Annotated in this window: 34 protein-coding genes, 1 tRNA gene and 1 pseudogene (1 of these 36 running past the window's edge); 10 read left to right on the top strand and 26 right to left on the bottom strand. The window is 59.7% G+C overall.

Features of this window, described 5'->3' with window-relative positions:
* Window positions 1–160: 160 nt before the first annotated feature.
* Genes ABUA09_RS04495 through ABUA09_RS04485 form a run of 3 tightly spaced genes read right to left on the bottom strand, consistent with a single transcriptional unit; the run spans window position 161 to window position 3,901 of the window.
* Complete coding sequence (locus ABUA09_RS04495; RefSeq protein ID WP_349949111.1) at window positions 161–1,171, bottom strand: XkdQ/YqbQ family protein; 1,011 nt, start codon at window positions 1,169–1,171, stop codon at window positions 161–163.
* Window positions 1,155–1,952 carry a LysM peptidoglycan-binding domain-containing protein gene (locus ABUA09_RS04490; RefSeq protein WP_349949110.1) on the bottom strand — a complete coding sequence of 266 codons (798 nt, stop codon included), beginning with the start codon at window positions 1,950–1,952 and terminating at the stop codon, window positions 1,155–1,157. Before ABUA09_RS04490 ends, ABUA09_RS04495 begins: the two co-directional genes overlap by 17 nt.
* A gap of 2 nt (window positions 1,953–1,954) precedes the next feature.
* Window positions 1,955–3,901 (bottom strand): tape measure protein, encoded by a 1,947-nt coding sequence (locus ABUA09_RS04485; RefSeq protein ID WP_349949109.1) that lies wholly within the window; start codon window positions 3,899–3,901, stop codon window positions 1,955–1,957.
* A 70-nt stretch (window positions 3,902–3,971) separates the two neighbouring features.
* Here ABUA09_RS04485 and ABUA09_RS04480 point away from each other — a divergent pair, with 70 nt between their 5' ends.
* The gene (locus ABUA09_RS04480; RefSeq protein ID WP_349949107.1) at window positions 3,972–4,631 is read left to right on the top strand and encodes a hypothetical protein; all 660 of its coding nucleotides are present in this window, start codon (window positions 3,972–3,974) and stop codon (window positions 4,629–4,631) included.
* A 207-nt stretch (window positions 4,632–4,838) separates the two neighbouring features.
* Here the strand turns inward: ABUA09_RS04480 and ABUA09_RS04475 are convergent, their stop codons facing one another.
* The 6 genes from ABUA09_RS04475 to rpoB form a co-directional block, all read right to left on the bottom strand.
* Window positions 4,839–5,228, bottom strand: coding sequence for a phage tail assembly chaperone (locus ABUA09_RS04475; RefSeq protein WP_075704238.1), 390 nt, complete (start codon window positions 5,226–5,228; stop codon window positions 4,839–4,841).
* Between the two features lie 366 nt (window positions 5,229–5,594).
* Window positions 5,595–6,023, bottom strand: coding sequence for a phage tail tube protein (locus ABUA09_RS04470; RefSeq protein WP_279202448.1), 429 nt, complete (start codon window positions 6,021–6,023; stop codon window positions 5,595–5,597).
* Window positions 6,024–6,036: 13 nt separating this feature from the next.
* Entirely contained in the window at window positions 6,037–7,104 is a 1,068-nt protein-coding gene (locus ABUA09_RS04465) for a phage tail sheath C-terminal domain-containing protein (protein ID WP_279202447.1), read from the bottom strand.
* Between the two features lie 204 nt (window positions 7,105–7,308).
* Window positions 7,309–7,764, bottom strand: coding sequence for a DUF6838 family protein (locus tag ABUA09_RS04460; RefSeq protein ID WP_279202445.1), 456 nt, complete (start codon window positions 7,762–7,764; stop codon window positions 7,309–7,311).
* Between the two features lie 1,124 nt (window positions 7,765–8,888).
* Window positions 8,889–12,674 carry a DNA-directed RNA polymerase subunit beta' gene (gene rpoC / locus ABUA09_RS04455; protein WP_033118153.1) on the bottom strand — a complete coding sequence of 1,262 codons (3,786 nt, stop codon included), beginning with the start codon at window positions 12,672–12,674 and terminating at the stop codon, window positions 8,889–8,891.
* Window positions 12,675–12,694: 20 nt separating this feature from the next.
* On the bottom strand, window positions 12,695–16,423 hold the full coding sequence (gene rpoB, locus ABUA09_RS04450) for a DNA-directed RNA polymerase subunit beta (RefSeq protein WP_058118771.1): 3,729 nt from the start codon (window positions 16,421–16,423) through the stop codon (window positions 12,695–12,697).
* Between the two features lie 369 nt (window positions 16,424–16,792).
* Here rpoB and ABUA09_RS04445 point away from each other — a divergent pair, with 369 nt between their 5' ends.
* Together ABUA09_RS04445 and ABUA09_RS04440 are read left to right on the top strand one after the other, a co-directional pair.
* The gene (locus ABUA09_RS04445; RefSeq protein WP_279202442.1) at window positions 16,793–18,160 is read left to right on the top strand and encodes a putative hexosyltransferase; all 1,368 of its coding nucleotides are present in this window, start codon (window positions 16,793–16,795) and stop codon (window positions 18,158–18,160) included.
* 357 nt (window positions 18,161–18,517) lie between these two features.
* Window positions 18,518–21,985: an Ig-like domain-containing protein gene (locus ABUA09_RS04440; protein WP_279202441.1), complete on the top strand. Its 3,468-nt coding sequence runs from the start codon at window positions 18,518–18,520 to the stop codon at window positions 21,983–21,985.
* A 126-nt stretch (window positions 21,986–22,111) separates the two neighbouring features.
* Here ABUA09_RS04440 and ABUA09_RS04435 read toward each other — a convergent pair whose 3' ends face one another.
* Window positions 22,112–23,455 carry a B12-binding domain-containing radical SAM protein gene (locus tag ABUA09_RS04435; RefSeq protein ID WP_156113777.1) on the bottom strand — a complete coding sequence of 448 codons (1,344 nt, stop codon included), beginning with the start codon at window positions 23,453–23,455 and terminating at the stop codon, window positions 22,112–22,114.
* A gap of 181 nt (window positions 23,456–23,636) precedes the next feature.
* On the opposite strand from ABUA09_RS04435, the gene ABUA09_RS04430 reads away from it, so the two are divergent.
* From ABUA09_RS04430 to ABUA09_RS04420, 3 genes are all read left to right on the top strand, one after another.
* The gene (locus tag ABUA09_RS04430) at window positions 23,637–23,927 is read left to right on the top strand and encodes a hypothetical protein (RefSeq protein WP_033118155.1); all 291 of its coding nucleotides are present in this window, start codon (window positions 23,637–23,639) and stop codon (window positions 23,925–23,927) included.
* A gap of 40 nt (window positions 23,928–23,967) precedes the next feature.
* A complete protein-coding gene (locus tag ABUA09_RS04425) occupies window positions 23,968–24,861 on the top strand; it encodes a C40 family peptidase (protein WP_058118067.1) in 894 nt (297 codons plus the stop codon).
* Window positions 24,862–25,008: 147 nt separating this feature from the next.
* Complete coding sequence (locus tag ABUA09_RS04420) at window positions 25,009–25,899, top strand: DMT family transporter (RefSeq protein ID WP_033118157.1); 891 nt, start codon at window positions 25,009–25,011, stop codon at window positions 25,897–25,899.
* Window positions 25,900–25,946: 47 nt separating this feature from the next.
* On the opposite strand, the gene ABUA09_RS04415 is transcribed toward ABUA09_RS04420, so the two are convergent.
* From ABUA09_RS04415 to ABUA09_RS04395, 5 genes are all read right to left on the bottom strand, one after another.
* Window positions 25,947–26,354: a serine proteinase gene (locus tag ABUA09_RS04415; RefSeq protein ID WP_075704251.1), complete on the bottom strand. Its 408-nt coding sequence runs from the start codon at window positions 26,352–26,354 to the stop codon at window positions 25,947–25,949.
* A gap of 406 nt (window positions 26,355–26,760) precedes the next feature.
* Complete coding sequence (leuS, locus tag ABUA09_RS04410; RefSeq protein ID WP_195608678.1) at window positions 26,761–29,190, bottom strand: leucine--tRNA ligase; 2,430 nt, start codon at window positions 29,188–29,190, stop codon at window positions 26,761–26,763.
* Window positions 29,191–29,337: 147 nt separating this feature from the next.
* Window positions 29,338–30,132, bottom strand: coding sequence for a hypothetical protein (locus ABUA09_RS04405; protein ID WP_279202435.1), 795 nt, complete (start codon window positions 30,130–30,132; stop codon window positions 29,338–29,340).
* Between the two features lie 12 nt (window positions 30,133–30,144).
* Window positions 30,145–30,459 carry a hypothetical protein gene (locus tag ABUA09_RS04400; RefSeq protein WP_033118160.1) on the bottom strand — a complete coding sequence of 105 codons (315 nt, stop codon included), beginning with the start codon at window positions 30,457–30,459 and terminating at the stop codon, window positions 30,145–30,147.
* 4 nt (window positions 30,460–30,463) lie between these two features.
* Window positions 30,464–31,462 (bottom strand): MFS transporter, encoded by a 999-nt coding sequence (locus tag ABUA09_RS04395; RefSeq protein ID WP_279202434.1) that lies wholly within the window; start codon window positions 31,460–31,462, stop codon window positions 30,464–30,466.
* A 205-nt stretch (window positions 31,463–31,667) separates the two neighbouring features.
* Here ABUA09_RS04395 and ABUA09_RS04390 point away from each other — a divergent pair, with 205 nt between their 5' ends.
* Window positions 31,668–32,174, top strand: a complete 507-nt coding sequence (locus tag ABUA09_RS04390; protein ID WP_279202432.1) for a hypothetical protein — start codon at window positions 31,668–31,670, stop codon at window positions 32,172–32,174.
* A 57-nt stretch (window positions 32,175–32,231) separates the two neighbouring features.
* Here ABUA09_RS04390 and pgsA read toward each other — a convergent pair whose 3' ends face one another.
* The 10 genes from pgsA to ABUA09_RS04340 form a co-directional block, all read right to left on the bottom strand.
* Complete coding sequence (gene pgsA, locus ABUA09_RS04385) at window positions 32,232–32,756, bottom strand: CDP-diacylglycerol--glycerol-3-phosphate 3-phosphatidyltransferase (RefSeq protein WP_033118162.1); 525 nt, start codon at window positions 32,754–32,756, stop codon at window positions 32,232–32,234.
* A gap of 7 nt (window positions 32,757–32,763) precedes the next feature.
* Window positions 32,764–34,083, bottom strand: a complete 1,320-nt coding sequence (gene rimO / locus ABUA09_RS04380) for a 30S ribosomal protein S12 methylthiotransferase RimO (protein ID WP_195615327.1) — start codon at window positions 34,081–34,083, stop codon at window positions 32,764–32,766.
* A 20-nt stretch (window positions 34,084–34,103) separates the two neighbouring features.
* Entirely contained in the window at window positions 34,104–34,670 is a 567-nt protein-coding gene (locus tag ABUA09_RS04375) for a nitroreductase family protein (protein WP_195608296.1), read from the bottom strand.
* Window positions 34,671–34,682: 12 nt separating this feature from the next.
* Complete coding sequence (locus tag ABUA09_RS04370; RefSeq protein ID WP_279202429.1) at window positions 34,683–35,303, bottom strand: regulatory protein RecX; 621 nt, start codon at window positions 35,301–35,303, stop codon at window positions 34,683–34,685.
* The gene (recA, locus tag ABUA09_RS04365; protein WP_279202427.1) at window positions 35,290–36,402 is read right to left on the bottom strand and encodes a recombinase RecA; all 1,113 of its coding nucleotides are present in this window, start codon (window positions 36,400–36,402) and stop codon (window positions 35,290–35,292) included. The genes ABUA09_RS04370 and recA overlap by 14 nt, the downstream gene beginning before the upstream one ends.
* A 21-nt stretch (window positions 36,403–36,423) precedes the next feature.
* Window positions 36,424–37,287: a peptide chain release factor N(5)-glutamine methyltransferase gene (prmC, locus tag ABUA09_RS04360; RefSeq protein WP_033118165.1), complete on the bottom strand. Its 864-nt coding sequence runs from the start codon at window positions 37,285–37,287 to the stop codon at window positions 36,424–36,426.
* Between the two features lie 46 nt (window positions 37,288–37,333).
* On the bottom strand, window positions 37,334–38,317 hold the full coding sequence (locus ABUA09_RS04355) for a DUF1385 domain-containing protein (protein ID WP_033118166.1): 984 nt from the start codon (window positions 38,315–38,317) through the stop codon (window positions 37,334–37,336).
* A gap of 96 nt (window positions 38,318–38,413) precedes the next feature.
* Complete coding sequence (locus ABUA09_RS04350) at window positions 38,414–39,823, bottom strand: sensor histidine kinase (protein ID WP_116722550.1); 1,410 nt, start codon at window positions 39,821–39,823, stop codon at window positions 38,414–38,416.
* Window positions 39,824–39,951: 128 nt separating this feature from the next.
* Complete coding sequence (locus tag ABUA09_RS04345) at window positions 39,952–40,641, bottom strand: response regulator transcription factor (protein WP_033118168.1); 690 nt, start codon at window positions 40,639–40,641, stop codon at window positions 39,952–39,954.
* 19 nt (window positions 40,642–40,660) lie between these two features.
* On the bottom strand, window positions 40,661–42,052 hold the full coding sequence (locus ABUA09_RS04340; RefSeq protein WP_033118169.1) for a hypothetical protein: 1,392 nt from the start codon (window positions 42,050–42,052) through the stop codon (window positions 40,661–40,663).
* Window positions 42,053–42,208: 156 nt separating this feature from the next.
* Between ABUA09_RS04340 and ABUA09_RS04335 the strand changes: the two genes are divergently transcribed.
* Window positions 42,209–42,295, top strand: a tRNA-Leu gene (locus ABUA09_RS04335).
* Between the two features lie 267 nt (window positions 42,296–42,562).
* Here the strand turns inward: ABUA09_RS04335 and ABUA09_RS04330 are convergent.
* Window positions 42,563–42,661, bottom strand: a pseudogene (locus ABUA09_RS04330) (IS200/IS605 family transposase); the annotation flags it as partial.
* Between the two features lie 79 nt (window positions 42,662–42,740).
* Here ABUA09_RS04330 and ABUA09_RS04325 point away from each other — a divergent pair.
* Both ABUA09_RS04325 and ABUA09_RS04320 read left to right on the top strand, forming a co-directional pair.
* A complete protein-coding gene (locus ABUA09_RS04325) occupies window positions 42,741–43,172 on the top strand; it encodes an acyl-CoA thioesterase (protein WP_033118170.1) in 432 nt (143 codons plus the stop codon).
* A gap of 344 nt (window positions 43,173–43,516) precedes the next feature.
* On the top strand, window positions 43,517–44,353 hold the 5' portion of the coding sequence (locus tag ABUA09_RS04320) for an APC family permease (RefSeq protein WP_279202282.1). The gene runs 585 nt beyond the window's last position; only the first 837 of its 1,422 coding nucleotides appear in the window; its start codon is at window positions 43,517–43,519; its stop codon lies off the right edge, out of view.

The raw sequence follows: 44,353 nt of genomic DNA, 5'->3' as shown, positions 1-44,353 counted from the left end.
TGTCTCCAATAGGGGGGCCGAGGCCCCCCTGATTGGTCGTTTTTAAAAGGGGAGATTCCAAAGAGGGGGAGGATCGAAATCCCCCTCTTTGGCCCTTCTTTCCGTCCCCTTTCTTCGGGAAGAAAGGGGCCCCCCGGAGGGCGGGGCCCTCCGCGCTTCTCTACGCGTCCGGCAGCTTTCCCGCTTCGGCCTCATCCATCAGGTTTCTAAAATTCAGCACCAACTTGGTGGTGTACACCCCGCCCTTCCAGGTGTGGGTGTCGCTGTCGATCCAGCACAGGCCGTACAGCCCCGTCACCGGCTCCTGGAGCACCACACACTCCCCGGTGATGAGCGCCGGGTTCCCCCGCACCTGCGCCGTGATCTTCTGCGCCGGGGCGTTGTCCTCCAGCAGCTTCCTCGCCTCCGCCGCCGCGTCCCTGCCGCTGCTCTCCGTCACCATCTGCTGAAACAGGCCGTACCGCGCGATGGACGCCCCGTCCTCCACGGGGCTCCCCTTGGCCGTGCCGTCCCTGCTCAGGATCTGCACCCGGTTCACCAGGCTCTCCACGCTGTCCGTGGCCGTCAGGCTGATGAGGTTGGACCCCGGCCGCAGCGCCAGGGTCCGCTCCCCCTGCTTTTTTTCGATCACCTCCAGCGCCTCTCCCCGGAACCGCACCATATACCGCCCCCCGGTGGCGGCCGACGCCTGGGTGTACGCCGTCTGGATGATCTGGTACAGGCTCACCCCGGGAAAATTCCGGCTGATCGCCGTCCCCGTCCGGGCCAGGCTCCCCACCGTCAGCCCGAAGTCCGCCGCCACCCGCCCCGCGATGGCCTCCGGGGTCTGGCCGCGGAAGCGGTACGCCCCCTGGTTCCGCTTTAAGTACAGCCCCCGGTCCGCGCAGGACACCTCCACCGTGTTGGACAGCGTGTCCCGCTGCCGGGAGAACACAAAGCCATCGAAGAGCAGCCTCTCCCCACGGTAGAACTGCACCCGGCTCCCCGGCGGGCAGTCCACTGCGGGCAGGTGCTTGTCCGCCGGGCACACCAGCAGCGGGAAGTCCAGCGTCCGCGCCGCCTGGTCGTAGCTCCCGCCCCACGTGATGCTCTGGCACAGCGCCGCCGCCTCCCGGGTCCCTCCCTCCGGCGGGGTGATCCGCAGCTTCAGCGCCTCAGCTTCCCAGGCCAATGATGAGCCCTCCCTTCTCCATGAGCTCCCTGGCGCTTGGGAAACTGACCGTCCATTTCTCCTCGCCGTCCTCCTGCTCCACAGGCGCTACCGTGGTGGCCGACGCCGCCTGCACGGAGATGGAGGGCGTCGCCGCCGCCGGCAGCTCCTCCCGGGCGGGCAGCCGGAGCACCTGACCGGGGTGGATGAGGTTGGGGTTGGCGATCCCGTTGGCCGCCGCCAGGCGCCCGTACAGCGTCGCGTCGCCATAGAACCTCCGGCAGATGGCCGACAGCGTGTCCCCCGCCGCCACCGTGTACGTCTCCGCGCGCTCCGGCTCCGCCTCCACCGTCCGCGCCCCGTTCCCCGTTTGACGGCTCTCCGTCGTCTCCACCGCCAGCGCGCGGTAGCCCCGCAGCGGGATCGTGCAGTAGAGGTCCCCCGTCCCGTCCTGCTCCCGGTATCGGATCGGGTCCAGCAGCACCGCCGCGTTCACCGGCGTCCCGGACACCACGAACCGCAGCACCGTCCCCGCGTCGCTCCACTTCTCCAGCTGCTCCAGGTATACCCACGGGTTCGTCCCCGCACCCGGCTGGTTGAAGGGATACCCCTGGGCCGGCAGCAGGCAGGTAAGCTCCGTGTCCAGCAGCACCGCCGGGCCCGGCAGGTTCACGTCCCCCGACTCCTGCATCGTAATCCCCGCCGCCTTCCGCCCGTGCTCGACGTCATAGCTCCCGGGTGTCACCGGCAGCACCAGCTCACGCCCCGTCTCCGTATCCTTGAAGATAAATTGCCGCGCCATGCCTATACCCCCAGTTCCGCCGCGCGGACCACATTGGCCGCCAGCTTGGCCGCCAGCCGGTCCAGGTCCGCTTCCTCTCGAACGGTAACCGGCCCCGAGAACGTCACGTTTACGCCCATCCCCCGGTCCGCCGCGCGGGCCTGGGATGCCGTCAGCACCCGCTCCCCCTGGTGCAGCAACGCCGGAAAGTTGTCGTAGGGCACCACCTGCTGGCCCATCGCCCGGCGGTACGACTGGTGCCCGCCCGTCACGTCAAAGTATTCCACCTCAACAGGATTGGCGGCGCGCCCGGCCGCCCAGCCCTTGGAATACTCCTGGCCCATCTCATACCCCGCGTCCCAGTAGTCGTTTCTGAGGGCAGTATCCCCGCGGATGCCCTCGACCAGCGCCTTCTCCGCCGCCAGGGCCTCCTGCGCCCCCTCCGAGGCGTTGTACTCGTTCATGCCCTGGGCTCTGGCCTGCATGATGAGCCGCCCCATCTCGGCGGCGTCCCCCTCGGCTTTCGCCTGCTGGTACTCGTCGGACTCCTTCATCTTGGCTTCCGCCTCCCGCCGGTACCGCTCTTTTTCGTTGTCCAGGTGCGCGTACCATGCTCCAATCGCCTGATTGGCCTCGTCTGCGGACTCGTCCTCGTACCAGTCTATTTCCGCCTGGATGCCTTCCTTGCGGTTCTCGTTGTAGCCGATGCCGTACTGCTCCTGGGCGTTGGCCTTGGCGTCCTCCAGATTGCCCATCATGCCCTCATAGGTATTTGCCATCTGTGCCGACAGCCCGCCGTACTGCTCCTGCATGTAGGTCAGCAGCGCCTCCACCGCTTCCGAGCCCTTGATCTTCCCGGCGCTCACCTTCTGCGCCACCGTGGCCGCGTCGCCCCACTTGGACAGCGCCTCGTATACGTCGATGCCGCGCTCGGAAAAGTAGTTGAGGTACTCCTGGGTGGTTTTGTCGGTGAGCTTCATCCGCGAAAGCCCCGCGATCAGTACGGAGTTGTCGCTCTCGTTGAGGCTCAATGCCGCCGAGGTGTCTGAGAGGGCCGTCAGAATATCCATCGTCTGGCCCGTCCCGAAGGGCTTTACCAGGGATTTGGCGTATCCTGTGATCTCATCGTAGGTGCAGTTGGTGGTGGACGCCATGGCCTTTACTTCGCCCAGGAAGTCCGACGCCTCTGCCTCCGACCCCAGCAGGGTGGTAAAGGCCAGCTTCTTCTGCTCCCGGCCCGCCGCGATGGAGGAGCCGCTCTCAATGTCGCCGCTCATCTTGGTCTGCTGCTCCTCCGCCGCTTCCTGCACATAGCTCTTGAATGCGTCGTCTCGCTTCTCAAGGTTCTGGAGCGTTCCCGTGCCAATGCCAACCACTGCGCCTCCTGCCGCACCGATGGCCGCCCCAAGCGGCCCGCCAAGCATAAAACCCGTAGAGGCTCCTGTCAGACCCATTGAAAGCATGTTGGAGGCAAGGGCGCCGCCTGCATCTCCAAACGCGCTGACCACGAGGGCATTGGCGCCCTGCTGCACAAACTGCTTTGCCGCGTCTCCGATGCCGCTTGCCGCCAGCGCGTAGACGATATTTTTCCCGAAGCTGCCGCCCCCGCCCTGGTTGTCCGCCTTCCGGAACGCCTCTCCCGTCTTTTTCATCTGGGTCTCGGCCTCTCTGGCCCCCTTGGTCACCAGGTCCAGGTTGCGCTTGATGTTGTCATAGTTGGCCTTGGCCATCTGCGCCTTCAGCCCGTCCGCCTCGTCTCCCGTCTCCGCAAACTGCTTCTCCAGCGCCTTGAGCTCCTTCAGCGCGGCGTCCGCGTCCAGCTTCAGGCTGTACTTGTTGGTGTTCAGCTTGTGCAGCGTCTCCTCCATCTCGTCCATATCCTTGCTGAACGACTTCGTGATCTGCGCCATGCTCTTGATGGCCGAGGAGTAGCTGTCCCGCGCCGAAATTGCAATCGATACGTCCGGCATGATATCACCTCCGCTTGACTTATTCGTTTTTCTTTGCTAGAGTATTGATGAATAGAAAGGGGATTGTACTATGAGTTCAGGCGACCATAAGCCGGACTTTTTCTTTATGGCGGCATATCTCGCGGCGAATAAAAAACAGCGCTGGGGGCTAGTGGCTATTTATGTAGGAATCCCTCTATGCATTTTGCTTGCCTTTTTGTGGTTGTTCCGGCCCTCTGTTGGGGCCACATCCAAATGGGAAGCAGCGTATTCTATCACAGGAATGGAATATACGCGGATTTGGACATTGAAGGAAAGCGAGTTTGTCAGTCTGCTGAACAGCAAGCTGTCTGAATACGATGTGTCTCCTCTTACTTATTTGGAGTCCTATTCAGAGAGTGAGCGTCAAAAAATGCTGACAGCGAACGGCGAGACTTGGACCGTTTTATTCCACATTTGCCCGGAGGACGCAGAAAGCGATTATATATGGAGCAAGTATCCGGAAGTGAAAACTTGGCTCACCAATCTTGAAGATGTGGAGCTTTACTTTCCGGCATCGGGAGACTGGAACGAGAAAAAGCCTTATGTCAGGAGTCTAATCAGCATCTTCACACCTGGGGCGGAGGACTATGTGATCAGCAAACTCAGCCTTTCCGCCAAGTTCCGCGTAACGTCAAGCGTCATAGTCGATAATGTCGTATATACCCGTACCAATTCGAGTCTGCTTATTGAACCGGATGAAGATGCCTGATTCCCGCCGCCCTTCGGGGCGGCTTTTTTCATCCCCTTGGCCGCAGGAACGGGCACACCTGCGGAGGGTTATGATTTGCCTCATAGGACGCCAGCGCCCAGATGAGGTCCCGCTCCCCGGGGGATTTCCGGTAGTAGTCCCCCGGGGCCCACCCCTTCACATGGAAGAGGTAGTAGACGAGACCCAGCTCCGCGTCGCTGCCGTCCTCTAGGCGTTTTTTACTTCTTCAATGGTCGCCGTCCGGTATCCACACAGCCGCTCCACCGCACGGCTCAGGTCCTCGATCTCACCCGGCAGCAGCAGCGCCTTTACCGTCTCCGCCGGCGTGGCTCCGCCGAATTTGGCCTGGAGCGCAGGGTCCTTCAGGTCCGGCGAGACCACCCCCGAGAGCACGATATGTACGCTCAGATCCTCCGACATACTCTCCTTCAGCTCGCTCACCTTCCCGTAGGGCAGCGCCCGCAGCTCGAATACCACGTCCTCCCCCAGCAGCTCGCTCAGCCGCTTCACACGGTACCGCGCCGTGGGCAGGCTTTTCCGCACATTGGGCGTCTCCGGCTTCAAGAGGAGGTCCAGAATGCTTGTTTTCTCGCTCATTTGCTTCTCCTTCCCGGGGGATGCGAAAGGCCCCCGCTCCGTCGTTCTTGACAAAGCGGGGGCCGCACGGTATAATGACGATAAAGAGGGCGCTGTCGCAAGACGGTTAGCCCCTAAAAGTTACCAGCTTAAACTAAGCTAGCCGTTCGGGTCCAGCCGAGCGGCTAGCACGCTTTTATGGAGAGTATGTAGGCCAAGAGGCCAAGACATACGCAAACCCTCAGAAATTGCTTTCCTCGGTGCCCCACAATCGCATCACCTCCCTTCCCAGGGAAGTGGCTAACCGCCATTTATGCAACAGCGCCGCAGTCATTCTACCATAAGCGCCGCGCTTTGTCCACCGCCGCCTTCACGGGGCGGCCTTTTTTATACCCCTATCTCGTCCAGGAACTCATAGTCGGTAAAGGTGAAGGGGCACTCCACCTTGCCCACGCTCTTGGCCTCCCAGTCGGCCAGGGTGAGGTCGTCGAAGCTGACGTTGCTCAGGACCACCCGCTCCGCCCCGTAGGCGTCCGGGTCCTTCAGCTTGCTCACAATGGTAAAGCGCACGTCCTTTCCGTTTCGGATGTTCTCCCCGATGGCCAGCGCCATCCGGGAGGTCACCTTGTGCATCCGCAGGGACCCCGTACACTCAATGCTTGTCACCTTTTTGTCGCTGGCCATCTGCCCGCACAGGGCGATGTCCTCCTTGTTGAAGCTCACCTTGGCCTGAAGCCCGTAGCACTCGGACACCTTGTCTCCCTCCAGCCACACCTCCCCCCAGGTCCCTGAAATCACTCGCTTTGCCGAATCCATGTTTTGGCCCTCCTTAAATTGTGATATTGAGGTTGATATCCTCAATGGCGTCGAGGATCTTGATGGACGCCTCCAAAAACACCTTGTCGGCGGTGTTGGCCTCCTTGATCTCCTGCTGGCTCATCTTGGAGGTGTCCGTGCCCACAGACTGGAGGTATGCCTCCTGGCGCGCCAGGTCGATCCCCACCGAGGAGCTCCCCGCCTGGAGGATGCCGGACTGCTCCAGCCCCACCAGATAGCCCTTGATGGCCGTCACCAGCAGGCACTTGTTGTCGTAGCTGTTGGCGTACTTGCCGATGTAGGAGTCCTGGGCCGTGGTCCGGATGTCGGTCTGGATCATATCCATGACCTCCACCATCTTGATCTTCTTCCAGGCGTCCCCCTTGTCCTGGGTGGTGGTCTGGAGGGAGTTCACCCCGCGGGCCACCTTCACCTTCTCCCCGTCGTGGAAGAGGATGAACTTGCCCGCGTCCACCGCGGCGTCCATGGCCTCACGGGTCAGCCGTCCCACGTCGCTCACCTCGGGGAGGGGGGCGTAGGTGCAGGAGATGGTCATGGGCGTCCCGGCGATGAGCCCCGCGATCCGGGAACAGTATTCCGCCGTGGTGAACTCGGTCGTCCCCACCAGGATATCCCCGGTGGCGAAGTTGACCACCGCCTCGCTGTCCGCCGCCTTGGACGGCAGCACCGCCTTGCAGATGGCCGCGTCGTTGCTCCTCCGGCCGGCGATCCAGGCGGCGATGGCCGTGGCCTCGGCCTCCGTGCAGTCGGGGGGCCCCGCCAGATAGTCAAAGGTCTGGGTGGCCAGCCACGTCAGGGCGTCGGTCAGCGCCTCCGCCGCTGCGGGCAGCACGTAGACCAGCACCTGCCGGGGCGGATTCACATACCCCGTAAAGGCCCGCTGGATGTACGCCTGGTTGTCTGTCCCCAGGGTGGCCGGGATCTGGCTGGCGTTGGTGTAGGCGTGGCCGCCGTTCTCCTTGGCGTCCTTGATAATGAGGGCCACCACCCCCTTCTCCGAGCGCTCGATGGCGCTCGCCGCTGTGGATTTGAATGCAATGTTGATATTGGGCAGTCCCATTTCTTTAATCTCCCTTTCGTCCTCACAAACTCTATTTCGCTCCATCCGCCAAAAGGCGGATATCCGCTCCATTCCGTTGTTCGTCCTCTCCCCCACGTCGTCGGAAGAAACTCCGCTTTGCTCCATCCGGCTGTCCGCCGGATATCTGCTTCGCTTCGTTCTCCCTCCTCCCCCCACCGGGCTTCACGGCTCGGTGGGGTCCCTTTATTCGCCCTGCGGGGGCCCCCATTTTGTCTGTATTTCGCCCATCAGGGGCCACTCGTCCCCGCCCGGGCGGTCGTCCTGGTACTGAAACGTGATGCTGGTCTCCGCGTAGTCGAATTGGCAGTTGCCCTTGTTGGCCGTCACGTGGAGGAACCGGTCCTCCACCTGGAGTCCGTCCACCGCGAAGAGCTCCTGTACCGCCCCCATCCGGGTCATCAGGTCCGGCACGTGGCTGTTATAGTAGTCGTCCGCCTCCACAAAGGCGGTGACCACCACCGTGGCCTTGACCTCCAGGCAGCCGCACGAGGCGTCCAGCATCTCCACCGGCCCCAGCTCCACCAAGAAGGACGGCCGCGCAAAGTCCACCGGTACCCGCTCCAGATAGACCGTATTCCCCGGATACCGCTCCTCCACCAGCCCCTTTACCGCCTCCGTAATCGCCAGAAATGAAAGCATCTCAACCCTCCTTTATTGTCTCTTCAAGATCTGCCTCGGCCGCCCTTGTGTAGCTATCTTACCTCTTTGTTTTGGCTCTGGGGTGGCCATTCGCTTGTCACGCTCTTGGGATTCTTACGTCGGACCCCTATGTACTTCCCCTGTTTCGTCGCTGGAACAACGTCCCTTCCGCCTCATGGTTGTCCGCCGGATATCCGCTCTACCCACGCGCTTCATCTTAGGCCAAGAGCCGTCCTGCGGGCTCAGTTTCTCCCCAACACGACCCGCTCGTTCGGGCGCATGTCGGATCCCTGTGAAAAATACCCCGCGCCCTGCCCAACTGCGTTTTTGTCTCCATACTCCCTTATCCCCTATGCGCCTGCCCTCTGCGCTTTCTGTTTTCCCGCTCTTTTCAAATACAGGGACGTACCAGCCATTTTTCTGCTTGCGCCCATTTTCAGGCAAAATCCTTTCCGGAAGGATGCCCGCGGTTATGCGCCAAGCCGGGCAGAACCTTCCCGGGGTGTTGGAGGGCATCCTGCAAGCAAAAAGCGCCCAAGCCACGACACCCATCACGGATTGTCTTTGGTTCAGGCGCTTCGATATTCATGACAGTTTCCTGCCACACCATTTGCAGCCGTCACACTCCGGTTCCATCCGACATATCCTGCAATGTGGAGGTGATCACCTTGGAACAAAATAACCGCACCACAATGATCGCAAGAGTCATATGTGCTGAGCGCTGTCGGCTTTTGGTCTGTGACTGTTCCTCACATCAGAGAGTCCTGGTTCGCTCTGACGATGCCTGTTGCTTCTCCCGCGGCGACTGCGTATGTATTCACTATAGCGGTGCCATGACAATGAGCATTCCCCCCCAAATCACTGCTGACTGCATTCACAGGCACTGCGCCTGATGCCGAATGCTAGGGGGAGGGTTTTCCGCCCTCTCCTCGGCTTTTTCATAAGGCTGCATTTCCTCTGTTGTCATCCATGTACGGGCATCGATGGGCTGGCTGTCCCCTTTCATATTTTCTCCTGCATAATACCACTTCTTTGGAATGCCGAACCGCCCCGGTCCGATCGGACCGGGGCGGTTCTCCTCTTAACAGCGGGAACGCACTTCAAAAGAAAGCGCTCCGTTCAAGTTATTTTAACGATTCGGCCAGGACAGCGGTCTCTGCATTGCACTCCTCGGCCTCGATATCCTCCGGCTCGGTAGGCGGCTGCTCAGGTTCCATGTCGTCCGGACTCATGGTGTCCCAGTCGAACTGGCGATACCGGGAGAGGCCGGAGCCTGCGGGGATCAGCTTGCCGATGATGACATTCTCCTTCAGGCCCAGCAGATGATCCACTTTGCCCTTGATAGCCGCTTCCGTGAGAACCTTGGTGGTCTCCTGGAAGGACGCCGCGGACAGGAAGGACTCTGTCGCCAGCGAGGCCTTGGTGATGCCCATGATGAGCCGGGTGGCCACAGGGAGGCGCAGCTCCAGGCCGTCGTTGGTCTCGCCCGCATCGATCCGGGCCTGAACGGCCCGCTGGGCGTCCTTGAACTCAATGAGATCGACGGTGGACCCGCTGAGCAGGCTGGAATCCCCTGCATCCTCCACGCGGACCTTACGCATCATCTGCCGGGCAATGACCTCGATGTGCTTGTCGTTGATATCAACGCCCTGCTGACGATAGGGTTTCTGCACCTCTTGGATAAGGTAGTTGTACACCGCATGGATGCCGCGGATCCGCAGCACATCGGCGGGATATAGAGCGCCGTCGGTGAGCATATCGCCCTTCTGGACGGTGTCGCCGTCCTTCACCCGCAGGCCGGAATTGTGGGCCAGCGCATAGGAGACCACTTCCCCGTCGTCGGCGGTAATGGTAACGTTGACCATACCGCCCCGTTTGGCGTCCTCCATGGTGACCTTGCCGCTGATCTCCGCCAGTTGGGCCATCTTCTTGGGTCTGCGGCCCTCGAAGAGCTCCTCGACACGGGGAAGACCCTGGGTGATATCGCCGCCGGCCACACCGCCGGTGTGGAAGGTTCGCATGGTGAGCTGGGTGCCGGGCTCTCCGATAGACTGGGCCGCGATGATCCCCACGGCCTCCCCCTCGCCCACAGGCTCGCCGATGGCCAAGTTGATGCCGTAGCATTTGGAGCACACGCCGCTTCTCGCCTCACAGGTGAGAACGGAGCGGATCATGACCTCATGGATGCCGTGGGCCTCCAGGAGCTCGGCATCGTCAGCGGTCATCATAGTGTCGTGGTCAATGAGGACCTCGCCGGTCTGCGGGTCCACAATGTCCTCCACGGGATAGCGACCCTTCAGGCGTTCACCGAAGGTCTCGATGACCTGACCGTTCTCCACAATCTCAGAAACCAGGATGCCGTCGTGAGTGCCGCAGTCATGCTCGCGGATAATGACCTCCTGGGATACGTCCACCAGACGGCGGGTCAGATAACCGGAGTCAGCGGTCCGCAGTGCCGTATCGGCCAGACCCTTTCGGGCGCCTCGGCTGGAGATGAAGTATTCCAGTACGGAGAGTCCTTCACGGAAGTTGGCCTTAATGGGGATCTCGATGGTGCGGCCGGAGGTATCGGCCATCAGGCCACGCATGCCAGCCAGCTGGCGGATCTGCGCGGTGGAGCCACGGGCGCCGGAGTCTGCCATCATCCAGATGGGGTTGTAGCGGTCCAGTCCGGCCATTAGGGCGTCAGTGACATCCTTGGTGGTCTTCTCCCACGCCTCGACCACCAGACGATAGCGTTCGTCGTTGGTGAGGAAGCCCCGCTTATACTGGCGTTCGATCTTGACGATCTCCTTTTCAGTGGCGGCGATGAGCTCCTTCTTCTTCTCCGGCACGGTCATATCGGAGATGGAGACGGTAAGGGCGCCCCGGGTGGAGAATTTATAGCCTCTGGCCTTGATGGTATCCAAAACGCCGGCGGACACGGTAAAGCCGTGCTTGGTGATACACTTGTCGATAATCTTGCCCAGCTGCTTCTTGCCGGTGATGAAATTGATTTCGGGGTCGAACATGGCCTCGGGGTCGGTGCGGTCCACAAAGCCCAGATCCTGGGGGATGCCCTCATTGAAGATCAGACGGCCCACGGTGGTGCGCACCAGTTTGTGGCGGAGCTCACCGTCCACCTCAACGGAACGGCGGACCAGGATAGGCACATGGAGGTCCAGCTCCCCCTCATCGTAGGCCAGGCGGGCCTCCCCATCGTCGGAGTAGACGCGGTAGATCTCCCGGGGCAGCTCGCCGTCGGGGGTCTCGGCACAGATCCCGGCATAGGTGGGGATATCGTCCGGCTTCCCGGGATTTTTCACCCAGACCTTGTCGTCGCTCCCGACCTCGCCGGCGGCCAGGGCGGCCTTCACCGCCGCCACGTCGTCATAGGCAAAGTCGTGGTATTCATACCGCTCGTAGGTGAGGTAGTAGGAGCCCAGCACCATGTCCTGTGTGGGCACGGTGACGGGGCCGCCGTCCTGGGGCCGCAGCAGGTTGTTGGCGGAAAGCATCAGGATGCGGGCCTCGGCCTGCGCCTCGGCGGACAGGGGCACGTGAACGGCCATCTGATCTCCGTCGAAGTCGGCGTTAAAGGCGGTACACACCAGGGGGTGTAGCTTGATGGCCCGGCCCTCTACCAGCACCGGCTCAAAAGCCTGGATACCCAGCCGGTGGAGCGTAGGGGCGCGGTTGAGCATCACCGGATGCTCCTTGATGACAAAGTCCAGGGCGTCCCAGACCTCCGGGCGGCCTTTGTCCACCATCTTTTTGGCTGACTTGATGTTATTGGCCAGGCCGTCCTCCACCAGCTTCTTCATGACGAAGGGACGGAAAAGCTCAATGGCCATCTCCTTGGGAAGGCCGCACTGATAGATCTTCAGCTCGGGCCCGACCACAATGACGGAACGACCGGAGTAGTCCACGCGCTTGCCCAGCAGATTCTGACGGAACCGCCCCTGCTTGCCCTTGAGCATATCGCTGAGGGACTTGAGGGCCCGGTTGTTAGCGCCGGTCACGGCGCGGCCGCGGCGGCCGTTGTCGATGAGGGCGTCCACCGCCTCCTGGAGCATCCGCTTCTCGTTGCGGACAATAATGTCCGGGGCATTGAGCTGGATGAGGCGCTTGAGGCGGTTGTTGCGGTTGATGACCCGGCGGTAGAGGTCGTTGAGGTCGGAGGTGGCGAAGCGGCCACCGTCAAGCTGCACCATGGGGCGCAGCTCGGGGGGGATGACGGGCAGCACGTCGATGATCATCCACTCAGGCTTGTTGCCGGAGATACGGAAGGCGTCGACGACCTCCAGGCGCTTGACGATCCGGGCCTTTTTCTGTCCGGAGGCGTCCTTGAGTTCCGCCCGGAGGGATTCGGAGAGCGCCTCCAGATCGATGTCCTGGAGCAGCTTCTTTACGGCCTCCGCGCCCATACCGGCCTCGAAGTCGTCCTCATACTTCTCCCGCATATCACGGTATTCCTTTTCCGTGAGGATCTGGTTCTTGGCCAGAGGGGAGAAGCCGGGGTCTGTAACGATATAGGCGGCAAAATAGAGGACCTTCTCCAGAATGCGGGGGCTGATGTCCAGCAGCAGTCCCATCCGGGAGGGGATGCCCTTAAAATACCAGATGTGGGACACCGGAGCGGCCAGCTCGATATGGCCCATGCGCTCCCGGCGCACCTTGGCCCGGGTGACCTCCACGCCGCAGCGGTCGCAGATCTTACCCTTGTAGCGGATCTTCTTATACTTACCGCAGTGGCACTCCCAGTCCTTAGTGGGCCCAAATATCCGCTCGCAGAACAGACCGTCCCGCTCGGGCTTCAGGGTCCGGTAATTGATGGTCTCCGGCTTTTTGACCTCGCCGTAAGACCATTCCAGAATCTTTTCCGGGGAGGCGATGCCAATCTGGATGGCGTCAAACTCAGCGTAGCTCATATATGATCATCCTCCCTTTCTCAGTCCAAATCACCGTCGTCGGTACTGTCGTCCAAGACGATCTCTTCCTCGAATCCGACGTCCTCATCGGCGTCGTCAGTGTCGTCGGCCACCGCCAGGTCGTCATCGTCACTGCCCTCCTTGAGCGTAAAGCCGGCCGCGGCGAAATCGGACTCACCGCCGGCGTTATAGCCGTAGAAGTCGTCGTCCCGGATACGGTCAGGCTGGTAGGTGTCCTCATCGTCGTCCTTGAGCTCGATCTCCTCGCCCTTGGCATCCAGCACCTTGATGTCCAGGCACAGTGCCTGAAGCTCCTTGACCAGCACTTTGAAGGACTCGGGCACACCGGGCTTGGGCACGTTATGGCCCTTGACGATGGACTCATAGGTCCGGACACGGCCGGTCACATCGTCGGACTTGACGGTAAGGATCTCCTGAAGCGTGTAGGCCGCGCCATAGGCCTCCAGGGCCCAGACCTCCATCTCGCCGAAGCGCTGTCCGCCGAACTGGGCCTTGCCGCCCAAGGGCTGCTGAGTGACCAGGCTGTAGGGGCCGGTGGACCGGGCGTGGATCTTGTCGTCTACCAGGTGATGGAGCTTGAGGAAGTAGACGTAGCCCACGGTGACGCGGTTGTCAAACCGCTCGCCGGTGCGTCCGTCATAAAGCCAGCTCTTACCGTCCTTGGCAAGGCCGGCCGCAGTGAGCGTGGCCTCGATCTCGGGCTCGTTGGCACCATTGAAGATGGGTGTGGCCACCTTCCAGCCCAGGGCCTTGGCCGCATAGCCCAGGTGGACCTCCAGCACCTGCCCGATGTTCATACGGGAGGGCACGCCCAGGGGATTGAGGACGATGTCCAGCGGCGTGCCGTCGGGCAGGAAGGGCATATCCTCCTGGGGCAGGATGCGGGAGACGACGCCCTTATTGCCGTGGCGGCCGGCCATTTTGTCGCCCACGCTGATCTTACGCTTCTGGGCAATATAGACACGGACCACTTCGTTGACGCCGGGGGAGAGCTCGTCGCCGTTCTCCCGGGTAAACACCTTCACGTCCACAATGATGCCGCTCTCTCCGTGGGGGACCTTCAGGGAGGTGTCGCGGACCTCGCGGGCCTTCTCGCCGAAAATGGCGCGGAGGAGCCGCTCCTCGGCGGTGAGGTCGGTCTCTCCCTTGGGCGTGACCTTGCCCACCAGGATATCGCCGGCACGGACCTCGGCGCCCACGCGGATGATGCCCCGCTCGTCCAGATCCTTCAGCGCATCCTCGCCCACGTTGGGGATATCCCGGGTAATCTCCTCGGGCCCCAGCTTGGTGTCCCGGGACTCGGTCTCATACTCCTCGATATGGATGGAGGTGAACACGTCCTCCTTGACCATACGCTCGTTGAGCAGGATGGCGTCCTCGTAGTTGTAGCCCTCCCACGTCATAAAGCCCATAAGGATGTTCTTGCCCAGCGCGATCTCTCCCTGACTGGTGGAGGGGCCGTCCACCAGGACATCCCCCTTCTCCACCCGCTGTCCGGCGGTGACGATGGGCCGCTGATTGATACAGGTGGTGTGGTTGGAGCGCATGAACTTGGTCAGCTTGTAGTCCACTACCCGACCATCGTCGTAACGGACGGTGATATACTGGGCGGAAACCTTGGTGACCTCACCGCCGCCCTCCGCCAGAATGACCACACCGGAATCGATGCAGTTTTTGTGCTCCTGGCCGGTGGCCACGATGGGGGCCTCGGTGGTGAGCAGGGGCACGGCCTGCCGCTGCATGTTGGCGCCCATCAGGGCGCGGTTGGCATCGTCATTCTCCAGGAAGGGGATCATGGCGGTAGCCACGGAGACCATCATCTTAGGGGAGACGTCGATATAGTCCACATGGTCGCGGTCCACCTCGATGATCTCATTGCGGTGGCGGCAGGTGATACGGTCATGCAGCAGATGATTGCTCTCGTCCACGGGCTCGGTGGCCTGGGCGATGATATATTCATCCTCCACATCGGCGGTCATATATTCGATCTCATCGGTAAGGCAGCCGGTCTCCTTGTCCACCTTGCGGTAGGGGGTCTCAATAAAGCCGTACCGGTTGATGCGGGCATAGGAGGCCAGATAGGAAATGAGGCCGATGTTGGGTCCTTCGGGCGTCTCAATGGGACACAGCCGGCCGTAATGGCTGTAGTGGACGTCCCGGACATCGAAGGAGGCGCGGTCACGGGACAGACCGCCGGGGCCCAGGGCGGACATACGCCGCTTGTGGGTGAGCTCCGCCAGCGGGTTGGTCTGATCCATGAACTGGCTCAGGGGGGAGGAGCCGAAGAACTCCTTGATGGACGCAGTGACCGGGCGAATATTGATGAGGCTCTGGGGGGTGACAATATCCAGATCCTGGATGGTCATGCGCTCACGGATCACGCGCTCCATACGGCTGAACCCGATGCGGAACTGATTTTGGAGCAGCTCGCCTACGCAGCGCAGGCGGCGGTTCCCCAGGTGGTCGATGTCGTCGTGGGTACCCACGCCATGGGCCAGACAGTTGAGGTAGTTGATGGAGGCCATGATGTCCTCCACAAAGATGTGCTTGGGCACCAGGTCGTCCACCCGATCCCGGACGGCCTCCTTCAGGCCCTCTTCATCCCCCTCATACTGCTCCAGCAGCTCCCGGAGCAGGGGGAAGTACACCTTTTCGGTCACGCCGCACTCGGCGGGGTCGAAGGGGAGGAAGCCCTTGGCGTCCACCATATCATTGGAAAACACCTTGATAAGAGTGCCCTCCAGGTCGATCACAGCCTCATTGACGCCCTTGGCCTCGATCTCACGGGCCCGTTCCCGGGTCAGGACCTCACCGGCCTCGGCAATGATCTCGCCCGTCATGGGATCGGCAATGGGCTGGGCCAGCTTCTGGCCGTTCAGGCGGCCCCAGATGGCCAGCTTTTTATTGAATTTATAGCGGCCCACAGCGGAGAGATCGTACCGCCGGGGATCAAAGAACAGCGCATTCAGAAGGGATTCCGAGGAATCCACCGTGGGGGGCTCGCCGGGGCGGAGCTTACGGTAAATCTCCAGGAGGGCCTCCTCCCGGCTCTTACAGGTGTCCTTCTCCATCGTGGCCAGGATGCGGGGGTCCTCACCGAACATATCGATGATCTCCGCATCGGTCCGGGGGCCTACCGCACGGATGAGGCAGGTGATGGGCAGCTTTCTGTTCTTGTCGATCCTCACGTAGAAGATGTCGGACAGATCCGTCTCATACTCCAGCCACGCGCCGCGGTAGGGGATGACAGTGGTGCCGAAGGTCACATTGCCCGCCTTGTCCTCGTTTCGGGCAAAGTACACGCCGGGGGAGCGGACGATCTGGGAGACGATGACCCGCTCGGCGCCGTTGATGACAAAGGAACCGGAATCGGTCATGAGGGGGAAATCTCCCATAAAGATCTCCTGCTCCTTGATCTCCTCGGTCTCCTTGTTCCGCAGACGGACCCGCACCTTGATGGGGGCGGCATAGGTGGCGTCCCTGGCCTTGCACTCCTCCACATCGTACTTGGGGGCCTCATCCATTTTATAGTCGATAAAGGAGAGCTCCAGGTTGCCCGCATAGTCGGTGATGGCGGCCACATCCTTAAAGACCTCGCGCAGGCCGGTGTCCAAAAACCACTGATAGGATTTCTTCTGGACCTCCAGCAGGTTGGGCATGTCCAGGATCTCTGCGTGGCGGGCATAGCTCTTGCGCAGGGTCTTGCCGTAGTGTACGTCCTTGACCATGCCGTTCAGCTTGTCGTTGACCATTCCGAAAATCACACTCCGTTTTCTCGCATTCGGCGCCGAAAAGCCCTGATATTTCGGCTATCTTCTCATCTTCAGCAGGCCACTTCTCGTCGAATTGGCCAAAAACGCCGGTCTCGGATTTTATGACACGCCCGGCTGCGTTGTCTCCTTGTTTTTCGTTCCCTCTTGCGCAGGACCGTCAGAACTGCTATACTGAATACACCGTGGGAGGGTCTTTGCAGAGGATACTGGATGTACGAAAGCATTTCAGTATACCATGTAGATTTTTCCGCGTCAAGTCTTTTTGTGTCGAAGTTCGGAGTGATCCGGACTTTTTTCTTTCTTCCCGACAACGAGGTGAACGCTATGTCCCGCTCCCATCCCCTGCAATCCCAACTCTTTCCCCCGTATGCGGCCGCGCTCTGCGGCGGCGCGGGGCTCTTGCTCCTCCTTCTGGCCCTGTGCAGGACCGCCGGCCTCAGCGATGCCCCCTCCCGCCTTCCCGTGGGGTTGTGCCTTGTCCTGCTGTGTGCGCTGGCGGCAGGGCTTCTTTTTTATGAGGACAGGAGACCCGGTGCCGCACTGTTCGCCCTTCTTCCCATCGGACTTGCTCTTTTTCTCCGTGCCCTCTGCCTGGAGCATGTGACCTACGACTATCGGGACTTTCTCTCCGGCTGGGCCTCCTTCTTCCGGGAAAACGGCGGCTGGGCGGCAGTGGCGCTGCCCAAGGGGAACTACAACGTCCCCTATCTCTACTTTCTGGCCGCCATCTCCTATCTCCCGGTGCGCGATCTCTACCTGATCAAACTCTTTTCCATGCTCTTCGACGTGCTGCTTGCCTGGGGAGGCTACCGGCTGGTGCGTCGTCTGTCCGTTCCGGGTAGCTACTGCCCCTGTACCGCCTTCTGTATTCTCCTGCTGCTTCCCACTGTGGTACTCAACGGTGCCTATTGGGCCCAGTGTGACTCCATCTACGGCGCGCTGTGCCTCCATGCCCTCGCCTCCGCCCTGGACCGGCGCCCTGCGGGCTCCGTGGTTCTGCTGGCGCTGGCCTTCTCCTTCAAGCTTCAGACCGTCTTTCTCGTGCCGTTGTGGGGCGCACTGTGGTTTGCCGGACGGGTACGGTTCCGGGACCTGCTCCTTTTCCCCGCCACCTATGTCCTCACCATCGTCCCCGCTCTTTTTCTAGGGAAACCGCTGGGGGATATTCTGGGCGTCTATTTTGGACAGGCGGCGGAATACAGCGACTATTTGACGCTGAACGCGCCCTCGCTCTATGCGCTCATCCCTTACGGCGCAGAGGTGGACACCACCCTTGCCGCCCGTCTGGGCATCTTGGCCGCTTTCCTGTTTACCGTCAGCATTCTTCTCTGGCTGCTGCTTCGCCGGGGCCGTCTGACGGACCGTGCTCTGTTTACCGCGGGCGCGGCCTTCGCCGTCGGCATCCCCCTGTTGCTTCCCCATATGCACGACCGCTATTTCTTTCTTGCGGATACGATCACCCTCTGCTGGGCCTGCCTGGACCGCCGCCGGGGAATCCCTGCAGCCATTCTGGTACAGGTCGCCTCTCTGGGCGCCTACCACGCCTATCTCATGCTGCGCTATGCCTTTCCCATGGCTTGGGGCTCGCTGATGCTCCTCGCCACCCTGATCTGGACCCTTTTCTGCCTGTATCAGGAGTGGAGACACGGAGAAGGCGGACCTGTAAGGCGCCGCCGTCCCCCTGCCGTGTGACCGGCACGGCTCCATACCGCATCTCGCGGGGAGGGCCGTGCCCCCTCCCCCTCCCCGTCCTTTTCTCCAATGCCGTTTACTTTCCCGGGTCTCTGCCCCGGGAAAGTCCTCGCTCCGCTCGCCGAATGCCTGCCGCCGCAGGCCGCAAGAGATCCCTAACATACAGGTTTTTCGACAGACCAAGAGATTACCGCCCCACATGCTCTGAATGAGCATGTGGGGCGGTAATCTCTGTTTTTAAGAATTCTTTCAGAATTTCGAAACCACTTGTCACGTTTTACCGTCTATAATCGATGTAAGGGTAGAAAGCCCCCTACGGCGCATCCATAATTTTGGAGTTTGGAAGGAGTCTTTTCCATGCAAACAAAGATGTTGTCCCGTTTCCTGTCCGTCCTGCTGGTCCTGGCCCTGACGGCGGGCCTGGTGCCTGCGGCCTGGGCCGCCGGGGGCGTCCCTTCGGAATCCGGCAGAGACAGCAGCGACTGGTCGCTGTTCCCCTCCGCCCGCGTGGACGGGGTCACCCTGGACCGGGATTCTCTCTCTCTGGAGGTGGGGAGACACGAGACCCTCCATGCCACGGTCTCTCCTTCCAGTGCCTTCGATCAGGATCTCTCCTGGTACAGCAGCAACACTGGTGTGGCCGAGGTCTCAAACGGCAGAGTGACCGCCCTCTCACCCGGGGAGGCCGACATCACCGTCACCACCGATGACGGAGGCTTCACCGCCTCCTGCCATGTGATTGTCACCGCCGCCGTTCCGGTTACCGGCGTTCGTCTGGACCGCACTGAGCTCACGCTGACCAAGGATGGAGAAAGCGCGACCCTCAAGGCCACGGTCTCCCCCTCTGACGCCGCCGATCAGAACGTCTTTTGGACGGTGGACGATTCCGGCGTCATCTCGGTGGACCAGTCCGGCAAAGTAACCGCCGTGGGCAACGGCGCCGGCACTGTCACCGTCACAACTGCCGACGGCGGGTTCACCGCCTACTGTACCGTCCGGGTGCAGTTTCCCTCTGCACCTCCCACCCTCTCTCTGAATAAAACCTCCCTGTCTCTCACCACGGGGAGCAGTGAAACACTGTCGGCCACCACCGCGCCCGAGGGGACCCGGGTGAGCTGGAGCTCCAGCAACAGCAAGGTCGCCTCTGTGGATCAATCCGGCAAAGTGACCGCCGTGGGTACGGGAACCGCCACCATCACCGCCATACCGGAGGGCGGCGCGGGAGCTACCTGCGCCGTCACGGTCAGCGATCCGTCCTACTTCACACTCAGCAAAACCGAGCTCTCCGTCATGTTCGGCAAAACCGCTTCCCTCTCGGTAAGCAATCTCCCCGATGGGGCCAGCGTCTCCTGGTCCGCCGATGAGAAGAACATCGTATCGCTGAGTCCCAGCGGCACGGGCAACGCCAACTGTACCGTCAAGGGCGTCACAGCCGGAAAGAGCGTCATCGTCACCGCCGTGGTCACAGACCGCCGCGGCAATCGGCTGGCCACCCCCGCCTGCACTGTCACCGTCACCGCCGCCTCAGCCCCCGACATCACCAGCTCCGTGGCCTCCGGCGGCTCTGTTACCTTTGATGAGTCCAAGTTTAACAGCGCATGTACCGAGGTCTACGGAAACAAGCTCAACTATGTGACCTTCACGCTCCCCTCCTCCAGCCGCGGCACGCTCTACTATAACTACTCCAACGGGACCTACGACCAGAAGGTTTCGGAGTCCACCAAATATTACTATGGCGGCGGCGTCTTTAAATCCGCTCTGTCCAAGGTCTCCTTTGTCGCAGAGCCCGACTATTCCGGCAAAGTCACCATTTCTTACTCCGCCGTAGATACTTCTGGTTACAGCTATACCGGTGCCGTGGCCATTACCGTAAGCGAGCCCACCGGCAGCATCGAATTTTCCGGCGCCCAAAATGAGGTCATTCCCTTTGACGCCGGCGATTTCAACGCGCTCTCCAAGGAGATCACCGGCTATGGCTTGGACTATGTGCACTTCACGCTCCCCTCTTCTGGAAAAGGCACTCTCTATTACCGCTATGACAACGGCGACTATGATAAGAAAGTTTCCTCTTCCGCCGCTTACTATTACGACGACTCCCCTTATCTGGAGGACGTGAGCTTCGTCCCCGCCAGAAACTGGTCCGGCACACTGACCATTCCCTTTACGGCTCGGGATACCAAACGAAACACTTTCTCCGGCACCATTGAGATCACCGTAAGCAGGACCGCTGACGATATTATGTACTCCGTGGACCGAAACGGCTCCGTTGCCTTTGACGTCGGCGATTTCAACAGCTTCAGCAGAAGTGCCACCGGCTCCAGCCTGGACTATGTGGAATTTACCCTGCCTTCCAGCAACAAGGGCACCCTTTACTACAACTATGACGACGGCGACTATGATGAGAAGGTCTCGTCCTCCAAGCGCTACTACCGCAACCAGCGCCCCTATCTGGAAAACATTACGTTTGTTCCGGCCAGGAACTATACCGGCACCGTGTCTATCCCCTTCCAAGGCTCCAGTGCGGACAGCGACAGCTTCTCCGGCACCATCCGGGTCACCGTGGGCGGCGGAGACAGCGGCGACATCGAATACTCTGCCGCAGTAAATTCTCCCATCACCCTCTCTTCGGACGATTTCAATGATTACTGCAAGGATGAGACCGGAAAATCCCTGAGCTATGTCCAGTTTACACTTCCCCCTACCAGCAGGGGTATCCTGTACTACGACTACGATGACGGGGACTATGACAAGAAGGTCTCCGCTTCCACCGAGTATTTCCTCTCCAAGAGCCCCTATCTGGAACAGGTCACCTTCGTCCCCGCCAAGAACTATACCGGCACCGTAATAATCGACTTTACTGGCGAGAACACAGGCGGAAAAGCCTTCTCCGGCAGTCTCCTTCTCTCGTTCGCCACCGTTAAGGACCCCGGTGTGATCTACTATACCACTGATGCACAGGAGGTGACATTCCGCTCCAGCGATTTCAGCAGTGCCTGCGACAAGCGGGGCGGCGCCGGTCTCACCTCCGTGGTATTCCAGCTCCCTCCCGAGAGTGCCGGGCGGCTTTACTACAACTATGGCAGCCCCACCTCCTATGGCGGCTTGGTGGATGACGATACTGCGTATGAAGTTGACGGCAGCCCCTCCATCAGCAGGATCTCTTTCGTTCCGAAAGCGGGCTTTTCCGGCACAGTGACCATCGCCTATACCGGTACTGACGAGAGCGGCTCCACCTACACTGGCTATGTACAGATCGGCGTGACCCCCTCCAGTTCCTCCTCCTACTTCACCGATATGGGGCGCTACAGTTGGGCTGCCGAGTCCGTGGACTACCTCTACGAAAATGGGATTACCACTGGCGTAGGCGCCACCACCTACCATCCAGATGGGCTCATCACCCGCGGCGATTTTGTTCTGATGCTCTCCCGCGCCTTCCGCTTTTCCGTCTCCGGCGGCGATAACTTCAAGGATGTGCCTGCGGAGAGCTATTACGCCCAGGCCATCTCCTCTGCCAAGGCACTGGGGATCGCACAGGGCGGCAGTGACGGAAGATTTAACCCTTCCGCCTCCCTTACCCGCGAGGATGCCATGGTCCTTCTCCAGAGAACGCTGAACCGTACCGGCCACGGCATCGATGACGCCTCTGCCTCTTATCTGAACCGCTTTTCTGACGGAAAGTCGGTCTCCAGCTATGCACAGGGCTCTGTGGCAGCACTGGTTCAGGCCGGTGTAATCCAGGGCGATGACGCTGGGAATCTCAACCCCAAGGGCTCTCTGACTAGGGCTGAGATGGCCGTTATCCTTCATAGAGTCCTGACCCTGTAATTCCATCCTGCACCACTGCAGGTTTTCCGATGTTCTCATGCAAAAGCAGAGAAAGCCGCCTAGTCCTCTGAGGCTGGGCGGCTTTTCTATTATTCAACAGCTTATCTCGCGTTTATAGGATCCGGTTCAGCGCAGGGCGGCCCGTCTCCGCCGCCAGCGTCCCACGGCCCGACCGAGGTAAGCCGGCGTCACAAAGTGGTACGCCCCCCGCCGCCACCCCAGCAACACCAGTCTCGCCATAAGCCAGTAGTACCGCAGCATAAAGACCCGTCGGCCCATATGTACCGGCTCGAGCAGCAAATGGGCCAGATCCCATTGTCTCAGATCGTTGGAGAGGAGCTCCCCTTTTTTCCGCTCATAAAGGGGCGTGGGCGGAATGGGCGTGAGGACCTGCACAGACGTGTATCGCAGCCCGTGCTCTTTGGCCCAGCGATAGAGCGCCTGAAAATCAGCCGCAGTGAAATCCGGGTCGGCCAGCAGGAGCCCCATGCAGTCCGCACCGCACGCGTTCAGGACCTGGAGGCATGCCTCATTTATCTCCCGTGTGGTCCCTTTGTTCCATGCCTCCAGGCGCTGATCCCGAATTCCCTCCAGGCCTACCAGGAAAAGCCGGAATCCACACCGGCACAGCCGGGCCGTCAGCGCCGGATGTCCTGCGATAAAATCCGCCCGCCCGTAGCACAAAAATGTTTTTCGGATGCCCCGCTCCTCCAGTGCGTCCAGGAAAGCCTCCACGCGGGTCTCCTCCAGCAGGAAGTCGGAGTCCACGATAAATACCGTGTCCCCCGGTACCTCCTCCAGCTCCTCCATGACAAGCTCCAGCCTGCGGGGCTGATACCGTCCGCCGTGGAGGTTTCGTCCATAGCAGAACTCGCATCGGAAGGGACAGGAGACCGCCGTCTTGAGCGTGGAGAGCCTCGCAAAATCCAGATAGCGGAACCAGTCCGCCCGCTCCGCCCATCCGCTCCGGTCCGGCCGGGGAAGTGTGTCGATGTCGCAGGGCTCGTAGGGTGTCTCCACAAACCTGCCGCCCTCCCTGCGGCACAGTCCCGGAATCCCTCTGGGCATCTCCCCCCGGTCCAGCGCCTCCAACAGGCCCCGGAACCAGTCCGCCGACTCCGTACGGAACACATAGTCCACCCCCGGCCAGCAGAGACGGCGATAATTGAGCTGGGCGTGGACGCCCCCCACGATTACAGTGCAGGCCGGGCACGCCCTCTTTGTCAGCCTGATATACTCCGCCATCTCCCGCTCCTGGGTGAGATAGCCGGTAAGCGCCATCACATCGGGCCGAAACGCGAGAAGCACGTCAGTGAACCGCCGCTCCTCCGTAATGCCGTCATAGAGCTCTGTTCTTCCCACTTGACGACAAACCGGTAACAGGGTCTCCAGCTCCAGCGGTTCACATGTAATGCCGCCGAACACCGTCATCAGATCCATTCTTCGGGGACGAACCAACAGAATTCGCACCAAAAACCCCTCCGTTTCCCGTTTATTCTACCCCTCAGAACCGTTTTGCACAAGATATTGTTGCCATATGGCTCCACTTTACAAATTATTCACATTTTCCATCTCTTCCAGGGTTGACGGGGCGGAAACAATGTGTTACAATTTGGTTACAATTTTTAATTCTTTCTTTAGGAGGCACATAATGGCCGAAGAAAAAATTCCCCTTAGCTACAAAGGACATCCTCTGCGCCGCAAGGACAATCTCATCTACTACGGCAGCATGGCTGACAAATATATCATCATGCTTCAGGTCATGGAGACAAAGAAGGTGGACGACCTGGACGTGGCCACCAAGGTGGCCGTTCAGCTCCAGCTCACCGATCCCGATCTCAAAAGCCGGGACCGCGTGGTCAAGAAAACGGAAAAGGACAGCCTGTACGCCGCTATGGACGTGGCCTCCGTCTGGCTGGAACGGATGCTCAACAGCAAATGATCGCCCCCTGATATAGAGAAAAAGATGGAGGTCCTCACCGATGATAAAGCCATCTCACCTGCTGCGTGCAGCCGTGCTTGGTACTGTATTCACCGCAATGTTTACCGTCGGCTCTTCCGCCGCCACCTTGGGTGCCGGCACCGTCACGGCCGACGCGCTTCGCCTGCGGGATACCCCCGCCGCAGAGGGAGAGATCCTCGCCACCGCATCCGGCGGCACCAGCGTCGTGGTGCTGGAGGACACCGGTAACGGTTGGTACAAGGTCAACTTCAATACCGTCGAGGGGTATATGTCCAGCGAGTACCTCACTGTCTCCACCACCGCCGATGCTGCGCTTGGTTACGGACTGGTGGATACCGACGGCTCCTCCCTGAACATGCGTGCCGCTGCAGGTACCAGCTACGACACCGTGGCTTCCATTCCCGGCGGTACTGTTTTGGAACTGGAGGGCGTGGATAACGGCTGGTATAAAGTTACATATTCTGGAAAGACCGGTTACGTAAGCAGCGACTATATCACCATTACCACTGAGCCCGATGCGACTGAAACAGCCAGCAGCGATTTGGGCGCGCAGATCGTGGCCTACGCAGAGGAGTATCTGGGAACCCCTTATGTGCTGGGCGGCAACGGCCCCAATCAGTTCGACTGCTCCGGGTTCACCAAGTACGTATACTCCCATTTCGGCTACACCCTCAACCGCACTGCCACCGACCAGCTCCAGAATGGCGTATCCGTCAGCAAAGACGAGCTTCAGCCGGGTGATTTGGTATTTTTCAAATATCGCACCAGCAAACCCGTCTCTCATGTGGGGATTTATATCGGAAACGGTGAGTTCATCCACGCCTCTACCAACCGCTATGTGGTCCAGATCGACCAGATGGAAAGCGGTCACTACGCCAACGTCTATGTGTACGCCCGGCGCATCATTGGCTGAGCCTACAGGCAGGCGTTCTTTCAAAACCAGACATAATGGTGTATGGGAGCCTGCGCTTCCGTACACCTTTTCTTTTTTGAGGCGCAACTTTTTGAGGAGCGGACTGCTCCACTTCTGCTGCAAAATTTTTATAGGGAGGTGTGAGGGATGGGATCTCCGCCGCACAGTCGCGTGCTGGGGCACATTCTTGCTCTTTTTGTTACCGTGGTCTGGGGCACCACTCTGATTTCCAGTAAGATCCTTCTCCGTGCCTTTACCCCTCTGGAAATCATGACCTTCCGCTTCCTCATCGCCTGGGCGGTACTCTTTTGCCTCTCCCCCAGACCCTTGCGCCCGCAGGACTTCCGCTCAGAGCTTCCCTTCGCGGCGGCGGGTGTCAGCGGCCTGACCCTATATTTTCTCCTGGAAAATACCGCGCTGCGGTATACGCTTGCCTCCAATGTGGGGATCATCATTTCCGCCGCCCCCATGTTCGCCGCCCTCCTGCTGTGGCTGTGCCGCCGTGGCCCCAGACCGAGGGCCGTTTTCTTTGCCGGCTTTGCCATCGCGCTCACTGGAATCGCTCTCATCTCCCTGTCGGGAGGCGAAAGCCTGGAGCTCAATCCTCTTGGGGACCTGCTGACCCTCGGCGCCGCGCTGTGCTGGGGAGCCTACGGAGTGTGTCTGGAGTTCGCCTCCTCCTCCGGTCTCAACCAGCTCCAGTGCACCCGCAAGGTCTTTTTTTGGGGCCTTGCGACCCTTCTCCCGCTCCTTCCCATCCTCCATCCCGACTACTCCCTATCCCGCTTTTCTGACCCTTCCATGCTTTTCAATATACTTTATCTGGGTTTGGTCGCCTCTGCGCTGTGCTTTGTCTGTTGGAATAAAGCCATGGTCCTCATTGGTACCGTGGCCACCAATGTATATATCTACCTTACCCCTGTGGTCACCTTGATTGCCTCCGCTCTCATTTTGGGGGAGCCTGTCCGTCCGCAGGCCATCGGAGCCATCTTTCTCATTCTCCCGGGATTATGGCTCTCTCAACGACCAACCAGTTGAAAAACGGCGGACCGCATTAGCGGTCCGCCGTTTTTATCCTTCAAGTGTTACTCTTTGGTCCCATCATGGGCCAGAGGTTCCACCACCGGGGGCTCTTCATGAGGCACCTCGGTTTCCGGCACGTCACAACTGCACCCGCAGTCGCAGGTGGAGACCACCACATCATCGTCAATGTTGCCAGCGGCCTTCATCTCCGCAATCTTGGCCTTGTTCTCCTCGATCTTCTGTTTGGAAGCGGTGATCTTCTCACACAGGGACATATAAGCCCCTTCGGGTGCCATGCCCCGCTCCGCATAATACAGCTTGCCCAGATCGATATAGGCTTTGCGGATGGCATCCTCTTCGGCGGAATTGGCGATGTTCAGCTTGGCGATGTCGGTGAGCTCTTTGGCTTTGGCGGCCCCCGCCTGCGCCAGGTCCAGCGCCTTGGATTTCAGCTCGTCAAAAGAAGTCATATGAAAAACCTCCTAAATTCGTTTTCTTTGGGATTCTGGTCTTATTCTATACCGCATCCTACTAAGGCGCAAGGGATTCTGTGCTGAATTAACCAAAATTTAACCAAATTTCAATATCAGTAACATCATTTTGGCCGAATCCCCTGGTCGGAAAGGGGATGTGTCAATTTTATGACACGGAAAGGTGCCTCCCCCTGCATAAAGCAAAAGCCGGACGTCCGCTCCCTGACGTCCGGCTTCGCCTAAGAAAAGAGGATACAATGAAAGGAAAGAAACTGTCTCTTGCGGGTATTATAATACCCGCAAGATGTTAAATGAAAAGGCTTCAGATATTACAGAACTATTAAATTTGGGGATATCTCTGTCATTTATCTGAAACCTGTATGGCACCCAAGGGCAAATGAGCTCACGCCTTTGGTTTCATCACCACATTGACCAGCTTGTTTTTGACTACGATGGTCTTAACCACCGTCATCGTCTCCAGCATCTTGGCCACCTTGTCCAGCGCCAGGGCGGCGTCCACGCAGGTCTGGTCATCGCTGTCCACGGGTACGCTGACGGTTCCCTTCAGCTTGCCGCCCACCTGAACGGCCAGGGTGACCTCGGCCTCAATGGTCTTGCTCTCGTCATATGCAGGCCAGGGCTGGCGACACGCCATGCCCCTCTCTGCGGCAAAGCCCAGGAGCTCCCACATCTCCTCTACCATATGGGGCGCGAAGGGAGAGAGCATCAGCAGCAGCGCGCTCATATCTCCCTTGGAACAGCCATTGGCATAAAAATCGTTGACGAGAGACATCAGCGCGGCAATGGCAGTGTTGAACTTCATCGCCTCGATGTCGGAGGACACCTTCTTAATGGCCTTGTGAATAGCCAGCTCATTGACCGGCGTATAGTCCAAGCTGTCCGTACAGGCATCCATCAGGTTCCATACCCGATCCAGGAATCGCTTGCAACCCTTGACCGCGTTGTCGCTCCAGGCGGCCGCCTTCTCAAAGTCCCCGATAAACATGATATAAAGGCGCATGGTGTCCGCGCCGTACTGGGCCACTACATCATTGGGATTGATGACGTTGCCGCGGCTCTTGGACATCTTCTCGCCGCCCTCGCCCAGGATCATGCCGTGGCTGGTGCGCTTCTGGTAAGGCTCCTTCGTGGGGACCACGCCGATATCATAGAGGAATTTGTGCCAGAACCGGGAGTAGAGGAGATGCAGCGTGGTATGCTCCATCCCTCCATTGTACCAATCCACCGGGGACCAATAGGCCATGGCCTCCTGGGAGGCCAGCGCCTTGTCGTTGCAGGGGTCCATATACCGCAGGAAATACCAGGAGGAACCGGCCCACTGCGGCATCGTATCCGTCTCCCGCCGGGCGGGGCCGCCACAGTGCGGACAGGTGGTGCTCACCCATTCCGTCATCTTGGAGAGGGGGCTTTCACCGTCATCCGTGGGCTCATAGCTCTCCACATCCGGGAGGAGCAGGGGAAGCTGATCTTCGGGCAGGGGCTGCCAGCCACATGTTTCACAGTAGACCATGGGGATGGGCTCACCCCAGTAGCGCTGGCGGGAGAATACCCAGTCCCGGAGCTTGTAGTTGACCTTGGCCTTGCCGATGCCCTTCTCCTCCAGCCACTTGGTAATGACTGGAATGGCATCTTTGACGGTGAGCCCGTTCAGGAACTCGGAGTTCACCAGGATACCGGTCTCGTCCTTGGCGGTAAAAGCAGCCTTCTGCACATCCTCGCCGCCGGATACCACCTCAATGATCTCACAGCCAAACTTCTTGGCAAATTCCCAGTCGCGGTCATCGTGGGCGGGCACCGCCATAATGGCGCCGGTACCGTAGGTTGCCAGGACATAGTCGGAGATGAAAATCGGGATTTCTCTTCCATTCACGGGGTTGACACCCTTCACACCATCCAGACATACGCCGGTCTTTTCCTTATTGAGCTCGGTGCGCTCCAAATCGGACTTGGAGGCCGCAGCCGCCTGATAGGCCTTCACCTCGTCCGCATTGCCCAGCAGGGGCATCCACTTCTTGAGCAGCTCATGCTCTGGGGAGAGCACCATATAGGTGGCACCGAAAAGGGTATCCGGCCGGGTGGTAAACACCACGATGTCGTCTCCGGTGGTTGCCTTGAAAGCAACTTCCGCACCGGTGGACCGGCCAATCCAGTTTTTCTGCTGGATCTTCACCCGCTCGATGAAGTCCAGCCCATCCAGGTCATCGATGAGCCGCTGGGCATATTCTGTGATCTTCAGCATCCACTGGCTCTTCTCTTTTCTTATGACAGGAGATCCGCAGCGCTCACATACCCCCTCCACCACCTCTTCGTTGGCCAACACGCACTTGCAGGAGGTGCACCAGTTTACGGGCATTGTCGTCTTATAGGCAAGGCCGTGCTTGTAAAGCTGAAGGAAGATCCACTGGGTCCACTTGTAGTAGGCCGGATCGGTGGTGTTGATCTCCCGGTCCCAGTCAAAGGAATAGCCCAGCATCTGGAGCTGCCTCCGGAAGTTCTGGATATTATCGTGCGTCACCTTGGCGGGATGGATGTGGTTTTTGATGGCGTAATTCTCTGTGGGCAGGCCAAAGGCGTCGTATCCCATGGGGAAAAGAACGTTATAGCCATCCATCCGGCGTTTGCGCGCCACCACGTCCATAGCGGTGTAGGGGCGGGCATGCCCCACATGGAGCCCCTGACCGGAGGGATAAGGGAACTCTACCAACGCATAGAATTTAGGTTTGTCGCTGCTGTGATTCTCGCAGTGGAAGGTCTTCTCTTCCAGCCATTTCTTCTGCCACTTGGGTTCGATGCTGGCAAAATCGTACTTCATCTTCTGCACTTCCTCGTATCTTATCGTCCGGCGGGCGCCATTCCCGCCCACTGTTTCAATCTTTGATATTATACTCGAAAAGCGCAGATATTGCAAGCGAAACCCGGCCCTCCTTCCAGATCGGCTGCTTTTTCTTCCGCGCCGCGCTCACTCTCCGGGGCGTCTGCCGCCCCGGCACACCACCGGGATCAGCACGGCGGTACCTGCAACCACCAGGACCACCAGCACCGCCGCCAGGCCGGACACACCGCTGGAGGGAGCGGGCACAGGGTCCGCCGCCGGATAGTAGACCGTTTTCTCCGGCAACACCTCTGGGTCGGCGGCCAAATCCGTGTTGTCCGGGTCTGAGAGACAGACCCAGGTGTTTCTCCACCCATAGCAGTAGTTTACGAACCCCCACAGACGGCCCTCACCGTCTTCCCAGCATTGGGAAAATGCCTCGGCGGGCATGACGTTTTCCCGGAACCACCGGGCGTCTGCCTTTGCCCAGGCGATCTTCCCGGAACCGGGGTAGGTCCATAGCACCACATTCTCAATATCTGCGAAATTGGTATCCAGGGCACGGTCATAGGGTACAAACTCTCCCCCATGGACCTCTTCAAAGGAGAGGTAGTCGGCCACCGGGACACACTCGGAGAGCTCCACCCAGCCTCGGAGCTCCTCGCTATCCTCCTCCTCCACGGCCAGCCACGTCCCACGGTAGATCCACCTGCCGCGCAGGACCGCGCCGTTACCCACGGTCTCCCTTTGCCGGGATGATTTCGGGCTTTGGTAGAGCGCGACATACCCCTCTTTTCCGTTGGCCGTATAGCTTCGATCGAGGTATTCACATTCTTCTGCATGGGTACGGTAAAAATCGTCCGACGGCTCGATGAGCACATCGGCCGTTGCCGTGGGTCCCAACAGCAATAGGGTCAGAAGTAGCGCGCACGCTCGTTTCATGCAAAGACCTCCTCACAACAGTCGATTGATAACAACCCCCACTCCAAAAGAGAGGGCATTTGCGCTGAGAGACAGCAGCCAGGGGTGCCGGATCCGCAGGCCATACTTGGCATAATAGGCCCCCTCAATCACCACCACCGCCCCCTCCAGGACCAGGGTGACGCCCCATCCGGGAAAAAGCTGGTGGAGCAGCACTGCCGCGGGATTGGTGAGCAGGTTCACCATCACCCCCAGGAGCAGATTCTGCCTCCGGAGCCCCCATAGGGCAGCCGCTGTCGTCTCCAGGAGCAAGGTAAGCGCCAGGGAAGCAGACAGAATCCCCAGCATATCCTCACCTTCTTTTCTGGGCCGTACATAGCCCATAGCACAGCAGTGGCAGAGATAGGAGGGCCGTGGCGGCATAGACCTCCGGACCGGGCCTTATCGGCTCCCAGTCCAGATGCGTGGGCAGCGCCCCCAGAAAAAGCCCAAAGGTAAGCACTCCAAACGCCAGCCCTTTGGCGCTGGGCAGCAGCCGGCCCGCCGCCCACAGAGTGAGAGGCATCGTCATTTGGAAGAGAAACACGCCCAAAAGCCCTATCGGCGCCCAATCGGACCCCAGAAAACAAAGCGCCGAGAGTCCCAGTGTGATCGCTGCCGTCCGGCTGGTCCCAAATCGGTCCGCCGCCAGTCCGCCCGCCGTCTTTCCCAGTACCACGGCGCATGTCAACGGCGCCTCTAGCGCCCCTTTCCAGGGGAAGCGAAACAGAAAGCCGTTCCAGGAGCGCAGCACCACCACCAGCAGCAGGCATAGCAGCGCTGGGAGCCATTTTCCCCTCCCCTCCGGCAGGGCTGCCGGTGGGTTCTCCGGCCCCCGGCACCATAGGAGGATGAGCACAGCCGCGGCGACCAAGACGCCGCATACTGGCAGTGCAAGCGCCTCTGCCGCACCCCTGGCCGCAGCCCCGAGGAAAAGCCCCGCCGCTCCCGGCGAGACGAAAACTCCCAGCGGCCCCGCCTTTTCGCCGCTCCGGTTCATCGTATCCAGTCCGCCTCCCACGTGAAAGAGGGCGTTCCCCACTCCCGCAAGTACAGCCGCCTCCGCCCCTTTGGTGAGGAACCAGGCCGCAGCCACCAGCCCGCAGCCCGCGGCCGCCACTTGATGATTCCGGTTCAGCCGGTCTGCCAGCAGACCAATGGGCATCTGAACGGCAAAGGCTGAGAAGTTATAGAGGAGGATGCACCGGACCGGGTCCGCCTCCGGACAGACCGCCCCCAGCAACAGCAGCGCGCAGGAGAGATCCACCCAAAAATGGGCGGCGGAATAGAAGGCCAGCCGGATATGGCGCATATGCGCTCCCTCCTTTTCACTCGAGTAGACGTTTATCTTTCAAAAAAGTTCCCCGATATGTAACATATTACCTGATACAGTCGATATTTTTTTAGGACTTTCTGTTCCGCGCGCAGGATGTTTTCCCCACCCGACCGGATAGTGTCTTTTTCCCGGTTATCCGCCGGGCGGGCCCCCTTATCAACCGAAAAAGGATGTGAGCCGTATGCCCCTGGTCCGTTGCCCGGACTGCCTGAGCGCAGTCTCCGATCAAGCCCCGGTCTGCCCGCACTGCGGCCGGCCTCTGCATCCCCGGAAGTTGCCCGATGATCTGGAGCAGCTCTCCTGCGCGCTTGTTCTGGAAGAGGCCGACTTCAACGACCCGAATCTGGCTGCCCTTCTGGGAGAGCTGATGGGGTGTGCGGAGGAGGAAGCCGCCACACTGCGCGGCCAGACGCCGCTGGTAGTTCAGCGGGCGCTTTCCTGTGCCGCGTGTATGGAAACCGCACAGCGATTTGGCCGCGGAAACAGCTTATCCGTCTATCTGGATGAAGATGCTGTCCCCGGGCGCCTCTCCCGTGCCCAGCCAATCTGTTCCTGCGCGCCGCAGTCTGTACCTTTGCGTTTCCTCCGCCCCCTCTCGTTCTGGAAAACCGTGGGCGCCATTCTGACCGCCCTCGCCCTCTGGAATCTTCTTCTTCTGCTCCTGGGCTTCATCTTGGCGTCTGTGTAAAACCAATTTCAAACCATAAAGCGGCGGCCCCGATGGGGCCGCCGCTTTTATGGTACATTACTTGTTCCAATTGAGTACGTCACGGTTTTTGATAAAATACTCCGCCCCGGAATAGACCGTGGTAGCCACGATCAGCGCCACGCAAACGGCATTGAGCGCCGCCGGGATGGGCAGGAGCATCAGGCAGATACAGACCATGGTGGTAGCGGTTTTCACCTTACCCGACCAGCCGGCGGCAATGACCCGTCCGTTGTCCACAGCCACCAGCCGAAGCCCCGTTACGGCAAATTCCCTGGCCACGACGATCAGGACCGTCCAGGCCGGCATCTGTCCCGCCTCCACAAACCATAGCATGGCGGAGACCACCAGCAGCTTGTCGGCCAATGGGTCCATGAACTTTCCAAAATCCGTGATCTGGTTGTAATGGCGGGCCACATAGCCGTCGATGAAATCGGTGATGCTGGCCAGGATAAAAATCGCCAGGGCAATGTATTTGTTGAACGCAAAATCCAGGTAGAGGACCACTAGGAAAATAGGGATCATGACCACCCGGGTGAGTGTGAGCTTATTGGCCGTATTCATATCGTTCCTACTCCTCGATTTCTCCGGTCAGGTCTCCGTCCGACGTGCCGGTGATGCGCACATTCACAAACGTGCCCGCCGGTATCTGTCCGGCGGCGGTGAAGTAGACATGCCCATCAATATCCGGAGAGTCAGCATAGGTCCGCCCCACCCAGCAGCCCATATCGCCGTCGAAGCCCTCGCACAGGACCTCCATTACCGTGCCCAGTCTGTCCTCGTTCCACTGATCCATGACCCTGGACTGAAGGTCTACCAGCAGCTCCATGCGGTGTTTGGCCACATCCTCCGGCACCTGGTCCGGCAGGGCGGCGGCAGGGGCCCCCTCCTCCGCCGAGAAGGTGAACACACCTGCCCGCTGAAAACAGTATCCCGGCAGCAGGCGGCAGAGCTCTTCAAATTCCTCTTCCCCCTCGCCGGGGAATCCCACGATGATGGAGGTGCGCAGCACTAGGTCCGGAATATCCTCCCGTAGCGTGGAGATCACGTCGCTGATGAGCGCGCCGTTCCCCCGGCGGTTCATGGCCCTGAGAATTTTGTCGCTGAGGTGCTGAATGGGGATATCCAGATATTTGACGATCTTGGACTCTTCGGCGATGACATCGATGAGCTCCTGATCGATCTCATCCGGATAGAGATAGTGGAGCCGGATCCAGTGGAAGTCCATCCGGCACAGCGCTCGCAGCAGATCGGCCAGACGGCGCTTCCCATAGAGGTCGGTACCATAGCGGGTGATATCCTGGGCGATGACCATAAGCTCCCTGACGCCGCTCTCAGCCAGACCCCTGGCCTCTTCCAGCAGGGACTCCATGGGCCGGCTGCGGTATCGGCCCCGCAGGTAGGGGATGACGCAGTAGGAACAGCGGTTGTCACAGCCCTCCGCGATCTTCAGATAGGCTGTATAGGAGGGCGTAGAGACTAGGCGTTCCCCATCCTCGATCGTGTGGTCGATGTCCCCGAAATAAGTGGGGGTATCTCCCTCCAATACGGCCTCAATGGCGGGGACGATGTCGGTATAGCTTCCGGTCCCCAGGATGCCGTCCACCTCGGGAAGCTCCTCCAAAATCTCGTCCTGATACCGCTGGGTGAGGCAGCCCGCCACCAGCAGCTTGCCCAGCCTGCCCTGCTCCTTGAGGGGGGCGATGGACAAGATCGTATCGATGGCCTCGCTCTTAGCCGAGTCGATAAAGCCGCAGGTGTTCACCACCGCTACGTCGGCGCCCTCGGGCTCTCCGGTAACGGTATAGCCTGCCTCCCGGCACAGCGCCATCATCTGCTCGGTGTTCACCAGATTCTTGGCACATCCCAGGGATATGAATGCAACCTTCAACAGAATGTCTCCTTTGTGGTTCAAATAAAGTCGCAGCGGCCCTCCCGGCGGGGCGGCATTTTAGGCGCCTGGTCCGGGTATCCGAGGGTGATGGCGGCCACGAACTCGCCCTTCCCGGGCGCGAATTTTCTCCGGATCTCGTCGCTGTAGCCCATACGCTGGGCGGCGCTCATCCAGCAGGAGCCCACCCCTTTGGCCCAGGCGGCCAGCATCAGATTTTCCAATGCCGCGGACACCGACTGCATAGCCCCATCCCGATCGGGGTAGTTATCCTTCAGAAAAAACGCCAGTACGCAGACCGGAGCGCCGCCCAGACTGGTAAAAAAGGTCTCTGTCTCCTGGAGGGTCTCCGGATGCCGCTGAAAGCGGTCTACGAGCACGGGGTGGAATTTTTCCTTCACTTCCCGCATCACCTTCCGGAACTCCTCCATCTTTTCCGGCGTCCGGATCACAACAAAATACCAATGCTGCATGTTAACCGCCGAGGGCGCGCAGGCTGCCGCAGCCAATATCTCTTTCAGGGTCTCCTCCGGGATGGGGTCGTGCTTGTACATTCGGATACTGCGGCGGGTGAACAGACATTCCATGGCATCCACAGGTCATTCCTCCTCAATCTCCGCACCATAGCGGCGCAGTCCCGCGTGAATGTCCCCCCAGGAATACCCCCGGCGGGCCAGCGCGTCGGATGCGCGCTTGAGCGCTTTCTGGTCGACCACGCCTCCGCCCAGCCTGCGCCAGAGGAGGGCGTCAATGATCTCCGCCGGGTCCTCTGCCTCCTGGAGGGCGTCTTCCCAGTACGGTTTGGGGATGCCCCGGCGATAGAGCTCGTCCCGGAGCTTATAGGGGCCGTACCCCTTGGCCGCGTAATGCCGAACCAGACTCTTGGCGTACTCCTCATCGTTGAGGAGTCCAAGGCCCTCCAGCCAGTCGGCTACACCCTCGGCCTCCTCCTGACCGGCCTCCCACAACTTCAGCCGATCCGTCAGCTCTTTTCGGGACATAGGCCGATCCGTCAACGCGTTCAGGGCCTTTTCCCGGAGGGCGCGCTCCCGTGAGGCCGCCCGCAGCGCGGCCAACTGCGCCTCCGAGAGCTCCAGCCCCGTGTAGAGAGCAAAATCGGCCATCTCGTTCTCGCCCACCCGAAGAATATCTCCGCTCTCCAGATGGATCAGAAAACGGCCCTTCTTCCGCTTGCTGGGCTCCAGCTTACTGATCTTCATCCTCGAAGTCCTCGGCGGACACATCCACCGCCCGACCGGCCGCCTTGGCCGCAGCCTTGGCCTGGGTGGGCATCAGCTTATACGCATTGGCCCGGATGTCCTCTTCCAACTGCTCCGCCACCTCGGGATGATCCCGCAGGTACTGCTTGGCGGCGTCCTTGCCCTGTCCCATACGGGTCTCTCCCATGGCGAACCAAGAGCCGGACTTTTGGACCAGGTCCAGTTGGATACCGATATCGATGAGCTCTCCAATCTTGGAGATGCCCTCACCGAACATGATGTCGAATTCCGCTGTACGGAAGGGGGGCGCCACCTTATTTTTGACCACTTTGGCCTTGACATGGTTGCCCACCATCTCACTGCCGACCTTCAGCGTCTCCACCTTGCGCACGTCAATGCGGACGGAGGCGTAGAACTTGAGGGCCCGTCCGCCGGTGGTGACCTCGGGGTTGCCGTACATCACGCCCACCTTTTCCCGGAGCTGGTTGATAAAGATCACGATGCAGTTGGTCTTGGCGATGGAACCCGCCAGCTTCCGCAGTGCCTGGCTCATCAGCCGGGCCAGCAGGCCTACATGGGAGTCGCCCATGTCTCCTTCGATCTCGGCCCGAGGGGTGAGCGCGGCCACCGAGTCCACCACTACCACGTCGATGGCGCCGGAGCGCACCAGAGCTTCACAGATCTCCAGCCCCTGCTCGCCGGTGTCCGGCTGAGAAATCAGCATAGAGTCGATGTCCACCCCCAGAGCGCGGGCATATGAGGGGTCGAGGGCGTGCTCGGCGTCTATGAAGGCGACCTCGCCGCCCCGCTTCTGGGCTTCCGCCACGATATGGAGGGCCAGAGTGGTCTTGCCGGAGGACTCCGGTCCATAGATCTCCACGATCCTGCCCTTGGGTACGCCGCCAATCCCCAGCGCCAAGTCCAGAGACAGCGACCCGGTGGGGATGGCCTCCACCACCACGCCGGTGTTCTCGCCCAGACGCATGATGGACCCCTTGCCGTAGGCCTTTTCGATCTGAGCCATGCAGGTTTCCAGCGCCTTCCGCTTGTCGCTGGCGGGCGCCGCAACCTCCACGGCGGCCTTCTTTTTATCTGCCAAGTTTGATCATCCTTCCAAACATCAGTGATTTGCCGTTCCCTCCACTACACGCCAGATCCCTCTGGTATCCTGGTGGGTGACAATGTTCTCAAAGCCGTTTTGCGCCATGATTTGTTCCACATCGGGGGCCTGCCCTATGCCGACTTCAAAGATCAGCGTGCCTCCCAGACGGAGGGCCGTCCCCCATCTGGCCGAAACCGCCCGGTAGAAATCCAGGCCGTCCTCGCCCCCGTCCAACGCGCCCCAGGGCTCATAATCCCTGACAGACACGTCCAGATTCGCCAAATCCCCATGGGGAATATAGGGTGGATTGCAGGCAATCACGTCAAAGTCCCAAAGGGCCGGGGCCGGGGCGGTCATGGCATCGGCCTGAACACAGGTCACCCTGGCGTTGAGCTGGTTGCGCCGGACGTTCTGCTTACAGATGCGCAGCGCCCCCTCCGACAGGTCGGCCAGCACCACGCGGCAGTCCGGAGCATTGGCAGCCACTGCCAGGCCCACACAGCCGCTTCCGGCGCACAGATCCAGTACTCTGGCCCCGTCCCCCGCCGCCCGCGTCAGGAGGATGGCCCGTTCCGCCAGCACCTCCGTATCGGAGCGCGGAATCAGCACCTCCCGGGAAATATCCAGTGGAAGGCCGTAAAACTCCCACTCTCCGATGATGTAGGCCACTGGCTCTCCGGACAGGCGGCGGCGTGTCAGCTCCTCCACCCTGTCCTCCACCTCCTTGGAGGCGTAAAGGGTTAGGTCCCGGAAGAACTGCTCCCGCGTCTTGTCCGCCGCGAAGCATACCAGCTCCCGCGCCTCAAGCTGGGCCATCTCCACGCCCGCCGCCTTCAGCCGCTTGCGGGTATCCAGATATAGATTGTTGTAGGTGGTCGCCATGCTCTCACCGCCTGAAATAGTTGTTTCTCTCAGGGCCGCAAAGAACTCACCACTGGTCCTTTCCCTTTTCCTTGGGGAGCACCTGCTTCAGCGCCTCGATGCCCACCTCGATCATGGAGTCGTCCGGCTCAAAGGTAGTCCAGCGCTGAATGGCCATGCCGGGCCGCCGAACGGCGCGGCAGAAGAGATTGTCGTGTCCTCCCACATAGCGGTTGAATTCCCAGGTAAGTCCCACCACCACGGGCAGGAGGGCAAGATGGACCAGCGTCCGCAGCCACGGGTTGGTGAATTGCCAAAAGGCAAAAACGACGCTGGAGAGGAGGATCGATACCACGATAACGACAAAGAGGAAACTGGTGCCGCACCGCGGGTGGTGTTTGGGCTGGATGCGCACGTTCTCCACCGTCAGCTCCAGCCCCTTTTCATAACAGAAGATCGTCTTGTGCTCCGCACCATGGTAAGAAAAGACCCGGCGGATGTCCTTCATCTTGGAGCACAGGATCAAGTACCCCAGAAAAATGACCACCCGCGTGGCCCCCTCCACCACGTTTCTGGCCCACAAGGGGACAGCCGGGAAAAAATACATGATCGCTCCGGAGAGCAGCGTCGGCAGCACAAAAAAGAGGCCGACAGAAAAGGCCATACCCAGGATGACCGCCAAGGTGGTGAAAAGGGACATCGCCTTTTCACTCCCCAGCTTTTTGTCCAGCCACTGCTCGAATCGGGAGGGTTCCTCCTCCCCCGCTTCATCCTCGGGGTAAAACTCCGCCGAGTACATCAGGGCGGTGACGCCGGTATACATGGAGGTACAGAAATTGACTACTCCGCGGATAAAGGGCCAGCCCAAGATGGGGTGTCGGTCCTTGATGAGCTTGCGCTCCTCGGTCTTGATTTCCAGTCCGCCGTCCGGACGGCGGACCACAATGGATTTTTTCTCGGGCCCCAGCATCATGATCCCCTCGATAAGGGCCTGCCCGCCGATCATGGTGCGGAAGGGCGTGGCGCAGGATTGCGGTTCTTTTTCAGGCATTCTGTTTGGTTCTCCTTCGCTATGTAGCGTTGTGTCCTTACTATATCAAATGCATTGGAAAAATGCAAGGTTTTTATCGAACTTACGTTCTATCCCTCAGCTGCCGATCGGCAGGCGGATGGTGACGATGCACCCGCCGCCCTCAGCGTTGCCAATATCCAGGCGACCGTTGTGCCGGGTGACGATCTCCTCGCACACCGCAAGGCCGATCCCGGACCCTCTGGCCTTGGAGCTGCCTTTGTAAAACTTGTATTTGACGTGGGGGAGCTCCTCCTCCGGGATACCGGGCCCATAGTCCCGGATGGTGATGACGGCGGCATCCCCCTCCCGGCGGATCGCCGTATCGATGCGCTTGCCGGAGCCACCGTGCTTGGCCGCGTTGTCCAGCAGATTGCAGAACACCTGGCGCATCCGCTCCGGGTCGCCCGGAATGGGGGGGAACTCCTCTTCACAGTCGGTGTGGGTGAGAGTAATGCCCTCCCGGCGGAAAAACTCCGTATATGTGTACACCGCGTCCTCCAGCTCCGCCTTGATGTCCATGGGTTCTACGGAGAGGGTGAAGCGCCCGTCCTCGATGCGTGAAAACTCCAGGAGCTCCTCCACCATGTTGGTGAGCCGCCGGGCCTCGGAGACAATGATGCCCATCCCCTTCTTCACATCGGAGGCGTCCCGTACCTCCCCGTTCATGATGGTCTCGGCCCAGCCGTTGATAGCGGTGAGAGGGGTGCGCAGCTCATGGGACACAGAGGAGATGAACTCCGACTTCATCTTCTCCGACTGCTTGATCTTCATGGACATATCGTTGACAGCGTCGATCAGATCGCCCACTTCGTCGTCATATTTTTTCTCCATCTGGATGCCATAAGATCCGGCGGCGATGCGCTTCGCGGTATCGGTGACCGCCGTGACCGGCTCTACGATGGAGCGCACGAAATAGAGGTTGGAAAAGTAGACCAGAAGTACGATAGTCGCGCCTACCGCCAGCGCCGCGGCCACGATCTTCACCACCTGGATGTCCGCGCGGCTCAGGGATGTAACCATGCGGATGACCCCTATCAGCGTACCGTTGCGGCTGACGATGGGCGCGGAGACCGACATGATCCGTTCTCCGGTGACCGGCGCGGTCCCCGACCAGGAGGATTGCTTTCTCTCCTCGATGGCGCCGGTCACATCCGGCGTATTGGGGTAGGAGCCGGAGATGGTCAGGTCGTTGGTGGACTCATAGATGCTGCCGCTGGGGTTGATGATCTGGAGCTCCAGGCGGTTTTTCTCCGTAAAATTCTGGACATAGTTGCTCGCGCTCTGATAGTACTCGCTCCGGGATTTGACGCTGCTGAAATAGGGCAGGGCCGACGTGATCCGCGAGTTGAGTCCAATGCTCATGGTGGAATAAAAGTAACTGGTAATGGCCGCCGAAAAGGCCGCCACGGCAAACAGGACGATAAGCAGGACGGCGGAAATACTGTTGAGCATCCAGCGCTTCCGAATCCCCTTCACTTTTGCCATGTATTCCACCTCCTCCTGGTTTTGCAGGGTCCCGCCTCTTCATCCGCCCGTGACAAATCCATTGCCTAACCGCCAGGTCTTACCCGGCAAACCATTATGTGCGCCTTCGCCTCACCCCGATGGGGCCGTCAGAATCCCCACTTGTACCCGTATCCCCACACTGTGGTGATATAGCTTGGGTTCGTGGGATCGTCCTCGATCTTGATGCGCAGGCGACGGATATTCACATCCACGATCTTCAGTTCGCCGAAGTAGTCTCGCCCCCACACCGCGTCCAGGATCTCTTCACGGGAGAGGGCCTTGCCCGGGTTGTCCATGAAAAGCTTCATGATAGAATACTCTACCTGGGTCAGCTTGACCCGTGCCCCATTTTTCTCCAGGGTACGGTTGCGGGTATTCAGCAGGAAGGGCGGCTGGCTGATCTCTCCGGCATCCATTTCTACGTCGCCTCCCGTGCGGCGATAAAGGGCGTCTACCCGGGCGGTGAGCTCCGCCGGAGAGAAGGGCTTGGTCACATAGTCATCCGCCCCTGTCATCAGTCCGGTGACCTTGTCCATCTCCTGGGTACGGGCAGTGAGCATGATGATTCCGATTTTCGAATCGCTGGCCCGGATGCGGCGGCAGACCTCGAAGCCGTCCATATCATCGGGCAGCATGATATCCAAAAGGGCCACCTTGATGTCCGGATTCCGGCGCAGCTGGGCCAGCGCCTCCTCGCCGGTGGCGGCCTCAATGGCCTCATATCCCGCCCGCTTCAGGTTGATGACCACAAAGCTGCGGATATTGGCCTCGTCTTCCAGTACCAATACTTTTTTCAAGTGGGACACTCCTTTCCGTTCAGGATGCTGAGGTGAGGTCCGGCTGGATCAGGTGGAAGAGCTCTGTCAAGGACTCCTCTGTGAGCCCACATTCCCAGCCGCTGCCGTCAATGAACTCCGCAGCATAAATGGCGTCGTCCTGAGACAGCAGAATGAAGCGGTTCCCCGCATGAGCCCTGGCCGTCTGGTTGGGGCCCGTAAGCTTGTAGATCGCCAGGAAGGGCTGCGGCTCCTGATTCTCCACCGCAGGATAGGGATAGAACAGTACGCCCCGTTCTCCGCTGCCCGAGTTGTCCTGTCGGGCCAGGGCGATCTTGCCCTGCCAGCTGTCTGGCAGCGTCAGATACCACCCATCCTCCCCGTTATAATAGGTTATCATCGCCACCGAAGCCGCCCCGGAGAGATCGTACTGCATCCACTGGACCGAGTAGAAATTCTCGGCGCTTCCCGTCGGTCTCAGTTCCGGGAAGGCAATGGGCCGCGGGACCTCCAGATAGCCGTCCGCATTGATATCCTGGATGGAAATGCTGTTGCTCAGCCGGAAGGTCCCATCACTCATCCCGGTGTTGGAATTGAGGGTGATGTTGACCAGATCCGACTCCCGCCAAGCAAAAATATCCGTAATGACGCCGGTGGTCAGCGACGAGGTCACAAACAGAGCGGGTTCTGCAATCTCTCCATTTCGGAGGTATCCAGGCTGGGGCTTGGTGTTGCTGACCAATCCGGTAATGGCGTCCGACATAGGCGCGCTGCTGCGCAGTACCATCTGCCCCTCCCGGTAGTCGTAATAGTCGGCCTGACAGATGCCCTCTACCGTGTTCAGGTTCAAAACCACGATCTCCTGCTGGTTGTCCTTGTCCATGTCCATCAGGGTATATTCCGTATAGGAGACGGCGGGGAGGACCACATTCGCCTCTCCACCGCTCACCGAGTAAGCCATCAGGCGGTACATCTGGTCGCTCAGCCGCCAACTCACCACCAGCTCTCTGTCGGTCTCCCCGTTCGGGCCTGTGTGCCCGTCCAGGTCCACATAGGAAATAGAGTTGATGGCAGTGCCCTCCCCTTCTATGATGGTTTGGACCGCATATTGGCCTTCCTCGGTCTGGTGATAAATGTAGATCTTCAGCGGGGGAGAGTTGTCGACCGCCGTGGTCCGGAAAAAAGCCACCGCCTCCTGTACGCCGTCACCGTCCAGGTCCATAAGCTGGACCGGCTGGGTATAGCTTCCCGTAAGGGGGCCCGCATACTCCGCATTGGCGTTGCGCACCTTGTCGATCTCCATCTGCAGGTTGGTATAATCCTCCGCTGCCTTGGGCACCGTGTACAGGTCCTCCGGCGAGTTGAACGAGCATCCGCCCAGCAATACCAGGACCGCCGTCAGCAGCAGCGGCCTCCATCCGTTTTTCCACATATCGGCAGCCCTCCCTTCGACGCAAATGAATCCTTTTTGTATCATACCATAAATCCCTCTCTTTGGGTATGGGAATTTCGGAATTTTGTCTCCACAAATCGAAAATAGATACTTGCTTCCTGCCGCCGCTTTGTGTATAATAAATGAGCATGATTTGCCGGTATGATGGAATTGGTAGACGTGACGGACTCAAAATCCGTTGGTGGCGACATCGTGTCGGTTCGAGTCCGACTACCGGCACCAAAAATCCGAACCTATCTCCAATCGGTGATAGGTTCGGATTATTTGCTTTCTTTTACCGCTACGTAAGCATCTACTTCCGCAACGAAGTAAGTGCAAGCCAACCTCCAAGTCGAGATGCTCCGGCCAAGTCAGAGGCTAGAGCGATCCCTGAAAGGTCTGCTGGCTACATTTCTTTCCCGGGCTATCCTTTAAGAGGTTTCATCGTTCTCTAGAGATCCGTAAATGAGTCAACAATTTCTTTCATCCCATCTTACTCTGTTAGTTGCTCTGCCTCAACTGGTTTCGTATGTATTCCGCTATCTGATTTTTATTCCGCCCTGCCATGTCTACGCAATAGCCTCTAGCCCCAAAGTGGCGGTTAGCATATTAGCAATAGGGATACTTTATTGTTTTGCGGCGGCTGTCTCATTACTGCTATCTCTATTAAAAATAGGAGGGCTCTTCTATGAAAAAATACTATGCCACACACCTAGTCAAAAGTGAAGATCTCAATCACCACGGCACGCTGTTTGCCGCGCGGACGGCCTCTTGGTTCGTCGAGTCGGCCTTTATCGCCGCCGCCTGCGAGCATGGCGACCCCAGCGAAATCGTCTGCCGCAATATCCACGGTATGTCTTTCCGCACACCGGTACGCAACGGCTCCGTGGTCCGTTTTACCAGCCGCGTCGTCCACACCGGCTCCACCAGCCTGATGGTCCATGTAGAGGTCTCGGATGAACTCACCGGGCAGTTGGCCGTGGACGGCTACCTGACCTTTGTCACCGTTTATAAAGAGACCGGTGAAAAGCATCCCCATGGTATCGTACTGGATGAGCCGGAGGATGCGCATGAGGTTGCCGAGCGGGAGGGCGCGCAGCGGCTGCGTGCGGGCCTCTAAAACCACGGGAGCATTTCTCCGTCAGATCGCTCGGGGCGTTGGAGATACCGTCGATCTGCAAGGAGGCTCCGCCCACCGGCGCCCCCAAAAGATTTCATGTTCTCGTAACAGTTTTAAAGCGCTTCTTTAACATCTATGGGGTACTATAAGACTTGCAAGAGACAGATTCTTTCATTTCATTGTATCCTCTTTCCTTTCAGAGCGGGCCGGACGTCAGGAGCAGGCGTCCGGCCCGCTCTGTTTTTCACCGGAAGCCACCGCTCGACTTTTTCATCTCTCTATGATATACTAAACGGGCAAGAGACCGCTGCGGCGGTCTTTTCCGTGCAAAGGATGTGTATTCCATGGCCCATTTCCCCGAGAAACAATCCATCAGCTTTTTCGGCCTGGTCGCTATGGGGATCGGCTGTATGCTGGGGACCTCCTGGTTGCTGCTCACGGGCACTTGGCTGGAAACCGCCGGCGGCCCCCTCAATCTGATCGTGGCCTTTGCGCTGTGTATCATCATAGAGCTGCCCTTCGCCTTTGCCTATATGGAGGCCATCCCCATGCTGCCCCTGGCAGGAGGCGAGGTGGTCTACTCCGCCGCCGCTTTCGGGAGCCGGGGCGGCTTCGTGGTCGGTTGGGCCGGCGTTCTGATGAACGCGATCGTCTTTTGCTGGGTGGATCTGGCCGCGATCTCCCTGCTGGACGAACTCTTTCCCGCATTGGGCCGGACTTGTTTTTTGTATGCGGTCGGCGGATACAGCGTCACCTTGCCCAATGTGGTCGTACAGCTTGTGCTGGCCGGTGCCATCCTCTACATTCAGTATAGGGGCGCCAGCGTGTGCGCCGCTTTGGCCAAAATCGCCACCGTCACCTTGCTGGTGATGTGCATTGCCGGGCTGGCCGCCGCTTTCGTTCACTTCGATCCCGCCATCTACGCCTCGGACGGCGGGCTGGACTTTGATCTCAGTGGTTCCCTGTCCCTTCTTTCCCTGCTGGTGTTCTCCGTGGCCGGCTGGGAGACGGTGGCTAAGGCAGCTGCCGACGCCACGGGAAAAGCGGCCCGAAAAGCAGGCTGGGCCCTCATCGTCTGTCTTTTCCTGGTCACCTCCATGCTGTGTCTGGTATCCACAGCCGTAGCGGGCAACCTGCCCTGGCGGGAAGCCATTGGGCGGACCGCCCCCTTTGCCGACGTG

The organism is Intestinimonas sp. RTP31139st1_F5_RTP31139_211217 (assembly GCF_040226735.1).
GTDB classification, from domain to species: Bacteria; Bacillota; Clostridia; order Oscillospirales; family Oscillospiraceae; genus Intestinimonas; species Intestinimonas butyriciproducens.
This window is presented reverse-complemented; position numbering and strand designations above follow the sequence as displayed.

What these genes read in the sequence shown, in the direction of transcription:
- ABUA09_RS04465 (WP_279202447.1), bottom strand. Translation starts at nt 7,104, where the DNA reads ATGGGACTGCCCAATATCAACATTGCATTCAAATCCACAGCGGCGAGC.
- ABUA09_RS04375 (WP_195608296.1), bottom strand. Translation starts at nt 34,670, where the DNA reads ATGGAATGTCTGTTCACCCGCCGCAGTATCCGAATGTACAAGCACGAC.
- ABUA09_RS04470 (WP_279202448.1), bottom strand. Translation starts at nt 6,023, where the DNA reads ATGGATTCGGCAAAGCGAGTGATTTCAGGGACCTGGGGGGAGGTGTGG.
- ABUA09_RS04425 (WP_058118067.1), top strand. Translation starts at nt 23,968, where the DNA reads ATGATAAAGCCATCTCACCTGCTGCGTGCAGCCGTGCTTGGTACTGTA.
- ABUA09_RS04400 (WP_033118160.1), bottom strand. Translation starts at nt 30,459, where the DNA reads ATGCTGGGGATTCTGTCTGCTTCCCTGGCGCTTACCTTGCTCCTGGAG.
- ABUA09_RS04475 (WP_075704238.1), bottom strand. Translation starts at nt 5,228, where the DNA reads ATGAGCGAGAAAACAAGCATTCTGGACCTCCTCTTGAAGCCGGAGACG.
- ABUA09_RS04420 (WP_033118157.1), top strand. Translation starts at nt 25,009, where the DNA reads ATGGGATCTCCGCCGCACAGTCGCGTGCTGGGGCACATTCTTGCTCTT.
- ABUA09_RS04440 (WP_279202441.1), top strand. Translation starts at nt 18,518, where the DNA reads ATGCAAACAAAGATGTTGTCCCGTTTCCTGTCCGTCCTGCTGGTCCTG.
- rpoC (WP_033118153.1), bottom strand. Translation starts at nt 12,674, where the DNA reads ATGAGCTACGCTGAGTTTGACGCCATCCAGATTGGCATCGCCTCCCCG.
- ABUA09_RS04340 (WP_033118169.1), bottom strand. Translation starts at nt 42,052, where the DNA reads ATGTGGAAAAACGGATGGAGGCCGCTGCTGCTGACGGCGGTCCTGGTA.
- ABUA09_RS04445 (WP_279202442.1), top strand. Translation starts at nt 16,793, where the DNA reads ATGTCCCGCTCCCATCCCCTGCAATCCCAACTCTTTCCCCCGTATGCG.
- ABUA09_RS04325 (WP_033118170.1), top strand. Translation starts at nt 42,741, where the DNA reads ATGAAAAAATACTATGCCACACACCTAGTCAAAAGTGAAGATCTCAAT.
- ABUA09_RS04480 (WP_349949107.1), top strand. Translation starts at nt 3,972, where the DNA reads ATGAGTTCAGGCGACCATAAGCCGGACTTTTTCTTTATGGCGGCATAT.
- ABUA09_RS04415 (WP_075704251.1), bottom strand. Translation starts at nt 26,354, where the DNA reads ATGACTTCTTTTGACGAGCTGAAATCCAAGGCGCTGGACCTGGCGCAG.
- ABUA09_RS04355 (WP_033118166.1), bottom strand. Translation starts at nt 38,317, where the DNA reads ATGCCTGAAAAAGAACCGCAATCCTGCGCCACGCCCTTCCGCACCATG.
- ABUA09_RS04370 (WP_279202429.1), bottom strand. Translation starts at nt 35,303, where the DNA reads ATGAAGATCAGTAAGCTGGAGCCCAGCAAGCGGAAGAAGGGCCGTTTT.
- ABUA09_RS04460 (WP_279202445.1), bottom strand. Translation starts at nt 7,764, where the DNA reads ATGCTTTCATTTCTGGCGATTACGGAGGCGGTAAAGGGGCTGGTGGAG.
- ABUA09_RS04485 (WP_349949109.1), bottom strand. Translation starts at nt 3,901, where the DNA reads ATGCCGGACGTATCGATTGCAATTTCGGCGCGGGACAGCTACTCCTCG.
- leuS (WP_195608678.1), bottom strand. Translation starts at nt 29,190, where the DNA reads ATGAAGTACGATTTTGCCAGCATCGAACCCAAGTGGCAGAAGAAATGG.
- ABUA09_RS04430 (WP_033118155.1), top strand. Translation starts at nt 23,637, where the DNA reads ATGGCCGAAGAAAAAATTCCCCTTAGCTACAAAGGACATCCTCTGCGC.
- ABUA09_RS04390 (WP_279202432.1), top strand. Translation starts at nt 31,668, where the DNA reads ATGCCCCTGGTCCGTTGCCCGGACTGCCTGAGCGCAGTCTCCGATCAA.
- prmC (WP_033118165.1), bottom strand. Translation starts at nt 37,287, where the DNA reads ATGGCGACCACCTACAACAATCTATATCTGGATACCCGCAAGCGGCTG.
- ABUA09_RS04350 (WP_116722550.1), bottom strand. Translation starts at nt 39,823, where the DNA reads ATGGCAAAAGTGAAGGGGATTCGGAAGCGCTGGATGCTCAACAGTATT.
- ABUA09_RS04395 (WP_279202434.1), bottom strand. Translation starts at nt 31,462, where the DNA reads ATGCGCCATATCCGGCTGGCCTTCTATTCCGCCGCCCATTTTTGGGTG.
- ABUA09_RS04405 (WP_279202435.1), bottom strand. Translation starts at nt 30,132, where the DNA reads ATGAAACGAGCGTGCGCGCTACTTCTGACCCTATTGCTGTTGGGACCC.
- ABUA09_RS04490 (WP_349949110.1), bottom strand. Translation starts at nt 1,952, where the DNA reads ATGGCGCGGCAATTTATCTTCAAGGATACGGAGACGGGGCGTGAGCTG.
- pgsA (WP_033118162.1), bottom strand. Translation starts at nt 32,756, where the DNA reads ATGAATACGGCCAATAAGCTCACACTCACCCGGGTGGTCATGATCCCT.
- rpoB (WP_058118771.1), bottom strand. Translation starts at nt 16,423, where the DNA reads ATGGTCAAGGACGTACACTACGGCAAGACCCTGCGCAAGAGCTATGCC.